Source organism: Catellatospora sp. NPDC049133 (assembly GCF_040648455.1).
In the GTDB taxonomy this organism is placed as follows: Bacteria; Actinomycetota; Actinomycetes; order Mycobacteriales; family Micromonosporaceae; genus Catellatospora; species Catellatospora aurea.
Genome location: NZ_JBEZDT010000014.1, coordinates 1 through 54,908, shown reverse-complemented (window position 1 = coordinate 54,908; position 54,908 = coordinate 1). Strand labels below are relative to the sequence as shown.

General features: G+C 71.1%; 52 protein-coding genes, 12 tRNA genes and 1 pseudogene (1 of these 65 running past the window's edge). 18 read left to right on the top strand and 47 right to left on the bottom strand.

Annotated features, from left to right (window positions below; all coding sequences use genetic code 11):
- Positions 1-45, bottom strand: the beginning of a protein-coding gene (locus AB0B35_RS17830) for a DUF3662 and FHA domain-containing protein (RefSeq protein WP_203691934.1). Its footprint begins 702 nt before the window's first position; only the first 45 of its 747 coding nucleotides appear in the window; it begins with the start codon at positions 43-45; the stop codon falls past the left edge of the window.
- 279 nt (positions 46-324) lie between these two features.
- Between AB0B35_RS17830 and AB0B35_RS17825 the strand changes: the two genes are divergently transcribed.
- A tRNA-Leu gene (locus tag AB0B35_RS17825) sits at positions 325-410 on the top strand.
- Between the two features lie 350 nt (positions 411-760).
- Here AB0B35_RS17825 and AB0B35_RS17820 read toward each other — a convergent pair.
- The 4 genes and pseudogenes from AB0B35_RS17820 to AB0B35_RS17805 form a co-directional block, all read right to left on the bottom strand.
- Positions 761-1,975 carry an ABC transporter permease gene (locus AB0B35_RS17820; protein ID WP_361046434.1) on the bottom strand — a complete coding sequence of 405 codons (1,215 nt, stop codon included), beginning with the start codon at positions 1,973-1,975 and terminating at the stop codon, positions 761-763.
- Between the two features lie 233 nt (positions 1,976-2,208).
- Positions 2,209-2,856 (bottom strand): annotated as a pseudogene (locus AB0B35_RS17815) (ABC transporter ATP-binding protein); the annotation flags it as partial.
- Positions 2,853-3,977 (bottom strand): peptidoglycan-binding protein, encoded by a 1,125-nt coding sequence (locus AB0B35_RS17810; RefSeq protein WP_361046431.1) that lies wholly within the window; start codon positions 3,975-3,977, stop codon positions 2,853-2,855. The gene AB0B35_RS17810 and the pseudogene AB0B35_RS17815, both read right to left, overlap by 4 nt.
- Positions 3,974-4,513 (bottom strand): hypothetical protein, encoded by a 540-nt coding sequence (locus AB0B35_RS17805; protein ID WP_360523584.1) that lies wholly within the window; start codon positions 4,511-4,513, stop codon positions 3,974-3,976. Before AB0B35_RS17805 ends, AB0B35_RS17810 begins: the two co-directional genes overlap by 4 nt.
- 256 nt (positions 4,514-4,769) lie before the next feature.
- On the opposite strand from AB0B35_RS17805, the gene AB0B35_RS17800 reads away from it, so the two are divergent.
- The 4 genes from AB0B35_RS17800 to AB0B35_RS17785 all read left to right on the top strand — a co-directional run bounded on the left by AB0B35_RS17800 (position 4,770) and on the right by AB0B35_RS17785 (position 8,916).
- A complete protein-coding gene (locus AB0B35_RS17800) occupies positions 4,770-5,426 on the top strand; it encodes a response regulator transcription factor (RefSeq protein WP_361046428.1) in 657 nt (218 codons plus the stop codon).
- Entirely contained in the window at positions 5,423-6,640 is a 1,218-nt protein-coding gene (locus tag AB0B35_RS17795) for an ATP-binding protein (protein ID WP_361046425.1), read from the top strand. The genes AB0B35_RS17800 and AB0B35_RS17795 overlap by 4 nt, the downstream gene beginning before the upstream one ends.
- 361 nt (positions 6,641-7,001) lie before the next feature.
- Positions 7,002-8,066 carry an NAD-dependent epimerase/dehydratase family protein gene (locus AB0B35_RS17790; RefSeq protein ID WP_361046422.1) on the top strand — a complete coding sequence of 355 codons (1,065 nt, stop codon included), beginning with the start codon at positions 7,002-7,004 and terminating at the stop codon, positions 8,064-8,066.
- Positions 8,067-8,097: 31 nt separating this feature from the next.
- Positions 8,098-8,916: a WecB/TagA/CpsF family glycosyltransferase gene (locus AB0B35_RS17785; RefSeq protein ID WP_361046419.1), complete on the top strand. Its 819-nt coding sequence runs from the start codon at positions 8,098-8,100 to the stop codon at positions 8,914-8,916.
- A 263-nt stretch (positions 8,917-9,179) separates the two neighbouring features.
- Here the strand turns inward: AB0B35_RS17785 and AB0B35_RS17780 are convergent, their stop codons facing one another.
- Positions 9,180-9,518 (bottom strand): hypothetical protein, encoded by a 339-nt coding sequence (locus AB0B35_RS17780; RefSeq protein ID WP_361046416.1) that lies wholly within the window; start codon positions 9,516-9,518, stop codon positions 9,180-9,182.
- 166 nt (positions 9,519-9,684) lie between these two features.
- Between AB0B35_RS17780 and AB0B35_RS17775 the strand changes: the two genes are divergently transcribed.
- Entirely contained in the window at positions 9,685-10,458 is a 774-nt protein-coding gene (locus AB0B35_RS17775; protein ID WP_361046413.1) for a hypothetical protein, read from the top strand.
- A 106-nt stretch (positions 10,459-10,564) separates the two neighbouring features.
- On the opposite strand, the gene AB0B35_RS17770 is transcribed toward AB0B35_RS17775, so the two are convergent.
- Together AB0B35_RS17770 and AB0B35_RS17765 are read right to left on the bottom strand one after the other, a co-directional pair.
- On the bottom strand, positions 10,565-10,783 hold the full coding sequence (locus tag AB0B35_RS17770; RefSeq protein ID WP_120321590.1) for a DUF397 domain-containing protein: 219 nt from the start codon (positions 10,781-10,783) through the stop codon (positions 10,565-10,567).
- A complete protein-coding gene (locus AB0B35_RS17765) occupies positions 10,753-11,637 on the bottom strand; it encodes a helix-turn-helix transcriptional regulator (protein WP_203691951.1) in 885 nt (294 codons plus the stop codon). The genes AB0B35_RS17770 and AB0B35_RS17765 overlap by 31 nt, the downstream gene beginning before the upstream one ends.
- Positions 11,638-12,021: 384 nt before the next feature.
- Here AB0B35_RS17765 and AB0B35_RS17760 point away from each other — a divergent pair, with 384 nt between their 5' ends.
- Both AB0B35_RS17760 and AB0B35_RS17755 read left to right on the top strand, forming a co-directional pair.
- Complete coding sequence (locus tag AB0B35_RS17760; RefSeq protein WP_360523563.1) at positions 12,022-12,336, top strand: hypothetical protein; 315 nt, start codon at positions 12,022-12,024, stop codon at positions 12,334-12,336.
- A 337-nt stretch (positions 12,337-12,673) separates the two neighbouring features.
- Positions 12,674-12,892, top strand: a complete 219-nt coding sequence (locus AB0B35_RS17755) for a hypothetical protein (protein WP_361046410.1) — start codon at positions 12,674-12,676, stop codon at positions 12,890-12,892.
- A gap of 78 nt (positions 12,893-12,970) precedes the next feature.
- Here the strand turns inward: AB0B35_RS17755 and AB0B35_RS17750 are convergent, their stop codons facing one another.
- Complete coding sequence (locus AB0B35_RS17750) at positions 12,971-13,927, bottom strand: PASTA domain-containing protein (RefSeq protein WP_361046407.1); 957 nt, start codon at positions 13,925-13,927, stop codon at positions 12,971-12,973.
- A gap of 80 nt (positions 13,928-14,007) precedes the next feature.
- Positions 14,008-14,688, bottom strand: coding sequence for a PASTA domain-containing protein (locus AB0B35_RS17745; RefSeq protein ID WP_361046405.1), 681 nt, complete (start codon positions 14,686-14,688; stop codon positions 14,008-14,010).
- 97 nt (positions 14,689-14,785) lie between these two features.
- On the opposite strand from AB0B35_RS17745, the gene AB0B35_RS17740 reads away from it, so the two are divergent.
- Complete coding sequence (locus AB0B35_RS17740; RefSeq protein WP_361046402.1) at positions 14,786-16,018, top strand: hypothetical protein; 1,233 nt, start codon at positions 14,786-14,788, stop codon at positions 16,016-16,018.
- A 10-nt stretch (positions 16,019-16,028) separates the two neighbouring features.
- On the opposite strand, the gene AB0B35_RS17735 is transcribed toward AB0B35_RS17740, so the two are convergent.
- The gene (locus tag AB0B35_RS17735; protein WP_361046399.1) at positions 16,029-17,267 is read right to left on the bottom strand and encodes a CapA family protein; all 1,239 of its coding nucleotides are present in this window, start codon (positions 17,265-17,267) and stop codon (positions 16,029-16,031) included.
- Positions 17,268-17,319: 52 nt separating this feature from the next.
- A complete protein-coding gene (locus tag AB0B35_RS17730; RefSeq protein WP_360523545.1) occupies positions 17,320-18,795 on the bottom strand; it encodes a glutamate--cysteine ligase in 1,476 nt (491 codons plus the stop codon).
- A gap of 157 nt (positions 18,796-18,952) precedes the next feature.
- Between AB0B35_RS17730 and AB0B35_RS17725 the strand changes: the two genes are divergently transcribed.
- Positions 18,953-19,423, top strand: coding sequence for a MarR family transcriptional regulator (locus AB0B35_RS17725; RefSeq protein ID WP_360523542.1), 471 nt, complete (start codon positions 18,953-18,955; stop codon positions 19,421-19,423).
- A 292-nt stretch (positions 19,424-19,715) separates the two neighbouring features.
- Here AB0B35_RS17725 and AB0B35_RS17720 read toward each other — a convergent pair whose 3' ends face one another.
- The 7 genes from AB0B35_RS17720 to AB0B35_RS17690 all read right to left on the bottom strand — a co-directional run bounded on the left by AB0B35_RS17720 (position 19,716) and on the right by AB0B35_RS17690 (position 28,965).
- Positions 19,716-22,169 (bottom strand): helix-turn-helix domain-containing protein, encoded by a 2,454-nt coding sequence (locus AB0B35_RS17720; protein ID WP_361046396.1) that lies wholly within the window; start codon positions 22,167-22,169, stop codon positions 19,716-19,718.
- 280 nt (positions 22,170-22,449) lie between these two features.
- Positions 22,450-23,595 (bottom strand): acyl-CoA dehydrogenase family protein, encoded by a 1,146-nt coding sequence (locus tag AB0B35_RS17715; protein ID WP_361046393.1) that lies wholly within the window; start codon positions 23,593-23,595, stop codon positions 22,450-22,452.
- 11 nt (positions 23,596-23,606) lie between these two features.
- Positions 23,607-25,127: an acyl-CoA carboxylase subunit beta gene (locus AB0B35_RS17710; RefSeq protein WP_360523533.1), complete on the bottom strand. Its 1,521-nt coding sequence runs from the start codon at positions 25,125-25,127 to the stop codon at positions 23,607-23,609.
- Between the two features lie 248 nt (positions 25,128-25,375).
- Positions 25,376-26,254: a chaplin family protein gene (locus AB0B35_RS17705; protein ID WP_360523530.1), complete on the bottom strand. Its 879-nt coding sequence runs from the start codon at positions 26,252-26,254 to the stop codon at positions 25,376-25,378.
- A 374-nt stretch (positions 26,255-26,628) separates the two neighbouring features.
- The gene (locus tag AB0B35_RS17700) at positions 26,629-27,486 is read right to left on the bottom strand and encodes a hypothetical protein (RefSeq protein WP_361046391.1); all 858 of its coding nucleotides are present in this window, start codon (positions 27,484-27,486) and stop codon (positions 26,629-26,631) included.
- Positions 27,479-27,970 carry a SigE family RNA polymerase sigma factor gene (locus AB0B35_RS17695; protein ID WP_361046389.1) on the bottom strand — a complete coding sequence of 164 codons (492 nt, stop codon included), beginning with the start codon at positions 27,968-27,970 and terminating at the stop codon, positions 27,479-27,481. The genes AB0B35_RS17700 and AB0B35_RS17695 overlap by 8 nt, the downstream gene beginning before the upstream one ends.
- A 92-nt stretch (positions 27,971-28,062) precedes the next feature.
- On the bottom strand, positions 28,063-28,965 hold the full coding sequence (locus AB0B35_RS17690; RefSeq protein ID WP_361046651.1) for a hydroxymethylglutaryl-CoA lyase: 903 nt from the start codon (positions 28,963-28,965) through the stop codon (positions 28,063-28,065).
- A 190-nt stretch (positions 28,966-29,155) separates the two neighbouring features.
- Between AB0B35_RS17690 and AB0B35_RS17685 the strand changes: the two genes are divergently transcribed.
- Positions 29,156-32,377 carry a S8 family serine peptidase gene (locus tag AB0B35_RS17685; protein ID WP_361046386.1) on the top strand — a complete coding sequence of 1,074 codons (3,222 nt, stop codon included), beginning with the start codon at positions 29,156-29,158 and terminating at the stop codon, positions 32,375-32,377.
- A gap of 52 nt (positions 32,378-32,429) precedes the next feature.
- Here the strand turns inward: AB0B35_RS17685 and AB0B35_RS17680 are convergent, their stop codons facing one another.
- The 5 genes from AB0B35_RS17680 to AB0B35_RS17660 form a co-directional block, all read right to left on the bottom strand.
- Positions 32,430-33,767, bottom strand: a complete 1,338-nt coding sequence (locus tag AB0B35_RS17680; RefSeq protein WP_361046383.1) for a biotin carboxylase N-terminal domain-containing protein — start codon at positions 33,765-33,767, stop codon at positions 32,430-32,432.
- A 172-nt stretch (positions 33,768-33,939) separates the two neighbouring features.
- A complete protein-coding gene (locus tag AB0B35_RS17675; protein ID WP_239167297.1) occupies positions 33,940-34,533 on the bottom strand; it encodes a TetR/AcrR family transcriptional regulator in 594 nt (197 codons plus the stop codon).
- 53 nt (positions 34,534-34,586) lie between these two features.
- Positions 34,587-37,448: a hypothetical protein gene (locus AB0B35_RS17670; protein ID WP_361046380.1), complete on the bottom strand. Its 2,862-nt coding sequence runs from the start codon at positions 37,446-37,448 to the stop codon at positions 34,587-34,589.
- A gap of 294 nt (positions 37,449-37,742) precedes the next feature.
- A complete protein-coding gene (locus tag AB0B35_RS17665) occupies positions 37,743-38,513 on the bottom strand; it encodes a hypothetical protein (RefSeq protein ID WP_361046377.1) in 771 nt (256 codons plus the stop codon).
- A 1-nt stretch (position 38,514) separates the two neighbouring features.
- Positions 38,515-39,036 carry a SigE family RNA polymerase sigma factor gene (locus tag AB0B35_RS17660; protein ID WP_361046374.1) on the bottom strand — a complete coding sequence of 174 codons (522 nt, stop codon included), beginning with the start codon at positions 39,034-39,036 and terminating at the stop codon, positions 38,515-38,517.
- A gap of 158 nt (positions 39,037-39,194) precedes the next feature.
- Here AB0B35_RS17660 and AB0B35_RS17655 point away from each other — a divergent pair, with 158 nt between their 5' ends.
- On the top strand, positions 39,195-39,977 hold the full coding sequence (locus AB0B35_RS17655) for a maleylpyruvate isomerase family mycothiol-dependent enzyme (protein WP_361046371.1): 783 nt from the start codon (positions 39,195-39,197) through the stop codon (positions 39,975-39,977).
- Positions 39,978-39,997: 20 nt separating this feature from the next.
- Here AB0B35_RS17655 and AB0B35_RS17650 read toward each other — a convergent pair whose 3' ends face one another.
- On the bottom strand, positions 39,998-40,768 hold the full coding sequence (locus tag AB0B35_RS17650; RefSeq protein ID WP_361046368.1) for an SGNH/GDSL hydrolase family protein: 771 nt from the start codon (positions 40,766-40,768) through the stop codon (positions 39,998-40,000).
- Between the two features lie 104 nt (positions 40,769-40,872).
- Here AB0B35_RS17650 and AB0B35_RS17645 point away from each other — a divergent pair, with 104 nt between their 5' ends.
- The gene (locus tag AB0B35_RS17645) at positions 40,873-41,559 is read left to right on the top strand and encodes a DsbA family oxidoreductase (protein ID WP_361046366.1); all 687 of its coding nucleotides are present in this window, start codon (positions 40,873-40,875) and stop codon (positions 41,557-41,559) included.
- 83 nt (positions 41,560-41,642) lie between these two features.
- Here AB0B35_RS17645 and AB0B35_RS17640 read toward each other — a convergent pair whose 3' ends face one another.
- From AB0B35_RS17640 to AB0B35_RS17630, 3 genes are all read right to left on the bottom strand, one after another.
- Positions 41,643-42,128: a hypothetical protein gene (locus tag AB0B35_RS17640; RefSeq protein WP_361046363.1), complete on the bottom strand. Its 486-nt coding sequence runs from the start codon at positions 42,126-42,128 to the stop codon at positions 41,643-41,645.
- A 104-nt stretch (positions 42,129-42,232) separates the two neighbouring features.
- Positions 42,233-43,366, bottom strand: a complete 1,134-nt coding sequence (locus AB0B35_RS17635; RefSeq protein ID WP_361046360.1) for a hypothetical protein — start codon at positions 43,364-43,366, stop codon at positions 42,233-42,235.
- Positions 43,363-43,887, bottom strand: a complete 525-nt coding sequence (locus AB0B35_RS17630; protein WP_361046357.1) for a SigE family RNA polymerase sigma factor — start codon at positions 43,885-43,887, stop codon at positions 43,363-43,365. Before AB0B35_RS17630 ends, AB0B35_RS17635 begins: the two co-directional genes overlap by 4 nt.
- A 178-nt stretch (positions 43,888-44,065) precedes the next feature.
- On the opposite strand from AB0B35_RS17630, the gene AB0B35_RS17625 reads away from it, so the two are divergent.
- Positions 44,066-45,352, top strand: coding sequence for an MFS transporter (locus AB0B35_RS17625; protein ID WP_361046354.1), 1,287 nt, complete (start codon positions 44,066-44,068; stop codon positions 45,350-45,352).
- 117 nt (positions 45,353-45,469) lie between these two features.
- Positions 45,470-46,327 (top strand): PIG-L family deacetylase, encoded by an 858-nt coding sequence (locus tag AB0B35_RS17620; protein WP_361046351.1) that lies wholly within the window; start codon positions 45,470-45,472, stop codon positions 46,325-46,327.
- Between the two features lie 114 nt (positions 46,328-46,441).
- Here the strand turns inward: AB0B35_RS17620 and AB0B35_RS17615 are convergent, their stop codons facing one another.
- From AB0B35_RS17615 to AB0B35_RS17565, 11 genes are all read right to left on the bottom strand, one after another.
- Positions 46,442-47,377, bottom strand: coding sequence for a threonine/serine dehydratase (locus AB0B35_RS17615; protein WP_361046349.1), 936 nt, complete (start codon positions 47,375-47,377; stop codon positions 46,442-46,444).
- Between the two features lie 50 nt (positions 47,378-47,427).
- Positions 47,428-47,501: transfer RNA gene (locus AB0B35_RS17610), tRNA-Cys, on the bottom strand.
- 8 nt (positions 47,502-47,509) lie between these two features.
- Positions 47,510-47,592 (bottom strand) — tRNA-Tyr (locus tag AB0B35_RS17605).
- Positions 47,593-47,609: 17 nt separating this feature from the next.
- A tRNA-Glu gene (locus tag AB0B35_RS17600) sits at positions 47,610-47,683 on the bottom strand.
- 10 nt (positions 47,684-47,693) lie between these two features.
- Positions 47,694-47,770, bottom strand: a tRNA-Pro gene (locus tag AB0B35_RS17595).
- Between the two features lie 12 nt (positions 47,771-47,782).
- Positions 47,783-47,856, bottom strand: a tRNA-Arg gene (locus AB0B35_RS17590).
- Positions 47,857-47,867: 11 nt separating this feature from the next.
- Positions 47,868-47,940, bottom strand: a tRNA-Ala gene (locus AB0B35_RS17585).
- A 10-nt stretch (positions 47,941-47,950) separates the two neighbouring features.
- Positions 47,951-48,021, bottom strand: a tRNA-Gln gene (locus tag AB0B35_RS17580).
- Positions 48,022-48,087: 66 nt separating this feature from the next.
- Entirely contained in the window at positions 48,088-48,531 is a 444-nt protein-coding gene (locus tag AB0B35_RS17575; protein WP_360523480.1) for an HNH endonuclease, read from the bottom strand.
- Positions 48,532-48,565: 34 nt separating this feature from the next.
- Positions 48,566-48,636: transfer RNA gene (locus AB0B35_RS17570), tRNA-Gly, on the bottom strand.
- A 17-nt stretch (positions 48,637-48,653) separates the two neighbouring features.
- Positions 48,654-48,724: transfer RNA gene (locus AB0B35_RS17565), tRNA-Glu, on the bottom strand.
- Positions 48,725-49,258: 534 nt separating this feature from the next.
- Between AB0B35_RS17565 and AB0B35_RS17560 the strand changes: the two genes are divergently transcribed.
- A complete protein-coding gene (locus AB0B35_RS17560; protein WP_361046346.1) occupies positions 49,259-50,755 on the top strand; it encodes an FAD-binding oxidoreductase in 1,497 nt (498 codons plus the stop codon).
- A gap of 84 nt (positions 50,756-50,839) precedes the next feature.
- Here the strand turns inward: AB0B35_RS17560 and AB0B35_RS17555 are convergent, their stop codons facing one another.
- The 3 genes from AB0B35_RS17555 to AB0B35_RS17545 all read right to left on the bottom strand — a co-directional run bounded on the left by AB0B35_RS17555 (position 50,840) and on the right by AB0B35_RS17545 (position 52,296).
- Positions 50,840-51,055, bottom strand: a complete 216-nt coding sequence (locus AB0B35_RS17555; protein WP_361046343.1) for a hypothetical protein — start codon at positions 51,053-51,055, stop codon at positions 50,840-50,842.
- A 543-nt stretch (positions 51,056-51,598) separates the two neighbouring features.
- On the bottom strand, positions 51,599-51,841 hold the full coding sequence (locus tag AB0B35_RS17550; protein WP_361046341.1) for a hypothetical protein: 243 nt from the start codon (positions 51,839-51,841) through the stop codon (positions 51,599-51,601).
- Complete coding sequence (locus tag AB0B35_RS17545) at positions 51,838-52,296, bottom strand: DUF4259 domain-containing protein (protein ID WP_361046339.1); 459 nt, start codon at positions 52,294-52,296, stop codon at positions 51,838-51,840. The genes AB0B35_RS17550 and AB0B35_RS17545 overlap by 4 nt, the downstream gene beginning before the upstream one ends.
- A 266-nt stretch (positions 52,297-52,562) precedes the next feature.
- On the opposite strand from AB0B35_RS17545, the gene AB0B35_RS17540 reads away from it, so the two are divergent.
- Together AB0B35_RS17540 and AB0B35_RS17535 are read left to right on the top strand one after the other, a co-directional pair.
- Positions 52,563-53,093, top strand: coding sequence for a GNAT family N-acetyltransferase (locus AB0B35_RS17540; RefSeq protein ID WP_361046336.1), 531 nt, complete (start codon positions 52,563-52,565; stop codon positions 53,091-53,093).
- A 261-nt stretch (positions 53,094-53,354) separates the two neighbouring features.
- Positions 53,355-53,861 carry an NUDIX domain-containing protein gene (locus AB0B35_RS17535; protein WP_361046333.1) on the top strand — a complete coding sequence of 169 codons (507 nt, stop codon included), beginning with the start codon at positions 53,355-53,357 and terminating at the stop codon, positions 53,859-53,861.
- Here the strand turns inward: AB0B35_RS17535 and AB0B35_RS17530 are convergent.
- From AB0B35_RS17530 to AB0B35_RS17510, 5 genes are all read right to left on the bottom strand, one after another.
- A complete protein-coding gene (locus tag AB0B35_RS17530; protein ID WP_361046330.1) occupies positions 53,759-54,253 on the bottom strand; it encodes an NUDIX domain-containing protein in 495 nt (164 codons plus the stop codon). The genes AB0B35_RS17535 and AB0B35_RS17530 overlap by 103 nt on opposite strands.
- Before the next feature lie 113 nt (positions 54,254-54,366).
- A tRNA-Ala gene (locus AB0B35_RS17525) sits at positions 54,367-54,439 on the bottom strand.
- A 25-nt stretch (positions 54,440-54,464) separates the two neighbouring features.
- Positions 54,465-54,593, bottom strand: coding sequence for a DLW-39 family protein (locus AB0B35_RS17520; RefSeq protein WP_239167697.1), 129 nt, complete (start codon positions 54,591-54,593; stop codon positions 54,465-54,467).
- A gap of 23 nt (positions 54,594-54,616) precedes the next feature.
- Positions 54,617-54,690 (bottom strand) — tRNA-Ile (locus tag AB0B35_RS17515).
- Between the two features lie 15 nt (positions 54,691-54,705).
- On the bottom strand, positions 54,706-54,908 hold a 203-nt coding region (locus AB0B35_RS17510), incomplete at its 5' end, for a hypothetical protein (RefSeq protein ID WP_361046328.1).

Genomic DNA, 54,908 nt, shown 5'->3' with positions numbered 1-54,908 from the left:
AACCAGGCCTTCCAGGCGTTTCTCGAAGCGTTGCAACACGCTCACCGGTCCTCCTCGGGTTCCGAGGACATGATGTTATCTGCCCTCCACTCCCGCGTCTTCGCCCAATACGTCCGCCGTTGCCGACGCCACGCCAGCATGACGACCATCCTTGCCTCCGATTTCACCCTTGGCCAGGTGGTCGTGTTAGTGTTCTCCCCGCAACGCCCGCCGGGTTAACCGGTTGGCGAGGCGGAGCAGGCATAGCGTAAGCTGTGCCAGCACGCAACGGGAGGTGACTCCCGGGCGAGCCGCCGGGACTGCTAAAGTTCCTGCACACGCCGCGGGGAAGTGGCGGAATGGCAGACGCGCACGGTTCAGGTCCGTGTGCCCGAAAGGGCGTGGGGGTTCAACTCCCCCCTTCCCCACCAGCAAGAAGAGGTCTCCTCCGGGAGACCTCTTCTTTTTGTCTCAGCTCGGTGTCGGCCACCGAACTGTCGGCCGTTTCACAGGAAGATCGCCGTTTTCGGTCAGAAGCGCCTCACCGCGGCCTCACCTGGACCTCCTCGAACGCCGGGCGGCCCTCGGAAGATCACGATTCGATGTCGACTCTCCGGACCCTCGGCCGTCCGCCCCGGTTGATCGTCCGACTTGCCAGGCAGATGGTCGAATGTCCGGTCAAGATACGCACAGGTGCCCGGCAAGTCCGACGGTCTTGACCGCGCGGCGGGCGTCTGATGGCGGGAAGGGCACCTTCTATGTGAAGGTGCCCTTCCTTTCCTCAGGGGGTGGCGAGGGCTTCGGTAGGAGACAGGCGGGAGGCGCGGATGGCGGGGTAGAGGCCGGCCAGGCCGCCGATGGCGAGGGTGGCGGCCACGCCGCCGAGCATGGCCCAGGCCGGAACGACCGTCGGCCAGCCCTGGTACGCCGAGTACGCCGACGTCACCGCGATGCCCAGGAGCACCCCGCCGACCCCGCCCAGCGCGGACAGCAGCAGCGACTCGGCCAGGAACTGCACCCGGACCTGGCCCCGGGTCGCGCCCAGCGAGCGCCGCAGGCCGATCTCGGCCCGCCGCTCCAGCACCGAGATGACCATCGTGTTGGCCACCCCGACCCCGCCGACCAGCAGCGCCACCGCACCCAGGCCCAGCAGCAGGCCGGTGAAGGCCTGGTTGGCGGCCTGCTTGGCCTGCAGCGCGTCGGACGGCCGCGACACGTCGACCTCGTTCGGGGCCTCCGGGTTCGCGGTCGCCGCCAGCACGCCCTGCACCGCCGCGACCGCCGACTCCACCGAGCGGGTGTATACGGTCGTCGGGTGCCCGTCGAAGGCGAGCCGTTCCGTCGCGGCCGGCCAGCCGACCAGCACCGCGGCGTCCAGCTCCGGGGCCAGCGGCACCGGCTCCAGCACACCGACCACGGTGAACCGCCTGCCGCCGACCATGATCTGGGTGTCCGGGCCGACCGCCCCGATGCCCAACCGGGTGGCCGTATCCGCCCCGATCACCACCGCCGGGTAATGCTCGGTGGCGGCGTTCAGCCAGGTCCCGGCGCGCAGCCTCGCCCCCACCGTGGCCGGCAGGTCGAGCCGGGCGGCGTACACGGCCAGGCCGTTGGTCTGCGCCGCAGGGATGCGGTCGGACCGGTAGACCTTGGCTCCGTCGACCTTGCCGATGGCGGACACCTGCTCCACCGGCGCGATCCGGGCGATCATGTCGACCGACTCCACCGGCAGTTGTGCGTCCGCGCCGAACATGGTCCGGCCCGGGGTCACCGTGAGCAGGTTGGTGCCCAGCGCGGCCAGGGTGCGGTCCAGTTCCGCCCGCGACGACGACGAGATGCCGACCACGGCGATCATCGCCGCGATGCCGATCGCGATGCCCAGGGCGGACAGGAACGCCCGCACCGGCCGGGTGCGCAGCCCCACTCCCCCGACGCGCAGCACGTCGCGTGGCCGCATCCGGGCCGGATACAGCCTGGGCAGGGCGGGGGCCGTCATCGCGCCCTCCTGCCGGCGGCCCGATGCGCCGCCGCTCCGGCCGCCGGACCACCGATCGACGGCGTCGTCCCGGACGCGATGTCACCCGCCGCCGAGAACGTGGACGTGCCGGTCGACGGCTCGTTCCCGGACGCGGGATCGCCTGCGGCCAGGGCCTGGGGATGACCGGTCGACGGCTCCGCCGAGGTGGCCACTTCCGAGGCTGCCCGACCGGAGGGCGGGCCGCTGTCGGCGATCACCCGGCCGTCGCGCATCTGCACCTGGCGGGGCGCGCCCGCGGCGATCTCCCGGTCATGCGTGATGATCACCACGGTGGTGCCGGCGGCATGCAGCTCCCGCAGCAGCGCCATGATGCCCGCGCCGGAGGCCGAGTCCAGGTTGCCGGTGGGTTCGTCGGCCAGCAGCAGTGGCGGGTTGCCGACCACGGCCCGGGCGATGGCGACCCGCTGGCGCTCGCCGCCCGACAGCTCGTGCGGCTCGTGGTCCATCCGGTGGGCCAGGCCGACCCGGTCCAGGGCCGCGGCCGCCCGGCGGCGGCGCTCGCCGAGGCCCAGGCCGCCGTACAGCAGCCCGTCGGCGACGTTGTCCAGCGCGCTGACCCCGGCGGCGAGGTGGAACTGCTGGAACACGAAGCCGACCCGGGCCGCCCGCAGCGCCGACAGCTGCCGGTCCGACAGGGCTGCCACGTCGTAGCCGGCGATGCGTACCGCACCGGTGGTGGGCCGGTCGAGGGTGCCGACGATGTGCAGCATGGTCGACTTGCCGGACCCTGAGGGCCCGACGATCGCCGCCATCTCGCCCGCGCCCACGGCCAGTGACACCCCGTCCAGGGCGGTCACGCCACCGGGATACACCTTGGTGACGCCGTCCAGCGCGATCATCGCGGGATTCCCACGGTCATGCCCTCGGCGAGGCCGTCGCCGCTGACCTCGACCCGGCCGCCGGAGAACAGGCCCGCCCGCACGGCGACGTAACGGCTCGTGCCGTTCTCGACCACCTCGACGCCGTACCCGCCCTCGCGCAGCGCCACCAGGGCCGAGACCGGCACGGTGAGCACGCCAGGGCGCTCGGCGGCGGTGAAGGTGACGTCGACGGACGCCTGGTTGAAGGCGGCGACCGCCTTCTGGTCGGCCAGCGAGACCACCGCCTCGATCTTCGTGGTGGCCTCCTCGCCCTGGCCGCCCGCCTCGATGACGGTGTACGCCTTGGCCACCCTGCCCTCCGCCGTGCCGCCCGCGGGCAGCTCGACCCGCACGGCCGCGCCCACCTTGGCCAGCCGCTGGTCGGCGACGTCCAGCTGCACCACCACGACCCGGACCGTGCCCGTGTACTTGAGCACGGCGGCCCCGGGCTGCGCCGGCGCGCTCGCCGTGGCCTCGACGCTCTCCACCCTGATCTGCCCCGACGCGAAGACGACCCGGCCGAACTCGACCCGACCCGTCTCCTTGAGCCCCAGGTCCTCCTGCCACTGCCTGACCGCGGTGGCCGTGGACGAGGTGAACTCCCGGTCCACCGTGAAGCCGCCGTAGCCGAGCGCCTTGAGGTTCTGCTCCAGCTGCTTGACGTCCGCACCCTCGTCACCCACCTTGAGCTCGCGGTACGCGGGCACGTCGCCGTACATCAGCACGGCCGGGGTGTTGTCGATCCGGTAGAGGGGCTTGCCGCGGGAGATCACCGCGCCGGACTCCGGCAGCCAGGTCACCGTGCCGTTGAGCCGGTTCACGGCCGAACGGGTCGGGCCGAAGCCGAGCTCGCCGTCGAGGGTCTGGGTGTCCTGCAGGGTCTGCCTGGTCACGGGTGCCGTGGCCGGCGGCAGGTTGCTCGCGGGCGGCGTGGTGCCGTCCCCGCCCCCGAAGCCGACCGCGGCGGCGGCCGCGGCCCCACCGGCGGCCAGCGCCCCGAAGACCAGCAGCGCGGTGCGTGCCCCGCGCCGGCGGCGACGCCGTAGGGGCGCCGCCGCGGTCGCGGTGTGCGGCGGGGTGAGCTGCGCGGTCTCGGTCACGGCGCCTTCTTCTGGAACGCGCCCGGCATGAACTTCTCCTGGCACAACTTCTGCGCCGCCTCGAAGTCCGGGTCCTCGCCGATCGACTTGTCGATCATCACGCGGCCGCCGTCCGGGTCGGGGAAGTTCGGCACCCCGTTGTCGCGCATGCACTGGGCGAACTTGCGCATGTTCTCCGCCGCCTCCGGATCGGCCTGGCCGGGCCCGCCCTCGCCGAACGGCGAGTACTGCTTGCACGCCTGCTGCGCCGCCTCGAACCGGTCCCGGTCCACGGGGCCGCCGCTGATCTGGATCCGGACCGGGCCGCCGTTCGGATCGGGGTCGGGCATGTCGACGCCGTTCTCGCGCATGCACTGCGCGAACTTGAGGCCCTTCTCCGCCTGGCTCAGGCTCGGCCCGGTGCTGGGCGTCGCCGCGGCGGTCCCGTTGCCGGCCGAGGCGATGCCGTCGCCGCCGTCCGGCTGTGCGCAGCCGGCCAGCGCCAGCGCCGCCATCAGGGGCAGTGCCAACGCCGCCCCCAGCAGCCCTCGCTTCATCGCGTGTCTCCTTCGTCGGGCCGCCGGCCGGTCGCCGGCGGCAGTCGTCGCCCGCAGTAGCGGCCGCTCGGCGTCATCCGGAGCACAGCGGAGGATGAACGCCGATTAAGGCCGCGGTAGCCGGCGAGCATGTTGGTGCCCAGTCCACGCGGGCAGCCGTTTCCCGGCCGTTTCCGCTCGCGATAACGGCGAGGAAACATCACGTCGGGTAACTATTGGCTCGCCGGAAGGACCGGCGGGGGAGGCGGATCCGGACATGCGGGTACTCGTGGTCGAAGACGAGGCGCTGCTCGCCGATGCCATCGCCGAGTGGCTGCGTGACGACGCCCACGCCGTCGACGTGGTGTACGACGGTGACGCGGCGCTGGAACGGCTGGCCGTGCACGACTACGACGTGGTGCTGCTGGACCGGGACCTGCCCGTGGTGCACGGCGACGACGTGTGCCGCTCGCTCGTGGCCTCGCAGGCCGACACCCGGGTGCTGATGCTCACCGCCGCCGCCGAAGTCGGTGACCGGGTCGCCGGGCTGACCCTGGGCGCCGACGACTACCTGTCCAAGCCCTTCGCGTTCGCCGAACTGGCCGCCCGGGTGCACGCGCTGGGCCGGCGCGCCCGGCCGGCCGCCGCGCCGACGCTGGTGCGCGGTGGCATCCGGCTCGACCAGGCCCGCCGCGAGGTCTTCCGGGACGGCCACTATGTGCCGCTGTCCCGCAAGGAGTTCGGCGTGCTGGCCGAACTGCTGCGGGCCGAGGGCGCGGTGGTCTCCGCGGAGACCCTGCTGGAGAAGGTCTGGGACGAGAACGCCGACCCGTTCACCTCGGCGGTCCGGCTGACCATCCTCAAACTGCGCCGCAAGCTGGGCGACCCGCCCGTCATCGCCACCGTCGCCGGAGTGGGGTATCGCCTCCCGTGAGACTGCGTCCGCTGAGACTTCCGTCGTATCGCCTGACCATCCGCGCCCGGCTCACGCTGGTGTACGGCGGACTGTTCTTCCTCGCCGGGCTGGCGCTGCTGGTGGTGACCTACTTCCTGGTCGACCAGTCGCTGCTGCAGAAGTTCACCTTCCAGGCCCCGCTGCCCGACCTGGGCAAGGCGCCCGGGGTTACCGGCCTGGCCGGATCGGGCGGCTCCCGGGTGCGGGTGCTCATCGACAACAACCCCGACCTCGTCTACTTCATGGACAAGCAGGCCGAGTCGCTGCGCCACGCGACCATGCTCGCGCTGCTCCAGCAGGGCGCGATCGCGCTCCTGGCGGTGGGTGCGGTGGCCATCGCGCTGGGCTGGCTCATCGCGGGCCGGCTGCTGTCGCCGCTGCACCGGATCACCGACACGGCCCGGCGGATCAGCACCGCCCCGGCCGCCGACCGGGGGCTGCACGAGCGCATCGCGCTGCGCGGCCCGAACGACGAGATCCGGGAGCTGGCCGACACTTTCGACGCCATGCTGGCCCGGTTGGACCAGGCCTTCGACGGGCAGCGCCGGTTCGTCGCGAACGCCTCGCACGAGCTGCGTACACCGCTGACGCTGAACCGGTCGCTGGTGGAGCTGGCGATGCACCGCCGGACCGCGTCCGAGGACGTCAAGCGGCTCGGCGAGACGCTGCTGGACATCAACGGCCGGCACGAGCGGCTCATCGAAGGGCTGCTGCTGCTGGCGCGCTCGGAGAACGAGGTGGTCGAGCGGCGGCCGGTCGACCTGGCCGACGTCGTCGACCACGTCGGGCTGCAGAGCGCGGGCGCGGCGGCCGAGGCCGGCGTGTCGGTGGCGGTCGAGGCCGCCCCCGCTGAGACCGCGGGTGACCCGGTGCTGCTGGAGCGGGTCGCGCTGAACCTCATCGGCAACGGGATCCGGCACAACGCCGCGGGCGGCTGGGTCCGGGCCACGACAGCCACCCGGGGCGACCGCGTGGAGCTGGAGGTGTCCAACAGCGGGCCGGTGGTGGCGGCGTACGAGGTGGAGGGGTTGTTCGAGCCGTTCCGCCGGGGCAGCGAGCGCACCCGTTCCGACCAGGGGGTGGGGCTCGGCCTGTCGATCGTGCGCGCGATCGCGCGGGCGCACGGCGGCACGGTCGCGGCCCGGCCGCAGGAGGGCGGCGGGCTGGTCGTGACGGTCACGCTGCCCCGGTAGACATTCGTCTGCAACATTCTCGCCGCGGACGAGACCCACGGCGTCTGGCTCCTCCAGAACGGCACCGCCACCCTGATACCCGGCCTGCCCTCTATGAGCCACCTCACCCGCCTGCCCGATGGCACCCTCCTCGGCTACTCCGACACCGGCGCATGGATCTCCCCGCCCTCCCCCGCCACCCCCGCCCTCCGCCCCTGGCTCCACCTGAGTTGAAGGAAGGGCACCTTCCCATCGTTTTTCGTATAGGAAGGTGCCCTTCTTAACGCTCCGTGTAGCGGGCGGCTGCGGGGCGGACGAGTGAGGCCGGTCAGGGTAAGCTCTCCGCTGGTCGAGTTCGTCGATTGGTTACAGGGAGTATCTGGTGAGCGTTGCGCTGGTGACCGGTTCGGCCGGTCTGATCGGTTCCGAGGCAGCCCGCCACTTCGCCGGCCTGGGCATGCACGTCGTCGGCCTCGACAACGACATGCGCAAGTACTTCTTCGGCGAGGACGGCTCGACCGCCTGGAGCCTGGTGAACCTCACCAGCAAGCTCGGCGACTCGTACACGCACTACGACGTCGACATCCGCGACCGCGACGTGCTCAACAAGATCTTTGAGCGGTACGGCAAGGACATCTCCCTGGTGATCCACACCGCGGCGCAGCCCAGCCACGACTGGGCGGCCAAGGAGCCGTTCACCGACTTCGACGTCAACGCCGTCGGCACCCTGAACGTGCTGGAGTACACCCGCCAGCACTGCCCCGACGCCGCGTTCATCTTCTGCTCGACGAACAAGGTGTACGGCGACACCCCGAACCGCCTCCCGCTGATCGAGCAGGAGACCCGGTACGAGATCGACGCGAACCACCAGTTCGCCAACGGCATCACCGAAGACATGACGATCGACAACAGCATGCACTCGATCTTCGGCGTGTCGAAGGTCGCCGCGGACGTGGCGGTGCAGGAGTACGGCCGCTACTTCGGCATGCGGACGGCCTCCTTCCGCGGCGGCACGCTGACCGGCCCCGCGCACAGCGCCGCCGAGCTGCACGGCTTCCTGGCCTACCTGATGCGCTGCGTCATGGAGGGCCGCACGTACAACCTGTTCGGTTACAAGGGCAAGATGGTCCGCGACGCCATCCACTCGCACGACGTGCTCACCGCGTTCGAGGCCTTCTTCCGCAACCCGCGCTCCGGCGAGGTCTACAACCTTGGCGGCGGCCGCTTCTCCAACACCTCCCACCTGGAGGCCTTCGCCATCGCCGAGAAGATCGCGGGCAAGGAGGCCAAGGTCAACTACGTGGAGCAGGCGCGCATGGGCGACCACCAGTGGTACGTCAGCGACATGGCCAAGTTCCAGGCGCACTACCCGGACTGGCAGATGACCTACAACGTGCCCGCTATCCTCAACGAGATCTACGAGGCCAACGCCGACAAGTGGATGTAGCCCCCATCGGCGCGCACACCCTAGGAACGTCATGACGACGACGCTGAACAGCGGCAGCAAGCGCAACGTGCTCGGCGTCCTTGTCGACGCCACCGACTACGCCGACGCCACCGAACGCATCATTCGCGCGGCCACGGAGGGCCGGCCGTACGCGGTCACCGCGCTCGCGGTGCACGGCGTGATGGAGGGCGTCGCCGACGGCAGGCTCGGCGCGCAGCTCAACAGCTTCGACCTGATCACCCCGGACGGCCAGCCGGTGCGCTGGGCGCTCAACCTGCTGCACGGCGCGGGCCTGCGCGACCGGGTGTACGGCCCGGAGCTCACCCTGCGGGTGCTCGGCCGCGCCGCCGAGCAGGGCCTGCCGGTGTACCTCTACGGCTCCACCCAGCCCGTGCTGGACCTGCTGATCCCGGCGCTGATCGCGAAGTACCCGGCGCTGAAGATCGCGGGCAGCGAGCCGTCGAAGTTCCGCGGTGTGGAGCCCGGCGAGGCCGAGCAGATCGCGGCGCGCATCACCGGCTCGGGCGCGCGCATCGTGCTGGTCGGGCTCGGCTGCCCGCGGCAGGAGAAGTTCGCGTACGCGATGCGCCCGTACCTGGGGATGCCGCTGCTGGCGGTCGGCGCGGCGTTCGATTACCACGCCGGCGGGCTGCGCAAGCCGCCCGCGTGGATGCAGCGGCACGCCCTGGAGTGGCTGTGGCGCCTGGGCCTGGAGCCCAAGCGCCTGTGGCGTCGCTACCTGATCCTGAACCCGAAGTACCTGGCCCGCCTCGGCGCCCAGAAGACCCGCCTCTGGCGCGCCACGCCGGTCACCCCGGCCACCGAGTCCCCCTCGACCTTCGCTGTGTAGTCGGCGCCCGCCTTCGCGGGCGCGGAGTTCGGCCTCGGAAGCCTCCCTAACCCGCCGGCCGCTCGTCCGCTGCGCGGACTTCCGCTGCTGGCGGGTGCGGTCGGCGGCCGAACCCGGCTGCGGGTCCGGGTCAGAGCGCCGCTTCTGCCGCAACTCTTAAAGAGTCGCGGCCTCAGGGGGAGTCCGATGCCGCGACTCTTTAAGAGTTGCCGCCCGAAGGGGGTCGGCGCCCGAGGGGGGCGGGGCCGAGGGGGGCGGCGGGGTCAGCGGCGGAGGTAGATGAGGCCCAGGACGGAGCGGGTGGCTTCGAACCAGCGGTCGACCCATTCGTCGGTGGGTGGGGTGTTGCGGGGTGGGAGTTCGAGGAGCAGGCCGCGCAGGAGCGGGTGGTCGACGAGGGTCGACTCGGCGGGCATGTCCAGCCAGCTCGACGGCGTGAACGACTGGTCGCCGAACCGGTCCAGGCCCAGCGACTGCAGCGGCCCGGGGCCGGGCTCCAGCAGGGTGTCTCCCGGCAGCTGGACCCGTTCGGAGTCGCGCAGGCCGCGCTCGCGCGGGGTGGGGCTGGCGTTCTGGCTGGGCACGTGTTCAGGCATCGTCATCTTCGTCCTACCCGGTCGGCGAGTTTCGCGGTGTGGTGGGGCGCCGTCTGGTACAACGACCGCAACGGAACGCAGGCGACGGTCTACCCGCGATCGTCACTGCACGTGTTGCTTGCGTGACTAAGCGCAAGCTAACCAGTTGTGCATCACGTGCGGGGGAACCACCATGGCCGCTGAACCGGCGTCCACACCATTGCCAGCCCAGGTCACGCCGGCGCAGCTGATCGGCGAGATCAGCCGCCTCGTGCGGCAGCTGCCCTGTCCGCACTGCGGCCAGGAAGGCGCCCACTCCGCGCCGGCCCATTCCCAGGCGCTGGTCCCGGCCGCCCGCGAGCCCTACGACGACATAGCGCCGCTCGACCCGCTGGACGAGATCGGCGACGACGAACGCTGGCTGTGGCGCCTGGTCGAGGAGGCCGAGCGGGTGGCCGCGGCGGCGCCGCCTGGACCGGATCCGCGCCAGGTCGCGCTCGCCGAGCAGCGGTGCCAGGAGGCGTACGAAGCGGAACAGAAGGTCCAGGCCCGCATCCACGCCACCATCGCCGCGCTGGCCCAGCCGTCGTCGTGGCTGCGGCCCCGCCACAGGGCCGCGCTGGCCAGGCACCTGCGCGAGGACCGGGCCGCCGCCGTGCTGACCGCGATCCAGCGGGGACGGATCGAGGAGATCCGGGGGCGGCTGCGCGCCGTCACGAACCGGCGGGCCGACTACCTGTCGGCCCATCGCGCCACGCTGGAGGCCGGGCGCAACGCACGGGTGGAGCTGACCCGGGTGCTCGACGACCTGATAGACCGGTACGCCCGGATGTCGCAGCCGCCCGCCTGGTTCAAGTTCGGCCTGGACTATCCGCCGGAGCCGGGACAGCGCCGGGAGTGGCTGCAGCACGCCCGGGAGGCGATGGTCGAGCGGCGGCGGGCCAATCTGCACCGGGTGCTGCTGTGATCAGCCCCGGTACGGCGAAGGACCCCCTTCGGCGCCCTTGAGAACGGCGCGGAAGGGGGTCCCACCTGTACGTGATCCAGAGCTGTCACCAGCAACGGGGCTCGACCTAGAGATCGAATTCCCCGTCCTTGGCACCCTCCACAAAGGCGTCCCACTCGTCCGGCGTGAAGATCAATGCCGGCCCGGTGGGGTTCTTGGAATCGCGCAGCGCGATCGCACCACCCACGAACGCGACTTCAACGCAGTTGTCGCAGTTCGGGCCGCTCCGCGTGCTCTTGTACCAACGCGCTTCGCTCAGATCGACTCGAAACCCCTTGGTCTCGATTTCCATAGTGGCTCCTCCGCCAGTTGTGCGATCAGCTCGGCGGACTCCTCGGGGCTCAACGCAGCCTTTCGGATGTTCTCGAAGATCTTGGTGTACTTCCCCAGCTCGTCGTTCTTCTCCAGGAAGAGTCCCCCGGTCGCATTCTCCGCGTAAACGACATCTGAGTCCCCGGGTTCGGGAAACTCCAGGATGGCGAAAGTACCGTCCATACCGGCGTGTGGACCTGCCTCGAACGGCAACACCTGCAAGGTCACGTTAGGCCACGAGGCCGCCTCGGCCAGTAGCCGAAGCTGGTCTCGCATGACCCTGTCGCCGCCCACGGGCCGGCTCACCACCGACTCATCGAGCACCACCTGAAACCTGATCGCATCGTCTTGTCGCGTGAGCAACGATTGACGACCCATCCGGACACGGACACGATTCATGATCGCTTCTTCGTCCCAGTCCGGCCAGGCGCCGCGAATCATCGCCTCCGCATATTCCGCTGACTGCAGCAGGCCGGGGACAACCTGCTGTTCGTACGCGCGGATGGAGCTGGCCGCGGCCTCCAGCCCGACGTAGGCACCCACCAGCACGCTGCTGTACGGATGCCACCAGCCCTTCTGCCTCGCCTCCTTGGCGATCTCCACGAGCACGTCGACCTCGTCGGTCGGCGTGCCGTAGATCGTCAGCATGTCGCGAACGTCGCGACTGGTCACCGAGCTGTGTCCGGTTTCGATCCGCGAGATCTTGGACTGCGAGCACTCCATCCTCTCGGCCACGAACTCCAGCGTGATGCCGGCATGTTCGCGCCGCTTGCGCAGTTCGGCACCGAGTCTTCGTCGGCGCACTGTCGGGCTCTGTCGGGTTGTCACGGCGCACCTCCGCGACGCACGTCGGCGGAGGCACGAAAGTCGATGCCCCCGCCCGATGGAACTTGCATATGTCGTGTTGCGAGTCTGCTCCGACGATCGGCGAATCATCAACCGGCCGAACGCACAGAGGGTGCGACTCGGCATCACCGGGGAGACCGACACCAGCTTGTCACATACCGGACGAAGGACACCAGAGCGCATACGCACTTTGCAACTTGCATTCAGCAAAGTCTTCCGGCACAGTGTCTGTTATGGCCCCCGCTGTGCTGATCTTCCGTTTTCATGATCACGCACGGTGGGCGCGGCTTCACCTCTAGCGTTCAACGAGCGACTCCCGATTACGTGTTGTCCAGATCGCACCGGTACGAGAGAGCAGGAGAAAAGGTGACTCCCCAAGCCGGCGACATCCTCCACGTCACTCGCGAAGCCAGCGTCCAGTTCCTCCGCCCGATGATGTTCCGGGTGATCCGCGTGCACGACTGGCCGACGTACGAGGGTTGGGTGTGGCTCGACGGCTACCAGCTCAACGCCGCGGGCGACGCCGTGGAGCGCCGTTCGATCTTCGTGCAGCGCGCCGGCCTGCGCATCGTGCCCGACAACAGCGCCGCGGCCCGTGCTCGCACGGCACCCGCCCGCGCCGGGCAGCGGCCCACGCTGAGCCGCCCGAATCTGCGCCCCGCGACCGCCGGCGCACGCTGAGAATTTCTCGCGATCCGCCTCCGGTCGGCCTGTACCGGATCTACGCTCGAATGACCCTAGTTGAACGACGGTGGCGACTCGCCCGGCCGTTTGCGGTCAGCAGGCGGCCGCGACGAATCTCCCCGTCGCGGAGCATGGCCGGTCCCGGCGCGCCGCCGCTCTCGCGGTGCGCCGAGGGACTCCCACGTTCCGGCCCTCGCGTGGCACGGCACCCGCTCACCCGGGGGACGGCGCCATGGACATTCGAACGATCGCATCTGGACGGGAGCCCAGGGCGACCATTCCACATCGGTCCCACCGGCTGGCCGCACTGTGCGGTGCGGCGCTGGCGGCGGCGTTGTTCACGCCGGTGCCCGCCACGGCCGGCACGACCGAGGTGCGAGCCGCAACGGTCGCGGACGCATCCACCCGGCAGGCACCGCCGCCCGCCGCAGTAACCGCCCACTCCGTGCCGCCTGAGCTGATGGCACGCTCACTGATCTCCACCGGAATGATCGGCATCGGTCTCGCGCTGGGCGGGATCGTCATCGTCACGCACCGGCGCCGCCAATGGTGACGGGCCGGCAGACAGAACGCGCCCATGCCGTACGGCATGGGCGCTGTTCATGTCACAACGGGGAGTCGAGCCTGCCGGTCAGTCTTCGTCGCCGTCGGGGCTCGGGCTCGCCTCCGCGCTGGGGCTCGGTTCCGGCGACGGGCTGGTCGGCGCCGAGGCCACCACGATTATCACCGTCGAGCCCGGCTCCAGCAGCGTGCCCGGTTCCGGCTCCACGTCCACGACGGTGCCCGGATCGGCGTCGCCGGTGACCCGCACGCTGATCCTCGGGTTCAGGCCCGCCGCATTCAGAACGTCGATCGCCTCCTGCTGCGACAGGCCCACCAGGTTCTCCGGCACCGGGACCGCGGACACCTCCGGCGACGGTGACACCGACGCCGACGGGCTCGGGGCGGCGCTGGTGGGCGCGGCCGTGGTCAGGGCCGGGGTCGGCGACGTGCTCGGCGTCGGCGTGGGTCCCGTGCCGCGCAGCACGAACCAGGCCGCCACCGCGAACAGCGCCAGCAGCAGCAGCGCGATCCCGATGATGATCAGCGGTGCCCGCCAGGTGCGCTGGCCTTCGCCGTACTCGATGCCGGGCGGCGGGGTGGCGTCGCGCATCGACCGGGGTCCCGAAGTGGGCACGCCCGCCCGGCCCGTCCAGACGTCCTGTGCGGGCATCACCGAGGTGCGCTCGTCCGGCGGCACGGGCCGGCCGCCGACAGGCGGCAGCACGGAGGTCGGCTCGCCGCCCGGAGGCACCGCGGCAGGCCCGCCCGCGGGCAGCACGGTCGTCGCCTCGTCACCGGGTCCTCCACCCGCGGGAAACACGGTGGTGGCGTCATCGCCAGGCCTGCCGCCAGCCGGGAGCACGGTCGTCGCCTCGTCGCCGCCCTGCCCGCCCGACGGCAGCACGGTGGTCGGCTCGTCGCCGGGCCTGGGCTCGTCGTCGCGCCGGTGAGCAGCCATCGGGACGGTCTCGTCGGAGGGAGACGACCCGGGGCCGCTCCCGCGCGCCGCCGGGTCGTTGTCGTCGTGCCGCTGCTCATCGGACATGCTGAGGTCCTACCACGTCGCGGGGTCGGTTAAGCCCTACCTGGGTGCGTGGCGTGCACCGCACGCCATGCACCGTCGATTCAGCCCGCGGCCGGAGACGGCGGCGGAGCGGTCTCGCACGTGATCGAGACGCTGGTGTTCCACTTGAGCTTCGTGCCGGCCTCGGCGGTGGCCGCCGTGACCGTGCCGACCTTCTCGGCCGGGTACGGCCCGACCTGCAGACCAGCCCCGACCAGTGCCTTCTTCGCCTCTTCGCAGGACTGGCCGACCAGCGTCGGCACGTCGACGTCGACGATCCCACCGGCGACGAAGAGCTTCACGCTCGTGCCCGGCCGCACCGGGGCGTCCGCGGCGGGCTCGGTCTTCGTGATCTTGCCAGCCTCGCCCTCCTGGTCGAAGACGACGTTCACGGTGACCTTCAGATCCGCCATGAGCTGCCGACGGATTGCCTGGAACTCCTCCCCGGCCACGTTCGGCATGCGGGGTCCGTCCGGCGCGGGCGAGGCGGTGCTCGGCTCGACCGTCGGGGTCGGCGAGGGCGCCTCGCTCGGGGACGGGCTCGCATCCGCCGACACGGCGACGGACGGAGTGGCGCTGGGCTGGGCGTTCGGCTCGCCGTCGCCGGCGACGAACCATCCGATCGCGAGGCCCGCGACGGCCAGCAGCACCGTGGCCGTCGCCAGGATCGCGACGGTGCCGGGGCTGAACCCACGTGGTCGCTGCGGCGTCAGCGGCGCCGTCTGTGCCCACGGGTCGGTCATGATGCTCTCCTCTTTCGGGTACGCCCGGCGAACGCTACGCCGCAACGAGAGTAAACCGTTCACACGAACCGCCCTCGCATTGCTATACGCTCGCGTCATGTCACTTCAGGGCCCGGGTACGCGGCTGGGACTGAGCTCCGTCGCCGTCGCGGTGGGCGTGGCCGCCGCGGCGGGAGCAGCGCAGTTGGGTGTCGGATACGGCCTGGGGGTCTTCTCCTGGGTGCCCACCGTGCACGGCGGCGACGAAGCCGCCTGGCTGGCGAGTCTGGCCTGGACGGTGTGGATTTCCGCCCTGTCGGTGGTGCTCGGTGCCGTTGTGGCCGATCGTGTCGGCCGCCCGACTGTCCAGTCGTCGACAGCGGTCCGCGTGCTGCGACGCGCCGCGCTGTCCATCGCCGCGGCGCTGGGCGGCCTGGTGGTCGTCGCGCTGACCGCGGTGCCCGCCCGGGTGGCCGAGCGCGCGGACACGTTCGCGCCGCACCTGATCGTCGGCGGATACGCGATCGCCGGGGTGCTGCTCGGCCTGTTCGTCTCCGTGGCCGCGCTGATCGCGCGCTCGATCGCCGCGAACGTGCTGGCCACCGGCGGCTGGCTGTGGCTGCTCGCGGTCACCGCGGTGGCCGACGGCATCGCGGCCGGACGGGATCCCGTCGTGGCGCAACTCGGCTCCTGGCCGGTCACCACCGACGGGCCCTGGTTCCGCAGCGTCTACCTGCCCGGCGCGGCCATCGCCGGGGTGGCCGCCGTGTTGATCGGATTCCTGGCCGCGCTGCCCGCGGCCCGCCGCCGCGACGCCCAGGCGGGGGTGGCGCTCTCCGGCGCCGCCGGACCGGCCCTGGTCGCCGTGGCCTACCTGCTGGCCGCGCCGAAGCTGACCGGTGCGCTGCCCGAGCAGCTGTCGGCATACCTGGTGGCGCCGTACGCCGTGTTCGCCGGCCTGCTCGGCTCGGTGCTCGCGCTGGTGCTCTGCGGCCCGCGCCGCCCGCGCCCCGTGACGGCCGCCACCGCGCCGGTCCCGCCGCAGTACACCGGCTCGGATGCCGTGCCTGCTCCGGCCGTGCCCGCACAGACCGGCCCGGACAGGTCCGCCGCGGACAAGGACGCGTCGGCTACGGACGCGGCTGCCCGGCCCGCAGCCTCCACCGACGCAGCCGCCAAGCCCGCCTCCGGCAAGCCCGCTCAGGGCAGGGCCTCCGTCACCAAGGCGGCCCAGGCCACCGCCGAGAAGCCGGCGGACGAGCCGGCCATCGGCGCACCAGCCGCCACCGGCGAAGCCGTCTCCCCCGCGGCCGACGCGCCGAGCCCGAAGCAGCCCCGCAAGAAGCGCTGACCCCCGCACATCAGCGCACGACGACCAGGCCCGCACTGCCCGCCCCGCGCGAGCGCAGCACTCGGGCGGAGCGTTCACCGCTGGCGCGGCAGGCCGCACGGCGGGCGGGCGGGCACGCCGACACCAGCAGCACCCGGACCGGACCACCGTCGAGCTGCATGTACGTCGGCAGTGCGGCCGCCGCGGACACGGTGAACCGGCCGGGCGCGGTCTCCACGAAGGTGAACCGGCTGATCACCCCGTCCCGGGTGACGTCCGAGAAGCTCTGGTTCGAGACGTGGTTGCCCATGCCGTAGGCGACCCAGCGGCCCTCGATCCGCTCGAACGGCTGCACCACGTGCGCGTGGTGGCCGAGGATCAGATCCACCGCGCCGTCGCGCAGCAGCTGCCGGGCGACGGACACCTGCTGCTCGTTGGGGCGCTGCTGATACTCGGTGCCCCAGTGGATCGACACGATGACTACCTCGGCCCCGGCCTGCCGGGCCCGGACCGCCGCCTGCCGGACGCGCTGCGGGTCGAGCGAGTTGACCAGCCATTCCTTGCCCCTGGGCCGGGTCAGCCCGTTGAAGGAGAAGGTGTACGACAGCAGCGCCACCCGCACCCCGCGCACCGTGACGATGGTGGGCTTGTCCTGCTCGGCGCGGCTGCGGGCCATGCCCGCGTGGGCGATCCCGGCCGCGTCCAGTGCGGCCAGTGTGCGCCGGATGCCCGCCTCGCCGCCGTCCAGGGAGTGGTTGGACGCGGTGGAGCAGGCATCGTAGCCGGTCTGCTGCAGGGCGGGCACGATCTGCGGCGGCACCTTGAAGATCGGATATCCGGTGAACGGGCCCTGCGGGCCGCCCAGCGGCGTCTCCAGATGGCAGATTGCCAGGTCGGCTGCCTCGATCACCGGGCGTACGCCGTTCAGCAGTGGCGCGAAGTCGTAACCGCGCCCGCCCGCGTCGCGCTGCGCCTGCCGCCAGAGACCGCCGTGCAGCAGCACGTCCCCGCTGCCGACGACGGTGAACGTGCGCGGCACGAACGTCCCGCCGGGCGTGGGCGAAACACTCGGTGCGGGTGCCGGAGACCGGCTCGGCGGCACCGGCCGCGGCACCGGCACGCTCGCGCTCGGCAGGACCCGCGTCGACGCGGGCTGCGGCGCGCCGCCGGGTGGCCACGGCGGCAACGCCACCGCGGCGACCACGGCCAGCAGCGCGGCCAGGATCACCGGCAGCGCCCAGGGCCGGACATCCTCACGATCACCCGTCACGGCTGCACCCTCCCCCGAGGTCGACGGTCACACCATCCGCTGTCAGGCCGAGTCAGCCCACGGGCCAGGTGTGCACCGGTTCGTTGGTGCGCTGGTGTTCGGCATACCGGCCGACCATGGCCCGCAGCGCCGCGGGCCGGGTCGCGCCCTTCGCCTCCAGCGCCCGCACCGTGTCGACCTGCCAGGTCGAGCCGTTGCGCCCGAGCAGGCAGCGCTGCTCGATGATGCCGAGCAGGCGGTCGCGCTGCGCGGGGTCGACGCCGAACCGGTCGAGTCCCTCGGCGGCCTTCGGCAGCAGCATCTCCAGCACCAGGTCGGTCACCCGGATCTCGCCGAGGCGCGGCCACCACACGGGCGCGGCGATGCCCCGGCGGGCGGCGGCGTGGAAGTTGTCCTGCGCGACGCTGAACGGCAACTGCGTCCAGAGTGGCCGGTCCTCCTCGACGAGCGCGCGGACGAGGCCGAAGTAGAGCGCGCCGTTGGCCAGCATGTCGACCACGGTCGGGCCGGCGGGCAGCACCCGGTTCTCCACGCGCAGGTGCGGGCGGCCGCCCATGATGTCGTACACCGGCCGGTTCCAGCGGTAGATGGTGCCGTTGTGCAGCCGCAGCTCGCCGAGCCGGGGCACCCCGCCGCTGCGCAGCACGGCCAGCGGGTCCTCCTCCTCGGCGATCGGCAGCAGCGGCGGGAAGTAGCGCACGTTCTCCTCGAACAGGTCGAAGATCGAGGTGACCCAGCGCTCGCCGAACCACACCCGGGGCCGTACGCCCTGGGCCTTCAGCTCGTCGGGGCGGGTGTCGGTGGCCTGCTCGAACAGCGCGATCCGGGTCTCCGACCAGAGCTGGTGGCCGAACAGGTAGGGCGAGTTGGCCCCGACCGCTACCTGCACTCCGGCGATGACCTGCGAGGCGTTCCAGTAGGCGGCGAACTCCGCGGGCGACACCTGCAGGTGGAACTGCAGGCTGGTGCATGCCGCCTCGGGCGCGATGGAGTCGGTGCGGATGCGCAGCCGGTCGGCCCCCCGGATGTCGACGCCGATCTGCTCGCCGCGGGCGGCCAGGATCTCCTCGTTGAGCGAGCGGTAGCGCCCGTTGACGGACAGGTTCTCGGTGACCGCGTGGTCGGTGGTGAGCGTCGGCAGGATGCCGATGGTCAGCACGGCCGCGTCGTGCTTGCGCGCGTGCGCGTCCGCGCGGCGCAGGCTCTCGATGATCTGCTGCTCGTACTGGACCAGCCCGTCGTCGGAGATGAGCCGGGGCGGCACGTTCAGTTCCAGATTGAACCGGCCGAGTTCGGTCTGGAACTGCGGATCGGCCAGGTCGTGCAGCACCTCCTCGTTCACCATCGTCGGCAGGTGCTCCGGGTCGACGAGGTTCAGCTCGATCTCCAGCCCGGTGGTCGGATGGTCGGCGTCGAAGCTGAAGTCGTTGAGCATCAACGCGAACACGTCCAGGCAGCGTCTGACCTTCTGGCGGTAGTGCTCGCGTTCCTGGCGGGTGAACGTCTGCAGCGAAACGTCCTTGCCCATGAGCCCTCCCCGACACACGGTGACCAAGCGAACCCTCAGAGTACGGTTCGCGGGCGACAGTCGTATCGGGTGGTCGTCCCGATTGGCACACCCGTCGTCCCACTCTGCGGGAAACGAAGGGCAACAAATGTGCCATCTCTCCATATACGATGCGCAAATGGAGCTACTCGAGGATTCGAGGCTCACCGCCATGGGCCTTTTGACAGAGGCGTTCACCAGCCTCAACACCCTCTGCGCGGAGCAGCTCGCCGCGCACGGCCTGGCACCTGTCGAGTTCGAAGTGCTGGTGCGGCTGGCTCGCTCGCCCGCGCGACGACTCCGCATGACCGACCTATCCCGACAGACTGCGATGAGCACGAGCGGGGTGACCCGCATGATCGATCGACTCGAGCGGGAGGCCCTGGTCTGCCGGGTCCCCTGCGACATCGACCGGCGCAGCTCGTATGCCGCACTCACCAGCAAAGGCCTGGCCCGCCTGCAGGAGACAGTCCCCGGCCACCTGGAACTGCTTGACGAATGGCTCATCGGCCCCCTCACCCAGCGCCAGCTGCACGGCCTGCTCGTCGGGCTGCGCGTGGTGCGCGACGCGGTCCGCCCCGAGGCGACCGCGGGCGTGCATGACCAGTGACGACCAGATGCGGCGGGGTGGTGCTGCCGCTGCGGCAGAACCGGCGGCAGAAGTGCCACGGTCCTGCCAGAAAGGACGGTTTAAGCCCCGAATCGGGTGAACCGGGCTGCTAGCGTCATGGCCCTGTGGAGGGACGGCAGGCCGGTCAGGCTGGTCGGCGGTCCGGCACAGGAGCTGCATCGGCGCGGGCGGAGACGGCGGGGGGCGCGGTTCGCCACGGCGGGCCGCGGAGGGACATCATCCGTCGGGGGGCCGCCCGCGCCGAGCACAGCACTACGGGCCCCGCCACCGATCAGAGGTGGCTGAGCAGGTCCAATGCCCGTGGCGTGAGCGAGATGCCCGTGCTGTCACGCAGTACGTAGAGCCGGGCCACGACCTCGGCCGGCTCATCGCTGGTCGCCGCCAGCCCGACGAGCGCCTCCATGGTGTCCCGCCGGTCGTTGAGACCGCTGGTCAACCGTGCCGCCGCCGCGAACCACGAGGCCGCGAGCGTGCGGTGCCCCCGCTGCCAGGCCACCGTGGCCTCGATCATGGCGCAGTGCCAGTCCTCCTCGGGCTCGACCGAGCCGGGCACATCGACCTCCGGCCCGGGCTCCTCCAGCAGCGCGGCACGCATGTCGGTCAGCGTCTTCTCCGCCTCCTCCAGCCGCCCGCCCTGTGCGTACGCGAGCCCCACCACGCCCACCAGCCGCCGCCGCTCACCCGGGTTGCCGACCTCGGCCAGCATCTCCACGGCCTGCAACCCCACCCGCACCGCCTCGTCGTAGCGGCCGTCCAGGCGCAGCACCTCGGCCAGGTTGGCCCGCGCCAGCGCCCGCAGCTTGTGCTCCCCGGACCGGGCCGACAGCCGGTCCACCGCCGCCAGCCGCCGCTGTGCCGCGGCGAGATCCGCTTCGCGCAGGTCGTGCCAGATCAGGTTGTGCTGGGCCACCGCCATGTCGCCGACCCGGCCGGTCCGGGTGGCCAGCGCGAGGGTCGCCTCACCGTGGCGGCGGGCGTCGTCGTACTCCCCCGCGCTCTGGTGCACCACCTGCAGCACGCCGCGCGCCGCCAGCTCCCCGGTCACATCCCCCACCAGCAGGAACGCCGCGAGCGCTGCCTCGCCCCGGTCGAGTTCGGCCCGGCCCGCGCCGTGTTCGGCCGCGAGCTGCACCACGCCCAGGTTCGCCCAGGCCCGCATGATCGGGTCCGCGTCGGCGGTACGCGGGTCGTCGAGCAGCCGCAGCAGCCACTGCCTGCCCTGCTGGTCCCGGCCGCGGAAGCGCCACCAGCGGGGCAGGTTCGACGCCAGGCACAGCGCGGTGTGCGGGTCGTGCTCGGCCGCGTGGGCCAGTGCCGCCCACAGGTCGCTGGCCACGTCGTCGAACCGGGCCACCGCCGCGGCCAGCGTGGACCCCACCATCGTCGGCGCGGTGCGCGCGGCGAACCGGGCGAAGACCACACCATGCTGCCGGCGCGCCTCGGCCAGCTCCCCGGCCACCTCGGCCTGCTCGGTGGCGTACTCCTTCACGACGTCCAGCAGCACGAACCGGAACGCCCCCGAGCCGCGCACCTGCACCAGCCCCAGCTCGACCAGCCGCTCCAGCACCGGCACCACGTCGACCTGCGGGCCGAGCAGGTCCTCGGCCAGCTCCACGGACCAGCGATAGCCGAACACGGCCAGCCGCCGCAGCGCCTCCCGCTGCGCGGGTTCCAGCAGGCGGTAGCTCGCCGTCACCACGTCGCGCAGCGTCACCAGCGGCGGTGACGCTGCCACATCGGCGCTGCCCAGCTCCAGCAGGCGGTTGCCGTACCGGGCGAGCATCTCCGCGGGGTCGAGCACCCGACCCCGGGCCGCGGCCAGCTCGATGGCCAGGGGCAGCCCGCCGAGCCGTCGTACCAGCGTGACCAGTGCCTCCACCTCGACGTCGGCCGGCGACCGGCGCACCCGCCGCCACCGGGCCAGGAACAGCGCACTCGCCGGGTGCCGCTCCGCCTCGGCCAGCACCCGCGTCCCGGCCGGGGGCAGCGCCAGCGGGCCCAATGGCCACACCTGCTCGCCCGCGGGCCCGAGCGGCGCCCGGGCCGAGGCGAGCACACGCAGCGTGGGCGCGACCGCGAGCAGCTCCGCCAGCACGGTCCGGAACGCGTCCGGGGAGCGGTCCACCGCGTCCACCATCAGCAGCACCGGCTGCTCCAGCCGGGCCGGCAGGTCGGCCGGCCGGTTGACGCCGAGCACCGCGCAGACGACGTCGCGAACGTCGGTGACGGTGTCCCCCGCCGCGACGCTGATGGCGGCCACACCGGCCGGGAAGTGCGGCTGCATCCGGTGCGCGACGCTGATCGCCAGCGCGCTCTTGCCGACCCCGGCGAGCCCCACCAGGGTGGTGAGCCCCGGCTGGGCGACCAGATGCGCCGCGAGCGCGGCTGACTCCTCGGCCCGGCCGTGCAGTTCCGGCGGCGTGGGCAGGGTGTACGCCGCGGGCCTGGGCTGTGGCGGGAGCTGGCCACGGGCGGCCGCGTAGAACTCCGCGGCCTCGTCGCCGGTCAGCCCCAGCGCGCTGACCAGCAGCTCGACCGTGCTGCGCTGGGGTCGGGAGGCCCGGCCGTGCTCCAGATCCCGGACCGTGCGCACCCCCAGCCCGGCTCGCGCGGCAAGCTCCGACTGGGTCAGCCGTGCGGCGTCCCGGTGCGCGCGCAGGAGCGCGCTGAAGGAGGCCGCCGACGCGTCGGCGGCCTCAACGTGAACCGGGTGACCTGGGGCCATGGCCGCAAAGACTACGCATCCGAAGCCGAACGTGGGAGTCGAGCGTCTACTTTTTGGCGCACTCGCCGGACATGACCGGTGTCACACCGCAACCCTTCCGATGACCGGTGTCGGACGGCCGACATGCGCAACCTTCCGTCCGAACAACGCGTGTCTTCAGGCATCGACATGTCTCGGCGGCTGCCGTGACATGACGCGACACGACGGGGGGTCTCCGGTCGCCACAGCGGCCGGAGGCCGCGGTGCGGGTGAGGCCCACGGGGGGCCTCACCCGCGCCCGTCAGCGCAGGCCCAGGTCCCGCGCGATGACCATGCGCTGGATCTCGGAGGTGCCCTCGCCGATCTCCAGGATCTTGCTGTCGCGCCACATGCGGGCGACCGGGAACTCGTTCATGAAGCCGTAGCCGCCGTGGATCTGCGTGGCGTCCCGGGCGTTGTCCACCGCGACCGTGCTGGCGTGCAGCTTCGCGATGGCGGCCTGGCGCTTGAAGTCCGCGCCCGCGACCAGCCGCTGCGCGGCGTCGCGCCAGGCCAGCCGCGCGGTGTGGGCGCGCGTCTCCATGTCCGCGATCATGAACTGGATCGCCTGGTACGAGCCGATGGTGTGGCCGAACGCCTCCCGCTGCGACGCGTACTTGAGCGATTCGTCGACGCAGCCCTGGGCCAGGCCCGTGGACAGCGCCGCGATGGCGATCCGGCCCTCGTCGAGGATCTGCAGAAACTGTGCGAAGCCCCGGCCCCGCTGCCCGAGCAGGTTCTCCACCGGCACCCGGCAGTCGGTGAAGGTCAGCTCGTGGGTGTCCGAGCTGCACCAGCCGACCTTGGAGTAGCCGGGCGCGACCGTGAAGCCGGGGGTGCCCGACGGCACGATGATCGAGGAGATCTCGTTCTCGCCGGTCCGCGCGGTGACGGTGACCAGGCTGGTCATCGTCGTGCCGGAGTTGGTGATGAACGCCTTGCTGCCGTTGATGATCCACTCGCTGCCGTCCTCGGACAGCCGCGCCGTGGTGCGCGTGCCGCCCGCGTCGGAGCCCGCGCCCGGCTCGGTGAGCCCGAACCCGGCCAGCGCCTCACCCTTGATCAGGGCCGGCAGCCAGCGCTTCTTCTGCTCGTCGCTGCCGAACCGGTAGATCGGCATCGCGCCCAGCGAGATCGCCGCCTCCAGCGTGATGGACAGCGAGGAGTCGACCCGGGCCAGCTCCTCCAGCACGATGCACAGGGCGAGGTAGTCGCCGTCCATCCCGCCGAACTCGCTGGGGAAGGGCAGCCCGAACAACCCCATCTCGCCCATCTGGCGGACCAGGTCGTACGGGAAATCGTGCCGCTCGTACAGGTCGCCGATCACCGGCGCCACCTTGTCCTGGGCGAAGCGGCGCACGGTGTCGCGCAGCTCGCGGTGCTCCTCGGACAGCCCGAAGTCGGTCATCACGGCCTCTCTCAAACAGGAGTCACGCCGTGTCGGCGGCGTGAGAAGTGACGGTCCTTGCCCTGTGCGGCGCGGTACCGCTGGATGAGCTCGTCGCGAAGCCGGTCGGGCTCCACGATCGTGTCGATGACCAGCTCGCTGGCGAGCCGGACGATGTCGATGTCGGTCTCGTACTCGGCGCGCTTGGCGGCGATGAACGCCTCGCGCTCGGCCTCGTCCTCGATCGCGGCGATCTTGTTGGCGTACACGGCGTTCACCGCGGCCTCGGCGCCCATGACGGCGATCTTGGCGGTGGGCAGCGCGATGGTCGCCTCGGGCAGGAAGCCGGGTCCGGCCATCGCGTACAGGCCGGCGCCGTACGCCTTGCGCACCACGACGCAGATCTTCGGCACGGTCGCCTCGCTGATCGCGGTGACCATCTTCGCGCCGTGCCGGATGATGCCCTGCTTCTCCACGGCGCTGCCGACCATGAAGCCGGGCACGTCGCACAGGAACAGCAGCGGCACGTTGAACGCGTCGCACAGCTGCACGAAGCGGCTCGCCTTGTCGGCCGAGTCGACGAAGAGCACCCCACCCTTGTGCAACGAGTTGTTGCCCACCACGCCCACGACCTGGCCGTCGAGCCGGCCGAAGCCGACCGTCAGCTCCTTGGCCCAGCGCGCCTGGATCTCGAAGTACTCCCCGCCGTCGAGCAGGCCCTTGACCAGCTTGCGCATGTCGAACGCGCGGCGCTCGCTCTCCGGCACGATCGCGGCCAGGTCGGTCTCCGGCGCGGGCATCGGCTCCAGCGCGGGCGGTTGCTCGGTCCAGTTGGCGGGCAGGAAGGACAGGTAGCGCCGGACCACGCCGAGCGCCTCGTCCTCGTCCTTGCACAGGAAGTGGCCGACGCCGGACTGCTCGGTGTGCACCTTCGCGCCGCCCATCGCCTCCAGCGTGGTCTTCTCGCCAGTGACCATCTCGACCATGCGGTCCGAGCCCAGGTACATCGAGGCGTTGCCGTCGACCATGGCGACCACGTCGCAGAAGGCGGGGATGTACGCGCCGCCCGCGGCGCTCGGCCCGAACAGGGCGCACACCTGCGGGATGCTGCCCGAGGACTTCACCTGCTGGTAGAAGATGTTGCCCGCGCCCCGGCGGCCGGGGAACAGGTCGACCTGGTCAGTGATGCGCGCCCCGGCGGAGTCGACGAGGTAGACCATCGGCACGCCCTGGCCGTACGCCCGCTCGATGATCCGGATGATCTTCTCGACGGTGCGCGCGCCCCAACTCCCGGCCTTGACCGTGGAGTCGTTGGCCATCAGGCACACCGGCCGGCCGTCGATGGTCGCCTGGCCCGTGATCACACCGTCGGCGGGCAGCCCGTGCGCCAGCGCGTTGGCGAAGATCCCGTCCTCGACGAACGAGCCCTTGTCCACCAGCCGCGCGATGCGCTCGCGCGCGAAGAGCTTGCCCTTGGCCTCGTTGGCCTGGTGGTACTTCGGCGCCCCACCGGCCCCGATGCGCTCTCTCAGCTCATCCAGCCCCTCGTGCATGCCGCACCCACTCCTCCCACAGGCCCAACCTGAACGATAGTTAAGTTACCACCAGGTGAGACAGCCCGCCTCCCCCGACCAGTCGCGCGCCTCAAGATCACTCGACTTGCCAGGCAACCGTGCGTATCTTGAGCCCGCATTCGCACAGGTGCCTGGCGAGTCGAGCGATCTTGAGGGGTCGGCGGCGGCCGGGCATGGGAAAGGGCCGGCGCGCGTCCGCGCCGGCCCTTTCTGGTGGGGAAGATCTGTCAGCAGAAGTTGGCGGTGGAGCCGCCGACGCTGGAGGCGTTGGCGTTGCCCAGCAGCGCGCCCACGGCCACGCCCGACACGTCGATCGGGGCCTGGACCGGAACGAACACCTGGTTGCCGCTCAGGATCCCCGAGTTGCCGAAGGTATTCCAGTTCAGCTCGCAGGTGCTCGGCGCGGAGTGCTGCCACTTCTTGTTCTTGCGCTGGTTCATCAGCTGCTGCTGCTTCGCGCCGATGCCGACGCTCGCGCTGGTGTTGCCGACCGCGCTGGTCAGGCCGCTGGTCAGCCCGTTGATCGGCAGCAGGCCGGTGATGACGTCCAGCGGGGAGCTCTCGGCCACGGTGCTCTCGATCGGGGCCGCCGTGGACACGAAGTCCTTCTTCTTGTTCTTGTGCTTGTGCCAGTTCGGCTCGCCGTAGGGCTGTGGGTACGGGTTCTCGTCGCCGTCCTCGCCGGGCAGGTTGGCCTCCGAGCCGCCGACACACCACGCGTTGGCGTTGCCGAGCACGCCGACCCCCACGCCGCAGGCGTCGATCGGGACCTGGATCGGCGCCAGCACCTGGTTGCCGCTCAGGATGCCCGAGTTGCCGAGGCTGCTCCAGTCGGTGGCGAGGGCGTCCTCGCCGTAGTTGGCCTCACTGCCGCCGGTGCAGCTGGCGTTGGCGTTGCCCAGGATGCCGATGGCGATCCCGCAGATGTTGATCGGAGCCTGCACCGGCAGCTTGATCTGGTTTCCGCTGCCGATACCGCTGTTGAAGGAAGAGTTCCAGTTGTCGGCCGCGTGCGCGCCCGTACCGCCGATGAGCAGCACACCGGCGGACAGGACGCCGACCTTCACGGACGTCTTGGTCCACGTGCCCAGCGAAGTCGCAGTCATGTGAATCGCAGTGCCTTTCGATCTGGAATTGCCACGGGGAGATGCAGTGTCTTGCCATGTCACGGCCACTTTGCGGAGCGTCCTGTGTGCACGATGAGCGCACCGGAGCGCGGTTGCTCCGGCTGTCGACGCGCGCCCGTAGTCACCTGATTCGGCTCGTACAAATAGGGCATTTATGACATCGCAAGGGTCAACGAGCCTGCCATTCCTCGGACACGGATCACCCAACGGATCAACCCGGGGGGCAAATGCCATTCCTGGCACTATTTATGGCTTATGTCCGAATTGCTGTGAATTGAAGAACCGTTGAGCGTCGGATAGCCGACAGGGAGTGACCATCGGTCACTCCCTGTCATTGTTGGCACGGCCCGTTTTCAGCAGGCCGTAGTGGCTGCGCAGATCCGTGCCACCGCCTTCTCCGCCAGGTCCTGGGCGAGCGCGACATCATCAGGACCGGGTGCGGTCGGGAACCAGAGGGCGAGTTCGGCGTACACCGCGCCCGCGCGCACCAGTACCAGCAGCGTGCGAGGCGTCATCCGGACCAGCAGCGCCTCGTCACCGGCGAATCCCGTGGCGATGATCTCGAACTCGACATGGGTCTCCCCGTGGTCCACGACCGCGCAGTGCTCGAACCCGGCCCGTTCGTGAGCGATCAGTTCCCCGGCCGACCGGGCCGACCCGTAACCCTTCACCTCCTGGACGACATTCACGGTTCCCGGGCCCGCTTCCAGCACCCGCCGCCGGAACGAATCCCGCTCCCCGGTCGACTGCGGCCTGGCGGGCATGCCGTCCCACTGGCCCTTCTCCTGGCACAGCCCAGTGACGTACCGGTAGCTCTCACCCATGTACTCGCCGCTCTGCACCCGGTGCGCGGGGCTGACGTCGGCGGCCCGGAGCATGGCGGCCAGTGGGATCACCGTGTCGAACGGCGTCTCCTCCGGGCTCGGCGAGGTCAGCGCGGGCCGCGCCGAGGGCGACGTGCTGAGCTGCGGAACCGCGGTGATCGTCGGGCGGGCCGTCATGGTGGGGTCGGGCTCACCGGGTCGGCCGCCGAGCGCGAACGCGGTGCCCGCGACCAGGACGGCGGTCACCACGCCGGCGGCGGTCATGCCCGCGGCGCGCACGCGGCGGCGGCGCTCCCCCCGGCCGCGGATCTCCTCGGGTGAGGCCCAGGTCATCGCCGGCATGTCCGCTCCGAACCCGTCGAGCTGCTGGGAGATGTCGTCACGCATAGCTGTTCCCCGTCTCGGTGCGGAGCAGGTGGGCGAGGGCCTGCCGCCCCCGGGACAGACGTGCCTTGACCGTGCCCTCGGCCACCCCGGTCTCGGCCGCGATCTCGGCGACCGACCGGCCCGCGATGTGGTGCAGCACGATCGCGGTGCGCTGGGACTCGGGGATGCCGCGCAGCGCGGTCACCAGCGCGACGGTGTTCTCGTCCGGTGGCGCCGCGCTCGACTCCCCGCCGTGCCGGCGGTGCGCGGTGAACATGCTGCGGGCACGCCGCCAGCGGCTCACCGCGATCCGGAACGCCACGGTGCGCACCCACGCCTCGGGGTCGTCGTACGCGCCGACCTTGCGCCAGTTCTGCCAGGCCCGCGCGTAGGCCTCCTGCACGACGTCCTGTGCCTCCTGCACGTCCCCGGTGACGGCGTACGCGCAGCGCAGCATCCGCTGCCTGCTGCCCAGATAGAACTCATCGAACACGGGTGGTGACATCCAGGGCTCCCCCGGTGGTGGGTGTCAGGTCACCCACAAGTCACGCCCGCACCCGGCGGCCGGTTGCGTACGGAATTCGCGCAGCGGGCAGATCAGCTCACGGTGCGGCTGCGCGGACCGGCCCGCAGCACGCCGGACGGCAGCTCACGGCCCACGATCTGCTCGGCCAGCCGGGCCGCGTCGATCAGCTTCTCCAGGTCGATGCCGGTGTCGATACCCATGTCGTGCAGCATGTGCACGACCTCCTCGGTGGCCACGTTGCCCGACGCGCCCGGCGCGTACGGGCAGCCGCCCAGGCCGCCGACGCTGGCGTCGTACTCGGTGATGCCGAACTCCAGCGCGGTGAGGATGTTGGCGAGGCCGGTGCCGCGGGTGTTGTGGAAGTGCAGCAGCATCGGCACGTCCGGGTGCCGCTCGCGGACGATCGACAGCAACTCGCGTACCCGGCGCGGGGTGCCCATGCCGGTGGTGTCGCCGAAGGCCACCCGGTCCGCCCCGTCGGCGACGACGCGGTCGACGATGCCGGCCACCCGCTTCGGGTCCACGTCCCCCTCGTACGGGCACCCGAAGCTCGTCGCGATGATCACCTCAGCGGTGGAGCCGCCCTCGTGCAGGACCGGGATGAGCTGGGCGATCTCGTCCAGCGACTCCTCGGTGGCGCGGTTGATGTTGCGCCGGTTGTGCGTGTCGCTGGCCGAGACGACCACCTCGACCTCGGTGAAGCCGCCGGCCAGGGCCCGCTGGGCGCCGCGCAGGTTGGGCACCAGCGCGCTGTAGCGCACCTTCGGGTCACGCGTGGCCGTGCTCCAGACCTCGTCGGCGTCGGCCATCTGCGGAATGGCCTTGGGGTGCACGTATGACACCGCCTCGATGCGGCCGACGCCGGTGGCGCTCAGCGCGTCGATCAGCCTGACCTTGTCGGCGGTGGGCACGGGGTCCTCGTTCTGCAGCCCGTCACGCGGGCCCACCTCACGAATCGACACCCGGTCCGGCAGCACAGCACCCATGCGGCCACCTTAACCCTCGTTAACCTCACCTGCCCACCCCTCCCCTGACCTCGCTGTTCGCCATACCTTCACAAGGATTTGAGGTATTCACTCATGTCGCTGCCCAACGTATCGGCCTATCGGCGCGTCTCTACCAACGACAGTCCAAGGCGGACTGATCGATTGGACGGGGAGGACCATGCGATCCAGCAGAGGTACGAGGGCAATGCTGGCCGGGGGGATCGTCGCCGCGCTGCTGATGGCAGCGCCCGGCACCGCGGGCGCAGGACAGGCCGGCGCACCACTGGCCGCCAGACCCGCACCGAACAACGCGAAGACGCAGACCGTGGCGCTGATCACGGGTGACCGGATCTCCGTGCACGGCAACGGGCGGATCAGCCTGACGCCGCGCGACGGGGTCACCTACCAGAGCTACCGGGTCAAGGACCACCAGTACGTCATCCCGTCCGACGCGGTGCCGCTGCTCGCGGCGAATCGCCTGGACAAGCGGCTGTTCGACGTCACGGAGCTGCTCGCGGTCAAGGCCGCGCGGAAGGCCTCGCTGCCGCTGATCGTCTCCGGCGCGAGCGCCGCGCCGGGCCTGACCGCCGAGCGCAGGCTGCCCGCGGTCAAGGGCTTCGCCGCCGAGGTGGCCGAGGAGAACCTGGCCACGCAGTGGCAGGCGACCCGCAAGGCGGCCACCGGCAAGATCTGGCTCGACGCCGTGCGCAAGCCGGCGCTGGACCAGAGCGTCCCGCTGATCGGCGCGCCTGCGGCGTGGTCCGCCGGGTTCGACGGGACCGGTGTGAAGGTCGCCGTGCTGGACACCGGCGTCGACATCACCCACCCCGACCTGGCCGGCAAGATCAGTGCCCGGCAGAACTTCACCGAGGGTGAGGAGGACGACCTCGACCGGGTCGGTCACGGCACGCACGTCGCCTCGACCATCGCGGGCAGCGGGGCCGGCTCCGGCGGCAAGTACAAGGGGGTCGCGCCCGGCGCTTCGCTGCTCGACGGCAAGGTCTGCGTCGAGTACGGCTGTGCCGAGTCCTGGATCCTGGCCGGCATGCAGTGGGCCGCCGAGTCCGGAGCCGACGTGGCCAACATGAGCCTCGGCGGCACCAACACCCCCGAGATCGACCCGCTGGAGCAGGCCGTCAACGACCTGACCGCGCAGTACGGCACCCTGTTCGTGATCGCGGCGGGCAACGCCGGCGCGGACGAGACCGTCGGCTCGCCGGCGACCGCCGAGGCCGCCCTGGCCGTCGGCGCGTTCACCAAGACCGACGAACTGGCCGTGTTCTCCAGCCGGGGCCCCAGCGCCGACGGCTGGGCGGTCAAGCCGGAGATCGCCGCGCCCGGCCAGGACATCGTGGCGGCGCGCAGCAAGGACGGCTTCCTCGGCGAGCCGGGGCAGCTGTACATGCCGCTCGACGGCACGTCCATGGCCACCCCGCACGTCGCGGGCGCGGCCGCGCTGCTGACCCAGGTGCACCCCGAGTGGACCGCCGAGCAGCGCAAGTCGGTGCTGATGGCCTCGGCCAAGCCGTCCGCGGACATCGGCGTGTTCGCGCAGGGCGCGGGCCGGGTCGACGTGGCTCGGGCGATCACCCAGCAGGTCACCACCAGCCCGGCGTCGGTCACGTTCGGCCTGCAGGAGTGGCCGCACGAGGACGACGACGTACGCACCAGCACCGTCACGTACCACAACGGCGGCAGCGCCGCGGTGACCCTGCAGCTCGCCCTCACCGGCGCGCCCGCCGGGGTCTTCTCGCTCAGCGCCGACACCGTGACGGTCCCGGCGGGCGGCGACGCCTCCGTGACCGTCTCGGCCGACACCCGCCAGGGCGGCGACCTGACCGGCGGCATCGGCGGCCGGATCACCGCGACCGCCGACGGTGTCTCCGTGCAGACCCCGTTCGGCATCGTCCGGGAGGAGCTCAAGCACAAGGTCCACATCACCGCGACCGAGCGGGACGGCGACCCGGCCGCGGACGCGTTCACGGTGCTGTTCGACTTCCAGACCTTCCGTGACTACATCGTGGACGGGGCAAGCGCCGACCTGCGCCTGCCGCCGGGCAAGTACTTCGCGTTCACCTGGGTCTACGAGGAGGACAGCGTCACCCAGGTGATGTACCCGCTGTACACCGTCGCCGGTGACCAGTCGCTGCACATGGACGCGCGCAACGGCTCCGACTTCGACATCACGGTGCCCGATCCGAAGGCCGACGTGCTCGTGGCGTCGTTCGACGTCAACATGACGTACGGGGACGCCAGCCTCGGGGTCAGCGTGATGGCCGAGAGCTACGCCGGCATGCACGCCAAGCAGCTCGGCCCGAAGAAGGTGCCCGGTCTCAGCTCGGCGGTCACCGGCACCCTGGCCCAGCTCGACGAGGAGGGCAACCCGGCGTCGTCGCCGTTCGTCTACAACCTCGGCTGGCACAAGGCCGACGGCATCTGGAACGGGCTGGTCAAGCACCTGAAGGCCGGCGATCTCGCCACCGTCAAGTCCAGCCACGGCCTGCTCGACAAGGGCACCGATGGCATGAAGCTCAACTTCCTCGCGCCGCCGGACGGCTCGGGCGGCTGGGCGACCGGATGGCCGACGCCGCTGCCGTTCAACCGCACCGACTACTACGCGGGCAACGTGCCGTGGCAGGTCGAGTTCATGGTGGAGAAGCCGGCCGAGGGCGAGGACTGGCCGGAGACCGTCTCCGACAACACCGCCAACGTGGCCTACAAGGCGGGCCGGACCTACCACGAGCAGTGGAACAAGGGCGTGTTCGGGCCGAGCGTGGCGAAGTTCTGGACGGGCGACGTGCCGGCCCAGCGCGACGGCGACGTCCTCTACGTCGGCCCCGCCCTGCTCGGCGACGGTCAGGGCCGGGCCGGCTTCGGAACGATCACCGCGGGCCGGGGCGCGCTCTACCGCAACGGCGAGCTGATCGCCGAGGCGACGGACGGCCCGTACGTCTACGCCGAGGAGGTGGACGCGGCCAAGGCCTCGTTCCGCTTCGACGGCAGCCTGGAGCGTGACTCCCGGCTCACCACGAAGATGTCGGTGAGCTGGACGTTCCGCTCGGGCCACGCGGACAAGCCGGCGTCGCTGCCGCTGACCGCGGTCGCCTTCGCGCCGAAGCTGGACGCGAACAACGTCGGCAAGGCCGGCGGCCTGGGTGTCTACCCGGCGACCTTCACCCAGACCGAGGGCTCCGGCCGCGTGGTCAAGCTGTCGGTGAAGGCGTCGTACGACGACGGCAAGACCTGGGTCAAGGTGCCGGTGCTGTGCCTCGGCGGCGAATGGGTCGTCATGGTCGCACACCCGAAGGCGGGCGGCTTCGTGTCGCTGCAGGCTTCGGGCGCGGACTCGAAGGGCAACACCTTCGACCAGACCGTGATCCGGGCGTACGAGATCCGCTGATCATGCGACAAAGGGGGCCCGGCGGTCGCTGGGCCCCCTTTGTCATGTCTGCTCAGCGCATCCGCGAGACCAGGCCGGTGTCGTAGTCGCCCGAGACGAACTCGGCGTTGTCCATCAGTTCGGCGAAGAACGGCAGGTTGTTCTTCGGGCCGATCAGCTCGAACGCGTCGACCGCCGCCTTGGCCCGCGCGATGGCCTCGGCGCGGTCGGCCCCGTACACGATGACCTTGGCCATCAGCGAGTCGTAGCTCGGCGTGACCACATTGCCCTCCGCGTAGCCGGAGTCCACCCGTACGCCCTCGCCGTGCGGCTCGACCCAGGTCTTGATCGCACCGGGGCCGGGCAGGAAGCGCTTCGGGTCCTCGGCGTTGATCCGCAGCTCGATGGCGTGGCCCTGGGAGGCCAGCGTGGACGGCTCGAACTGCACCGGTAGGCCGGCGGCGACGCGCAACTGCGCCTCGACCAGGTCGATGCCGAAGACCAGCTCGGTCACCGGGTGCTCGACCTGCAGCCGGGTGTTCATCTCCAGGAAGAAGAAGTCGCCGGTGGCCGGGTCGAACAGGCACTCGACGGTGCCGGCGTTGCGGTAGCCGACGGCCTCGCCCGCGCGGACCGCGGCGGCCAGCAGCTTCTCGCGCTGCGCGGGAGTGAGCGCCGGGGACGGCGACTCCTCGACCAGCTTCTGGTTGCGCCGCTGCACCGAGCACTCGCGCTCGCCCAGGGCGAGCACGGTGCCGTCGGCCAGGCCGAGGATCTGCACCTCGACGTGGCGCACCCGGGGGAAGTAGCGCTCCAGCAGCACGGAGCCGTCGCCGAACATGCGCTCGGCGAAGCCGCGCACCTGCTCGTACTGCGCGGTGAGCTGGGCGGCGTCGTTCGCGACGGCCATGCCCATGCCGCCGCCGCCGGCCGCCGCCTTGACCATGACGGGGTAGCCGATCTCCTCGGCGGCGGCCAGCGCGGCTTCGACGGTCGCGGCCGGGTCGGCGGTGCCGGGGGCGACCGGCACGCCCGCGGCGGCCATCAGGTTACGAGCATTGATCTTGTCGCCCATCGCGGTGATCGCCTCGGCGCCGGGCCCGACCCAGATCAGTCCACTGGCGGCGACGGTACGGGCGAAGTCGGCGTTCTCGGAGAGGAAGCCGTAGCCGGGGTGGATCGCCTGCGCGCCGGTCTGCTTCGCGGCGGCGAGGATCGCCTCGGCGTTGCGGTACGACTCGGCCGGGTTGGCCGGTCCGACGCACACCGCCTCGTCGGCCTCACGCACGAACGGCAGCTCGGCGTCGGCCTCGGAGTACACCGCGATGGTCCGGATCCCCAGGCCCCTGGCGGTGCGGATGATGCGCCGGGCGATCTCTCCCCGGTTCGCGACCAGCAACGACTCGATCATGCCCGCGTCCCTCCTACGCTCAGCCAACCACACCTGAGCCTAAACGCACGTTAAGTTCAGTGCACCCACCGGGGCCGCCGAACCACACGGACCAGCAGTTTCGGGGAAACTGCGGCTTCCGGGCACGCCGAAGGCGCAGTTTCCCGGAAACTGCGAAACGGGATGGGACGGGTCAGCCCAGCAGGGCAGCCAGGGCGGCGGCGCGGAGGAGGGTGGCGCGGCGCTGACGCTCGACCTCGCCGCCGAGGAACGGGGTGGAGTTCATCAGGCCGAAGGCGGCGTGGGCGAGGACGCGGGCCTCGCCGCCGGTGACGTCGCTGCGCACCGAGGTGAGCACCTGGACCCACTCCTCGACGTACTGGCGCTGCAGGCGGCGGATCTCCCGGCGGGGCTCCTCGGGCAGGCGGTCCAGTTCGTGCAGGTGCAGGGCGATCACGGCGGGGTTGGCCAGCGCGAACTCGACGTGGAAGTCGACCAGGGCCTCGACCGCGGCGCGCGGGTCGCCGGGGTGCGCGGAGACCTGTCCGCGGCCGCCCGCCAGCAGGCCCTCGCTCACCGGCATCAGCGCGGCGACAAGCATCGCCTCCTTGCCGGCGAAGTGGTGGTAGAGGGCGGGCCCGGTGACACCGGCCGCGGTGCCGATGTCGTCCATGGACACGCCGTGATAGCCGCGCGCGGCGAACAGGCCGACGGCGATCTCGAGGATCTCCTCACGTCGCGACCTGCGCGCCGGCTTCGCTGGGGGGGTGTCTACCTGCTGCTCCACTGCCGTCACCCGAGACATGCTACTCGCCGGTCAAGCCGCAGCTTAACGTCCGTTTAGTCCAGTTCGAACCCATATTCGCCCGCCAATTCGCGAGCTTCCTCGCCCCGGCCGCACTGCATCAACGCGTGCGCGAGGGCGTACGCCGCCCGCGGCAGCGTCGCCGAGTCGCGGGGCAGGCCGTTGAGCACCTCCCGCAGCAGCCGCTCGGCCTCCTCCGCCCGGCCCAGCGTCAGCAGCACCTCGCCCATGGTCAGGTCGGCCAGGAACGCCTCCCCGAACGCCTCCAGCCCGCGGAACCGCTCGGCCGCGCCGCGCACCCGGGTCAGCGCCGCCTCCGGGTCACCCGCGCCGGCCACGGCCCGCGCCCCGTCCAGAGCCAGCCAGGCCAGCTCGTACTGCGCTTCCGGCTCCTTGGCCAGCCCCGGTGGCAGCTCCGCCGCCGCGGCGTCGGCCAACTCCACCGCCTGGCGGGCCCGGTCCGGGTCGTCGGCGTACATCGCCGCCACGGCCTGCCGGCGCCGGGCGCGCATCTCGTCCAGCGGCAGCCGCGCCAACCGGTACGCGGCGGCGGCCGAACCGAGCCGGGTCGCCGCGAGCGCGTCGCGATCGAGGTCGAACAGCAGCTCACCGGCCTGCTCCAGGACCCGCGCCCGCCCCGCGGCGTTGTCGAACCCGTCCAGGTTCGCCGCGAGCTGATCGAGGTAGGAAAGCGCCTGGTCGGTCTCCCCCAGCCGCTGGTGGATCGCGGCCAGCAGGTGACGCACCTGATCGGCGAGGTTCTGGTTGCCGGCCCGGTCCGCGCCGTGCACCGCCTCCTCGGCGACCTCGGCGGCCTCCTCGACCCGGCCGGTGTTGAACAGGGCCACGGACAGGTGGAAGCGGGCGTGCTCGGCGTCGTCGCCGTGCTCCTCCCCCACCTCGGGTTCACTCGTGAGCCTGACCACCATGGCGGCCAGGTCGTCGACCGCCTCCCGGGCCCGCGGCGTGCCCGCCAGCAGGACGGCCCGCCGCTCGCGGACCTCGCGCTCCAGCGGCTCGGGCAGCACCCTCGCCAGCGCCCGGTCGAAGGCCGCCGCCGCGCCCGCGTTGTCGTCGAGCATGCTCAGGCCCTGGCCGAGGAAGAACTCGCCCAGCCCGGTCATCTCGTCCTGATCCTCGGCGACGGCCTGCTCGATCAGGTGCCGGGCCGCGTCCACGGACTCCTGCACCCGGCCGTCCGCGCCCAGCGCCTGCGCCCGCAGCAGCATGACCTGCAGCCGCACCCGCGCCCCCGGGTCGGGTTCGCCGACTCCGGCGATACGGTCCAGCTCGCGCAGCGCCTCCCCCGGCTGCTGGGCGTGGAGCAGCGCGACCGCGAGCCGCCGCAGCGCCCCGGCCTGGTCCTTCGGTCCGCCGTGCGCCAGCAGGTAGTCCGAGGAGGCGCGGACCTGCGCCAGCCCTTCCTCCGGCTGGCCGTGCCGGCTGCGGTGCAGCCCCAGCCGCCCCCGGATCCGCTGGCAGCGCACCTCGTCGCCGGCCGCGGTGTAACGCTCCAACGCCTCGGTCCAGGCGTGCTCGGTATGCTCGGCCGTCTCGCCGTGCAGCCGCATGCCGCGCAGGTCGGCAAGCCGCCCCTGCTGCAGCGCGGTCAGCCCGGACGTACTGGTGAACGGCTCGATGAGCTGCCACAACGCCTCGGAACGCGGCTCGTCGTCACACCGCAGCGCCTCCTCGATCAGATCGAGCAGCAGATCGAGGCCGGCACCCGCGGGCACGTCCAGCAGGACCGCCACGACCGGCGGCGGGGCCGGAGTCGCATGCCGCGCCGCCGCGCCCACTCGTGCGGTCAGGCTCAACGGCAGCCGCTCCACCAGCGGCTCGGCCGCCAGCAGCGCGACCACCCGGGCACTCTGGGCGAGCGTGCCGTTGCGGGCGTCGAAGCGCTTCGCCAGCACGCCGGCCCGCTCCGCGAGGTGCTCGGCCAGTTCCGCGATGCTCTGCTCCGTGCCGTGCACCGGCTGCGCCCCCTGCCCGGCGGCGGCCAACTGCCGCAGCACCAGCGCGGCCGCGGCGGCGAACTCCAGCTCGACCATCGGGGAGGGCGCCTCGGCCAGCCACGGCAGGTGCCGCTCGACCAGTTCCAGGCCGCGTACGGCGTTGCCGCTCACCGCGAGGAAGTACACGTGCTCGGCGATCGTGCCGAGCTTGCCGCGGTCCCCCCGGATCGCGCGGTATGCCTGATGGTGCGCCTTGCGCGCCTCGTCGAGCCGACCGGTACGCAGATACGGCAGCAGCAGCGCGGTGAGGATCTCCTGCGGTTGCTCGGCACAGGTCAGCCGTCCGGCCAGCACCGGCTCGGTGAGCTCGATGGCCTCGGCGTCACGGCCGCGCTCGGTCAGGTGCCGCACCTGGTCGGTCGGGTCGCATCCGACGCAGTCCGAGTTGCCGTCGCGCGGAGCCGCCAGCCACTGCTCGTAGTGCAGGTCGGCGGCGGCACGGTCACCGAGATGGAACGCCAGCAGCCAGCGGTGCTTGTACACGGCCTGCGGGCTGTGCCCGCCCTCCGCATAGCGGCGCTGCATGTCGTCGAGCACCGCATGGGTCCGGGCGAGCGGCACGTCAGGGAACCGGGTCGCCGAGTTGATCACGTACTTGTAGTGCCAGAGGAGCAGGTACTCCTGGTCCCCGTACCGCTCCGGATACGAGTCGAAGCGGGCCAGGCACCAGGAGAACGTCACGAACCCCTCGGCCGGCCGGCCGGCGCGCTGGTACGCCTCCGTGGCCGCCATCCGGGCGTGGAACCGCAGCTGCTCGTCACCGAGCGCGTCTGCCTGGGCGATCGCCTCCTCGGCCAGCGCCACCTGACCCGCACCTCGGGGGGCGTCCCAGCACTGCTCGATGAGCGCGCGGATCCGGTCGGGGTTGGGGTTGGTCATGGAGCGGGGTTCTCCTCGTCGGTGCTCACACCCGGCTCCCTGGGTCCGGCTCAGGTAGAGACGCGCTGGGCGGGGGCAAAGGGTGGCGGCGAACCGCGACCACTTGCGGACACGACGGCACGGCCCGCACGGCGGCAAGCCGCAGGCCCGGCAGGTCGATCGCGTCCCGTGAACCGCCCTGGAACGAGTGCTCCACGTCGGACACCGTACCCGGACGCGGCGACGCGCGCGCGACACAGACGAACGGGCGACTCCCCAGGGGGGAGCCGCCCGCCGACCTTCAGCAGGCCCCGGTCACTCGTAGCAGTCCTGATTGCGCAGCTGCAGGCTGATCTGGATCACCGACGTGTTGCCCATCTCGATCCGGTACCTGGCCGCGGGGTTGCCGGGCACGTCCACGTAACCACGCCCGAGCGGGCGATCCGGTTCCACGACCGATTCCCAACTCGGGTAGATCGCGATCAGCTCGTCGTAGGTCATGCCGAGGCGCAGCCCTTCGGGGGTCTCGACACCCGGCATGGCGTAGATCGCCGCGAGGCCGAGCCGCTGGGAGAAGAACAGCGTCCCGTCGATGTCGCGGTCGTCCTCGGGCGTCGGTGTTCCCTTGAGGACGGCAGAACTGTCGCACGTCATACCGTCGTCGATCGTCCCGTTCCGGACCACCAGGCCTGTCGCGACGGCCTCGGCGGGGCTCTGCCCGAGCAGCAGATCGCCGTAGCCGCGCGGCCCGAGCACGAGTTTCGCGGCAGAGTTCGCGGGCGACGGGGTCGCCGAGGGCGAAGGCGTCGCGGAGGGGGACGACGCACCGCTCGGCGACACCGCGACCTGCGTCGACGCCATGGGGTCCGGCGGGCCCTGGCTGCCCCGGTCCAGGGATGCGTACGCCAGCGCCGGCGCGGCCAGCAGCAGCACCCCGAGCACGCTCAGCGCTGCTGTCGTACGGGCCCGGCGGCGCTTGACGGTGTGCCGCACCGCGCCCGCACCAGTGGCGCGTACCGAGGGCGCGGCGGCGGCGGCGAAGCCCGCGAAGGCGTCCGTGATCAGGTCGTCGTCGAAGTCGGTCATCTCAGTTCTCCTTCTTGAGCTGGGCGGCCAGGGCGGCGCGGCCGCGGCTGAGCCACGACTTGACGGTGCCCTCGGCGACGCCCTCCTGCGCGGCGATCTCCGCGACCGGCAACTGCGCCATGTAGTGCAGGACGACCGCCCGCCGCTGCTGGGCCGGGATCGCCGCGAGCGCCCGGGTGAGCGCGACCCGGTCCGGGTCGGGCCCCGCGGTGTGCTCCTCGCGCTGGCGGCGCAGGAAGTTCAGCGCCGTCCGCTTGCGGCGGAAGTTGCTCGTCGCCAGGTTCCAGGCGACCCGGCGCACCCAGGCGACCGGCTCGTCGTACTTGCTGATCCGGCTCCAGCGGGCGTACGCCCGGCAGAGCGCCTCCTGTACCAGGTCCTGCGCCTCGCCGAGATCACCGAGGTAGGCGTACAGCTGCAGGCTGAGCGGCGTGAAACTCGCCGCGTAGAACTCGTCGAAGTCGCGTGACACGGCGGATGCCGCCGAGTCCGCGACCCAGACCTCCCCGTGTTGCGTGGCCATGGCGGTCACACGGTCCTTCCTCCCCGATGTCACCGGTCGGATCCGGTGGATGGCACCAACACGCGCGATCTCCGATGCCGGTTGCACCCCATCCGTGCCCGACATCGTGCCGTCCCAGGAGGCTTGCATCGAGGGGGTGGACACGGAAGGCTGCGGCCATGTCCGCACACGACCGCGCCGCCGCGGCCTGCCGCCACAGCCTGCACGCCCTGGCCAAGATCGGTGACCAGCTCACCGACGAGCAGTGGGTCGCCCCGACCGACTGTCCGGGGTGGTCCGTGGCCGACGTGTACGCCCACGTGGTGAGCCTCGAGCAGTGGATGGCCGACGGCGGGGCCGCCCCGGAGGGTCCGCCGCAGCAGCTGATCGACTCAGGGGTCGAGCAGTGGCGCGGCACGACCCGCGGCGAGGTGCTCGCGGCCCTGCACGAGCTGCTGCCGGTGCGCGAGCGTCAGCTCACCGACGAGCTGCGGGCGGCGGACGCGCCCGGCTGGTGGGTGTGGGCGAACACGGCCGTTCCGTTCGCGGTGCAGTTGTCGGCACGTGCGTTCGACCTGTGGGTGCACGAGCAGGACGTGCGCCGAGCCCTGCGCCGGCCCGGCAACCTCGGCTCCCCCGGCGCGCAGAACGCCCGGGACCTGGTCCTGCAGGCGCTACCGCGGATCGTGGTCAAGAAGGCCGGTGCGCCGCCCGGTGCCGCGGTGCGCTTCACCACCCTGGGCGAGCTGCCGCAGGACTTCACGGTGTACGTCGACGAGCACGGTCGCGCCTCGGTGGTGCCCAGCGACAGCCATCGGTCCACCGCCCACGCCACGCTGAGCTGGGAGGCGTACACCCTGCTCGCGACGGGACGCAGCACCCGGGACCGGCAGCAGGTCTGGCTCACCGGCGACGTCGCCCTGGCCGAGAGCGTCCTCGACCACCTGAACATCGCCCCGTGACCCGTCCCTGACCCGCGTGGTCAGGCGGTGGGATCGATCGGACCGAGCTCGGGGCGTTTCGCGGTGACGGTGTCGCCGGAGGAGCGGCCGGTGAGACGGCGCTTGATCCACGGGGCGAGGTAGCGGCCGGCCCAGGCCAGGTCGTCGGCGCGGGCCGCCGGCCAGGACTTCACCGTCGGCCGGGGCGGCACGTCCCACCAGGTCGGGTCGGTCGGCACGCCGAGCGCCGCGAGCACGTGGGCGGCGGTGCGCCGGTGCCCGGCCGCCGACAGGTGCAGCCGGTCGATGCTCCACAGCGCCGGGTTGGCGTACTCGTGGTCGTTCCACAGGTCGACCAGGCGCGCGCCGTTGCGGTCGGCGACCTCGCCGACGGCCTGGTTGAGGTACCGGATGCGCGGCGCGACCAGGTTGTTGCCGGGCAGCCGCGACATCACGTCGGCGAACCGGAACAGCAGCACGTCCGCGCCGGTGTCACGGAGCCGGGCCACGGTCGCGTCGAACCGCGCCATCAGGGTCGGCGGGTCGCACTTGCGGCGCAGCACGTCGTTCGCGCCGGCCGCGAAGCTGATCAGGTCGGGCTTCATGGCCAGCGCCGGTTCGAGCTGCTCGCCGACGATGCCGTCGAACAGCCGCCCGCGAATGGCGAGGTTGGCATAACCGAACCCGGGGGTCACCTGGCCGAGCCGCCCGGCGACCAGATCCGCCCAGCCCCGGAACACCCCGTCGGCGTACGGGTCGTCCATGCCCTCGGTGAAGCTGTCCCCCAGCGCCACATACCTGCTCCAACTCACCGCGACATCTTGCCACCGCCCGGCCTACCGGCGGGTAGTGCCCTTGCGCACACCCGCGTGCGGCGTGGGGAACAGAACCCCTCGCCGCCGTGTTTGATGGGAACGTGCAGATCGAGATCTACTCCGACGTCGTGTGCCCCTGGTGCTGGATCGGCGAGCAGCGCCTGCTGAAGGCGCTCGACGGCTTCGCCGAGCCGGTGACGCTGACCTGGCGCGCCTTCCAGCTCGACCCGTCGGCCGAGTCCGGGCCGCTGGTGGAGTGGCTGGGCCGCCGCTACGGCGGCGAGGCCAACGTCCGGCGGATGTTCACCCAGGTCACCGAGGTCGGCAAGGGTGAGGGTCTCACCATGGACTTCGACCGCGCGATCAACGCGAACACCTTCGACGCCCACCGGCTGATCTGGTGGGCGGGTCAGCACGGCGAGCAGCGGCCGATGGTCGAGGCGCTGCACCGGGCCCACTTCACCGACGGCCTCGACATCGGCGACCGCGCCGTGCTGGCGGCGGTCGCGGCCGGACTCGGCCACGACGAGCAGGAGATGCGCACCCTGCTCGACTCGACCGAGGGTGTCGCCGAGGTGCGGGGCGAGCTGGCCATGGGCCGCGAACTCAACATCACCGGCGTGCCGATGTTCGTCTTCGCGGGCAAGTACGGCATCAGCGGCGCGCAGGACCCGTCCGCCCTGCGCGAGGTGCTCGACGAGGTACGCCGCCGCGAGGGCGGCTCGCCGCTGACCGTCCTGCCGACGCCGCGCGGCGCGGTGTGCGACGACGACTCCTGCACGATCTGACCTGCGGCACGACACGAAAAGGCCCCCGATCACGGGGGCCTTTTTTCATCCGTTTTGTCGATGTTTCACGTGAAACAAGATCGTCAATTGCCGATCCGGAAGAGCGCCTTGTCGTCCTCTTTCGCCCGTGCCTTCGCCTGCCGCCGGCGCAGGGCGCGGACCACCACGAAGACCCAGCCGATCGCCGCCGCGATCCCCGCGAGCGTGAACCCCATGATCAGCAGGTACGTGGAACCGCCCGCGGTGGCGAAGACGCCCTTGCGGGCACCGGTGTCGAGCGCGTCGACGGTCTTGCCGACGCGCATCGAGTCCGGCTCGTCGTACAGGATGACGTCCTTGCGGGTGCGGCCGTCAGCAGTCTCCCACTCGCCGTAGAAGGAGCAGCTGTACTTGCCGCAGTCCTCGCGCATCGCGGTGAATAGGCCGGGAGTGCCGCCGCCGGAGTGCGCCTGCCAGGCCGGCACCAGATCTTGGGTGCCGTAGAGCAGGCCGATCGCCGCGATGACCGGCAGGCCGATCCACACGAAGAACTTCGCCCGCCAGTTCTCGATCCGTCCCAGGATGCCCATGGCCGCGGAGCCTACGGTGGCCGGACCTGCCCGAGACACCGGCCGAACATGCAGAAAGGCGGTGCCGGACCGAGGTCCCGCACCGCCCTGCCGGCCCTGCGGGCTCAGCCGAAGGCCGCCTGGAACAGCGTCCGGTTCCCGGCCTTGTCGACCGTGAACTCGGCGACGATCCGAAGGTCCGTGTCCAGGCGGTACACCTTGCCCGGATCGCCGTTCACCCGCACGACCAGCGAACCGTCCGGCTGGAACCACACCGCCGAGACCTTGCCGACCCCGAACCCGACCGGCCGACCCGTGGTCAGGTCGATGACGTCGGCGACGTACAGTCGCCGACTCGGGTCACCGGCCTCCGTGCTCACCGCCGCATACCGGCCGTCGTGGGACACCCCCAGCACGACCGCGTCGAGGCCGTGCTCGGTCACGTACGGCACGGACCGCGGAGCGGTGCCGTCCGCCTTGGTGACGGTCAGCCGACCGTCCAGGAGCACACCCCGGAACGGCCCGGTTGCCAGGGTCTGCGCTTCCTTCCACGCCTCGCGTTCCATCGGGCTGAACTTCCCGCTGGTCGCGTCGACCGTGCCGACCGTGCCCGCATTGTCGAACTTGCCGACGTACAGCCGGGTGGAGTCGGGCGACCACACCACGTTCCCGGTGCCGAGGCACAGCACCCGGCTTCCCCGCTTCTGCGGCGTGCCGCCCCGGGTGTCGGCGATCATCAGGTCACCGCCGCCGCTCAGGCCGTCGGCACCGACCACCCAGGCGACCTGGCGGCCGTCGGGCGACACGGTGACCGACTGCCACGGGCAGGCGTCGTCGACCGGGTGGGTGATCGTCCGCAGCTGCTCGGTCCGGGTGGCCGGCTGGCAGACCCCCGGTTCCGGGGTGCCGCAGGGGTAGCTCTCCCGCAGCACGGTCAGTTCCAGTTTCGTGTTGCCGCTCTGCCGCATGAAGTAGTAGTCGCCGGTCACCGTCGCGCGCACCGGCGAGGGCGACTGCGGAGCCACGGTCGTCGTGGCCGTCACGCCGGGTTCGACTACCTCCCCGCCGCCGCCGGTCATCGCCACCGCGGTGACGCCGACGCTGCCGAGCAGGACCAATGACAGCGCCGAGGTCAGCGCCGTACGCCGCACACCGATCCGGCGCGAGGTCCGCAGCGCGCGGTCGCGCAGGTCCACCGGGTTCACGTCGTCGGCAAGGTCCGCCAGGCCGGACCGCAGGTTGTCCATCGGGGCGTTCATCGGGCAGCTCCGTTCGCGACGTGCAGGTCGGACAGTTCGGGGGCGATCACACGCAGCCGAGCGAGCGCCTTGGCGGTCTGGGACTTCACGGTGCCGACGGACACGCCGAGCACCTCAGCGGCCTCGGCCTCCGTCCGGTCCTCGAAGAAGCGGAGCACCAGTACCGCCCGCTGCTTGTCGGACAGCTTCAGCAGTGCGGCGCGCAGGCTGAGCTTGAGCGCCGACGCACCGGAGTGATCCCCGCCGCGCCCGCGTTCGGGCAGCTCCCCGGGCAGCACCTCGGCGACCTTGCCGCGGCGCCACCAGGCGACCTGCAGGTGATACATGACCTTGCGGGTGTACGCCTCGGCGTTGCCGCTGTCGTGCAGCCGCCGCCAGGACCGGTGGGTGCGGGCGAGCGCGGACTGCACCAGGTCTTCGGCCAGATGCTGGTCCCCGGTGAGCAGGTAGGCGGCGCGCAGCAGCGCCGGCGAGCGGTGTCGGACGAAGCTGTCGAACTCCGCTGATGGCGAGTCGACCACGTATGCCCCCGTTGACTGAGGAGTGGCGGCAGGCGAGGTGTTCCTGCCGTAGTGACGACCTGCAAGATGCGTGCTCCGCGCGGAAGGTTGCCGCCGCCGCCTCGATATTCTTCGCCGGCCCGTTGCATCGGTCACCAGCCCTGGCCCGCAGATCGTTTGCTCGGCTAAGGTTCTGCGCGTGAGCGAGGTAGCCGAGAAGCAGGCCGAACCGGGCACGGCCGTTCCCGCGCAGCGTCGCCGGTTCTTCATGGACACCCGGCCGCTGCGGCACCGGCCGTACCGCCGGCTCTGGACCTCGACCATCGTCACCGCCCTCGGCAGCCAGCTGACCGCGGTCGCGGTGCCCAAGCAGATCTACGACATGACCGGCTCCTCGGTCTGGGTCGGCATCGCCAGCATCTCGGGGCTCGCCCCGCTGATCGTCTTCGCGCTGTGGGGCGGCGCGATCGCCGACACCGTCGACCGCCGCCGGATGCTGCTGTTCACCAACTCGGGCATCGCCCTGCTGTGCGTGGTCTTCTGGCTGCAGGCGGCGCTGGACGTGCGGTCCATCCCGCTGCTGCTGGTGCTGGTCGCGGTGCAGCAGGCGCTGTTCGGCATGAACATGCCGGCCCGCACCGCCTCGGTCGCCCGGCTGGTGCCCGCCGCGGAACTGCCCGCGGCCGGAGCACTGAACTCGACCGTGATGCAGGGCGGCCAGATCGTCGGCCCGATGCTGGCCGGCGCGCTGATCCCGCTGCTCGGCCTGCCCCTGCTGTACCTGTTCGACGCCATCGCGCTGTGCGCCGCGCTGTACGCCGTCTGGCGGCTGCCGTCGCTGCCCCCGCTGTCGGGCGTCGCCCGCCGGGCCGGGCTGGCCGACATCCTGGACGGCTTCCGCTACCTGGCGACCCACCGGCTGCTCATGGTCTCCATGGCCGCGGACGTCATCGCCATGGTCTTCGGCATGCCTCGCGCGCTGTTCCCGCAGCTGGCCGACACCGCGTTCCCCGGCGTGGACGAGAACTTCGCGCTGGGCCTGCTCTACGCCGCGATCCCGATCGGCGCCCTGCTCGGCGGCCTGCTCTCCGGCACGTTCTCGCACGTACGCCGGCACGGGCTGATGCTGGTCATCGCGGTCTGCGCCTGGGGTGCGGCGATCGCGGGCTTCGGGATGAGCAGCTCACTGTGGCTGGCCGTGGTGTTCCTGGGCATCGCCGGCGTCGCCGACATGGTCTCCATGGTGTTCCGCGGGGCGATCCTGCAGGCCGCGGCGACCGACGAGATGCGCGGCCGGATGCAGGGCGTGCACACCGTCGTGGTGGCGGGCGGCCCGCGCCTGGCCGACCTGCTGCACGGCGTCGCGGTGCCAGTGGCCGGGGCGAGCGCGGCGGTGGCCGGGGGCGGCGTGCTCGTGATCGTCGCGATGACAATCCTCGCCCTGGCCGTGCCCGCGTTCCTCCGTTATCGCGGCCCCGCCCGCTGACGAGGAAGTCTGAACACCCATTAAGGTGGTCCGACCGGAGCAGGCCTGGTCCGGGCGTGGCGGCTCGCCGCGCCGGGAGCGGCGGGTTCCGCCCACCCCCTCGGAACGGAACAGCACATGCGCGTCACCCGGCGAAACAAGATCCTCCTGTCGGTGCTGGCATGCCTGCTGGTTCTGCCGGTCGTCACGGTCTTCGGCCTCAACCGGTACGTCAACGACACCTCGGTGCCGCTGACCGACAGCCTTTTCCCGGAAAGCGCCCCCAAGCGGCTGCTGGCGATCTTCGCGCACCCCGACGACGAGATCACCGTCGCGGGCTCGCTGCGCCGGATGAGCGAGGAGGCCGATGCCGAGATCACCATCGCCTACCTCACCCGGGGCGAGGCCGCGAACGTGCCCAAGGCCTCCCTGTCCGACCTCGCGCAGCGGCGTACGGTCGAGGCGGACAACGCCGGCAAGGTGCTCGGGGCCGACAACGTCGAGCTGTTCGACTTCCGCGACAGCGGCCTGCCCGCGGCCGACGCCACCGAGGCCCAGAAGACCATCTCGAACCTGATCGACGAGTACCGGCCCAGCGTCGTCATCAGCTTCGACGACCGGGTCGGCTTCTACGGCCACCCGGATCACGCCCAGGTCGGGGTGTGGGTCAAGACGGTGCTGAACACCCGGCGGCATGCCCCGGACTTCCCGGTCAAGCACTTCTACCAGGCCACCCTGCCCGAGTCGATGATCTCGGTGGCGAAGGACCTGTCCCCCACCTTCCGCGACATGTACCCGACCGACCCCGCGCAGGGCCTGCCCGCGCCGACGGTCGCGATGACCATCGACAGCGTGGCGAGCGAGAAGCGCGCCGCCCTCGACGCCCACGTCAGCCAGGTCACCGTCCTGCAGGCCGTCCAGCCCGGCTACGACAAGCTCCCGTCCTGGATCTACTTCCGCATCCTCAGCCGCGAATACTTCACCCAGGTCTTCTGACCCCTCCCCGACGCCCGGCCCGGCCCGGCCCTCCTGCCGCGACTCTTGAAAAGTCGCGGCCTCATGGAGGTCTTGAGGCCGCGACTTTCTAAGAGTTGCGCGAGGTGGGCGGGGTCAGAGGTCGGTGGGGTCGGTGTTGGCGCCACAGGCTATGACGACGACGCGTTCGTCGGGGGCGGGGCGGTAGGCGCCGCCGCTCAGGGCGGCGAGCGCGGCGGCGGCCCCGTGTTCGAGCACGATGCGCCGGTCGGCCCACAGCGCCCGGCGGGCGGCCACGATGTCGTCGTCACCGACCAGCACGCTGTGCACACCCTCGCGGACCGCGACCGCGTACGCGATGTCGCCGACCCGGCGGGCGCCCAGCGAGTCGGCCGCGACCCCGGACACCGCCACGTCCACCGGCTGCCCCGCCGCGAGCGCGGCGTGCAGGCTCGGCGCGCGTTCGGGTTCGACGGCGACCACCCTGGCCTGGCCCGCCACAGCGGTGGCGATCCCCGCCATCAGGCCGCCGCCGCCCACCGCGACGAGCACGGTGTCGAACCCGCCCGGGATGTCGGCCAGCAGCTCCAGCCCGATCGTCCCGGCCCCGGCGGCCATCTCCACCTGGTCGTACGCGTGGCAGTACACCGCGCCCGCGTCCGCGGCATGCTTCACGGCCGCCTCGTACGCCATCGCGTACTCGGTGCCGTGCTGCTCCACCCGTGCACCGAGGCCGCGCAGCTTGTCGACTTTGAACGCGGGAGCGGTCGCCGGCACGAAGACCGTCGCGGGCACCCCGCACGCACGGGCCGCGTACGCCACCGCCAGCCCCGCGTTGCCGCCCGACGCGGCGACGACGCCCGCCACCGGGTCGAGCTCGCCGGCCTGCTGTGCCGCGAGCACCCGGTTGAGCGCACCACGCGCCTTGAAACTGCCGGTGTGCTGCATGTACTCGCACTTGAGCCAGGTCGTGCCGAACAGCCCGCCCGGCTCGATCGAGGCCAGCGGCGTACGCCGGAAGCGCCCGGCGATGCGGGCGGCCGCGTCGGCCACGTCGACTTTCGTGATCATTCGGGCACCATAACCGAGCGGAAGGAACCCACAGCGGATGGCGTCGCGAGAGGCCTCGCCGGGAGTCGAACCCGAGATCATCCGTTTTGCAGACGGAGCGCCCCACCCGGGACGTCACGAAGCCGAGAAACGTGCGGATGGGGAGACTCGAACTCCCTGAGCACAAGGCACCCGGGTTACAGCCGGGCCCGACTCTCCATCGTCGGCGCATCCGCGTGGTGTTGCCTTCGAGCAGCGCGGACGGGATTCGAACCCGCAACACTCCCGCTTGAAAGGCGGGTGACTCTTCCGTTCGTCCACCGCGCCGTGGACTTGCTGGTCGGGATGGCCGGACTCGAACCGACGACCTCTGCACCCCCAGTGCAGCGCGCTACCGAGCTGCGCCACATCCCGTTCGTCACTGCGTGCCCTGAGCAGGATTCGAACCTGCAACCCCCGGCTTCGTAGACCGGTGCGCTGTCCAGTTGCGCCATCAGGGCGGGTGGAACCGTGGACCCAGCCGGAGTCGAACCGGCCGCCTCCGCTTTGCAGGAGCGGCGCTCTACCAGATGAGCTATAGGCCCGTGTGCAACGCTCGCGAGCAAGGATTCGAACCTCGATTCCCTGATCCAGAATCAGGTGTCCTGCCGTTGGACGACTCGCGAAGGAGGCTGCGGGACCCCCATCCCGCAGCCGGGAGCCGCGGGACCCCGTGGTCCCCGCGGCTCGGGTCAGCGCCTGGCCAGCACCGTCCACGAGGGTGCCGACGGGTTGAACCGCAGCGGCATCCGCGCCTCGGCGGGCGTGCGGTCACCCTTGCGCTGATTGCAGCCGCCACAGGCGGCCACCGTGTTGAGCCAGGTGTTGCGTCCGCCCCGGGAGCTGGGCATGACATGGTCGATGGTGTACGCCGGACCGCCGCAGTAGGCGCACCGGTGCTGGTCACGGGCGAGCACGCCGCGCCGCGACCAGGTCGGCCCACCGTGGTAACGCCACCGGGTCACCACGTAGCTGACCAGTCGCACCACCTTGGGAATCGGCCACACGCCGATGGCTTGGTCGGGCTCAGCCTCGTGCACCACCGCGACCTGCCGCCACAGCATGCGCAGGGCGTGACGCAGGCTGACCCGGTGGAGCGGGCCGAGATCGGCGTTGAGGACGAGTACTGCGTTCATCGGGTCACCTCCTGGAATGCTGTGATGGATACGGAGCGGTAGCCGGGAGTCGAACCCGGATCTCTGCCATGGCGAGGCAGCGCACTGCCGTTGTGCGACAACCGCGAGCTTCTTTCATTGCGTAGTCGATGCGGGACTCGAACCCGCTTTCCCGCGTCGAGAGCGCGGAGGCCTACCCATAGCCGAATCGACCGCTGCGCCGCGAAATGCGACGCGCTTTCTCTTACGCCATCCACTGTGGAGTTCTCAAGGTGCGACACCACCGGCCGGGGCCGGGGCTTCATGCGGTCTTAGCTGCTCACAGGTGCCGGACAACGAAAAACGCCGCCCGCTTCCGAATTCGGAGGCGGGCGGCGTCAGCCGCTTGTCATGGCGCGTCAGCAGCGCCATCCGCCTCGTCCGGGGACGAGTTCCCAGCCATAACCCTCACCGCGTCGGGCGGCGGCGGGCATGGCGCACTGAACGCACGGCGTCAGCCGCTGCACTGCGTTCGAGAAGCTGCTCATGTCTGTCTCCGGTCCGTTTTCTCGCGGTGTCGTTCTTGGTGTTGGCATACCGTATTGGCCGCCGCGGCGGCGAGGCAACCTCATTTTCCGCGTTTTATGTGTGCGCAGTTCACGGCCTATTCCGGCGCATGGCGACACAGGTTCCTGGCCGTTCGCCCGCCTGTGCACGACGGATTCCGGCGGTAGAAAGAGTCCGGTCCCCCATACCCGGAGGTGGCGGCATGGCACGGTGGCGTCCGACGCGGCGGCAGGTGCTCACCCACGGTGCCACCGCGGCCGGGGCACTGGCCCTGGGCAGCGCCGCCACCCTCGCCGTGAGCGACTGGGCCGCGCAGGGCGTGATCCCGCCGGGGCCGCTGCCGGGCGCCCTGCTCGACGACGCCAGTCGGATCAACCCGACCGCAGTGCGCGGCGTCCTGTTCGCGGCTCCGGCCCCGGACGAAACGGCACGGGTGGTCGGCCCGCTGCTGCGCCGTATCGCCGCCGGGGACGATCCGGCCCTGGCCGTCGCGGGGGTACGCCACTCGATGGGCGGGCAGAGCATGCTGGCCGGCGGCTGGGTACTCGACACCCGGCCGATGAACCGGATCTCCCTGGACAGCGCGGCCCGGGTCGTCCGGGTCGGCGCGGGCACCACCTGGCGCGACCTGATCCCGGTGCTCAACGCCGCCGGGTTCTCGCCCAAGGTCATGCAGTCGAACCACGACTTCTCCGTCGGCGGCTCGCTCAGCGTCAACTGCCACGGCTGGCACACCGGGCACCCGCCCATCGCGAGCACGGTACGCGGGCTGCGCCTGCTCACCGCCTCCGGTGAGGTCGTCAACTGCGGGCCGGGCGAGAACGCCGAACTGTTCGGGCTGGTGCTGGGCGGCTACGGGATGTTCGGGGTGATCCTCGAAGCCGATCTGGAGGTATGGCCCAACGCGCGTTACGTCCCGCACTTCGACAGCATGCCCGCGCTGGACTACGTCGAGGAGTTCAGCCGGCTCGTGCTCGCCCCGGACTCGACCGCCGAGATGGCGTACGGGCGGCTGTCCGTCGATCCGCGCAATTTCCTGGAAGAGGCGCTCATCGTCCGGTTCACGCCCGAGCCGGACACCGTCGGCACCGTGCTGCCGCTGGCCGAACCGGATGCCGCATCGCTGCAGCGGGCCGTGTTCCGCAACTCCGCCGGCAGCAACCTGGGCAAGATGCTGCGCTGGACCCTGGAACGCGAGGCCGCGCCGTGGCTGGCCGGGCCGCTCAGCCGCAACAGCATCCAGAACCAGCCCGCGGCCGTGTTCGCCGACCACTCCGAGCAGACGTCCGACATCCTCCACGAGTACTTCGTGCCGCATACGACGCTGGCCAAGTTCATCACCGCCGCCAGGGAGATCATCCAGCGCTCGGGACAGGAACTGCTGAACGTGACCGTCCGCGACGTGCGGCGGGACACCCGCAGCGTGCTCGCGTACGCCCGCGAGGACGTGTTCGGGCTGGTCATGAACTTCCGGCAGGAACGCACCGCGGAGGCCGACGGCCGGATGCGGGCGCTGACCCGGGAGCTGATCGACGCGGCGCTGGAGGTGAACGGGACCTTCTACCTGCCGTACCGGCTGCACGCCACGCGCGAGCAGGTGCGCCGCGCCTACCCGGGCTGGGATGCCGCGATGGCCGCCAAATCCCGGATCGATCCCCTTCCCGTCTTCCGCAACGCCCTCTTCGACACGTACGCCTGACCCGAACAACAGGCCCGGCTCCGACTCGCCGTGAGGTTCGGTACCGGGAAATGGCTGCTGCCGCCGCCTCGCACGGTGGCCGCGTCACGCGGCGTCGAACCACTCCCTGCCGGCGGCCCAGTGCTTGACCCAACCGGCGAATCCGGGCTCACCCGTGGTGAAACCGAACTCCGCACCGAAAGGCATCGCACCCTCGCCGCTGATGGACCAGATGTGCCCTCGATGCGGCCCGCTGACGACCAGGTGCCAGTACTCGCCGCAGCCTTCCGTGCCGAGTACGACCGAACCGTGGTTGAACACCGGCTCCAGCAGCGGGCCGAGTTCCTCGTCGGGCCGCTCGTCGTCCTCCCACAGCCACGCCGACGTGAGCGGGAAGGGGCGGCTCAGGTCCCGCGCCGGCCGGTCGTCGCCCCAGTCGGAGGGCAGTTCAGCCAGGCCGACCAGCCCGAAGTCGGGAGGTCCCGCGTAGGAGCCCCAAGATCCGAGGGACCCGACGAACCCCGGCTACTGGCTGGCCATCCTGCATACCTTCGACGCTGCTGGTGTCCACCTGGCCACCAGCGCGCGCCCCGTGCCACGGGGCCGACTCGGTGCCGACGCAGCAGCAGCCTATGAAGCCGCCGATGCCGAACTGGCTGCGCTGATCGACACGCTCCCGACCGCCGGGAGGGCGTCATCTCCGTCCAGCCCTTCTCCACGACCGTTGCCGGGTTCACGGTGGGACTCGTCGCCGATCGCGAAGCTCGCTACGCGGAACTCGTACCCGGTATCCGCTTCAGCGAGCCGTGGGACGGCGACTACTCCACCTGATCGAGCAAGCCGAGCGTGCTCGCGCCACCCCCGTCAGCGGCAGATCCAGTGACTGTCCACGCCTTCGATGACTCTGACCTCGCCGTTCTGGCTTCGGATGAACAGGCTCGACCAGACGATCCAATAGGTCTCGCCTGACCTGATCGCAACGGCATGCGGGAGTACGACACGCCAGTCCCCGGCCTCGACGATGTCGACGAGCAGCAGCCTCTCAGCGACCTGCGGCTGCGAGAAGATCTGGCCGTGCTCGTCGCGGCCGTCGCCGAAGTCCGTCACAGGGCCCCTCCGTCGGTCAGCGGCGTTCCGAACCCCGATTGCAGCACATCCGCGATCACCTGCACATGGCCCAGCGCGGCGATCCGGTCCTCATCCTCGAACCAGCTCGACTGCCACCAGCCTCCGGGTGCCGTGACGATCCGAAGGGCGCGCGCCGCCGAGAAGATCAGTTCGGGCGAAGGCTCTGGCAGCATCGCCGGTCTCCAGTCGTCTTCGTCGTCGTCTTCGGTGAGGTACTCCTCCACGGCGGTGCCGCCCGGCAGCGCCAGCGCGATCAGCGTGGCACCCACCATCGCGTCCACCGGCCAGGACGCCTTGTCCGCCGGATTGTCGATCACATCCTCGAAGATCTCTTGGAGGCGTCCGGCCTTCTCGCCGTCGCTCAGCTCGGCAAGCTCGGCGAAAAGATCCCAAGCGTGATCGTTCTCGAACGGATGAGGTCCCCAGGTTCCCATCAGCGGTCACGCATGACGGGTCGCCCGGAGCCGCCCCTGGTCGCGGGTTCGACACGCGGCAGTACGGACCCGATCACGAGAACAACGCCCAGGCCCGGCAGACCGGAAAGGTGAATCGGAAACTCGCGCACAGTCGGCACGGTACGGGCCGTCCGTTCCGGCCGCTGCCCTTCCTACGCCTGGCACCCGAGTGGATCGCCGAGCCGAGCAGCAGTCGAGCGTCGCACTCATATGCGGTGTCCAGGGCCGACGCTTAACCTGGGCATGTGACGAGGATCAGTACCGAGCGGCTGGTAGTGCGCGCCTGGCGCGACTCGGACCTGGCTCCCTGGGCGGCCATCAATGCCGACGAGCAGGTCCGGGAGCATCTCGGTCCGGTCTGGGACGAGGCCGAGTCCGCCGCGTCCATCGCGCGCTACCAGGACGGGCTGCGCCGTAACGGGTTCGGATACTGGGCCCTCGAACTGACCGCCACGCGGGAGCTGATCGGCCTGGTCGGCATCGACCCGGTGGCGCCGAGCATGCCTTTCCCCGGCGTCGAGATCGGCTGGCGGCTGGCCCGCTCCGCATGGGGCCACGGGTACGCCTCTGAGGCCGCGAGAGCGGTGCTCGACCATGCCTTCACCGACCTCGGGCTGCCGGCAGTCCTTGCGATCACGGTGGCGCCGAATCTCCGGTCTCAGGCGGTGATGCGGCGCATCGGCATGAGCCACGCCGCTGAACTCGACTTCGACCACCAGCCGGACCCGGAAGGCCCGGTCTTCGACCACGTCGTGTACCGCATCGCCCACCCCTGATCCGACCTCGAACCAGTGCCGTTGAAGCTGCGACCGCGCCGCCGGCTTTACCACAGCTTCCGTACAGCCTGGTTTTCGCTGGTGGCACCGAGGAGAATCGCGTCCCGGGCGGCCCGCACGCGGCTCATGCGCCAGATCAACACGTCTGCCTGAGCGGCCCGAGCCGTTGCGACTCACGGTCGGCGTCGCGGCTCGTGACGCATTACCCTGTGGCTCACGTCGATCATTGCGGTGCCGCCCGCACAGGATCAGGAGTCCGCCGTGTCGCTGACCTTTCGCAACTCCGCCCGCGCGATCATCCTCGACGAAGATGATCGCGTCCTGCTATGCCGATTTGTTTCCCCCCACCCAGCGGTCCCGAACGGAGCGCAGGCGGTCTGGGCTGCTCCAGGCGGCGGCATAGAACCGGACGAGGACGGCCTGTCCGCGCTGCGCCGCGAGCTGCGAGAGGAGACCGGCCTGGTCACCACCGTCGATCCGCCGCACGTCTGGCATCAGGTAATCGTTGCCACAGATTATGTGCCCGGCTTCGACGGCATGGTCAACGACTACTTCCTCGTCCGCACCGCCCATTTTGAGCCACACGGCGAGTTCACCGACGACGAACTTGCCGCTGATGAGCTCCTCGCGGGCTTTCGCTGGTGGCGACTCTCCGAGATCACCAATTACGCCGGACCCGACTTGTTCTCGCCCCGTGACCTCGCCACACCGCTGACCGACCTGCTCACGTCCGGCGTACCCTCCGCCCCGGTCGCACTGGGCTTGTGACCCCGCATCGCCTCCACCAGCGCCATGCGTACGGGTTCGTGGATGAGCGGAGGCAACTCCTCCGGCCGGAACCAACGGATCTCGTCATGCTCATCGGGAGCGGCGTTTGTCGGTGTCCCCTCCCACTCGTCGACAATCCAGGCGCTGAAGCGCACGGATCCCTCTCCGCGGCCTATCTCCAGCCGACACAGCTGGACCGCCGAGCCTGTTGTTATCTGCACGCCAAGCTCCTCGTGCATCTCCCTGGCGAGCGCGGCCGTCTCTGTCTCACCTGCGTCGATGTGTCCGCCGGGCAGATCCCACACGTCCGGGTAGACAGGGCGGTTCGGGCTTCGGCGGACGAGCAGGACTTGGCCTTCGCGAACCAACGCAGCGATGACGATCTGATGCATGGGCGGGAGTGTGGCATCACCAACCGACAGAGAACGTCCGCGTATGCCTCCGGACCCACAAAACAAAACTGGCCACTCGCCGATGGACGGCGGTGACCAGCTTGGGCAGTGAGTGGAGCCTAGGAGAATCGAACTCCTAACCCCCGCCTTGCAAAGGCGGTGCTCTGCCAATTGAGCTAAGGCCCCGAGGGACGGGCTCGGCCCGTCTGACTCAGCGGAGGTCGGGTGCGGTGGTGGCCTCGTGCCACAGTTCCCGCTCGTCGCTGGCCGCCTTGAGCTTCTTGGCGACCAGTGCGACCGCCACGCCGACTCCGGCGACGATCAGCAACTTCTTCCACATGATGAGCACCTTACGCTCGGGAGTGGGGCTAGCTGGAATCGAACCAGCGACCTCAGAGTTATCAGCTCTGCGCTCTAACCGACTGAGCTATAGCCCCGTGCGACAACGAACCTTACCGCACCCGTCTCGGCTCTTCCAAACCGGTATCCCCTCCCCGCGTGGCGTGTCCCGTGCGGGCTCCGGCCGAGCCAGAAGATCGCTGTCTGCGGTCAGAACCTTGGGTCAGCAGCAGCGTGACGCGGTGCGCGCCCACCCGGCGGGCGGTGAAGGCGATGGCGTCCAGCGACGGCCGGTCCAGCGCGTCGGCGTCGTCGA

Bases quoted from the DNA above. Each gene is read 5' to 3' on its own strand.
- AB0B35_RS17820 (WP_361046434.1), bottom strand. From the start codon at position 1,975: ATGACGGCCCCCGCCCTGCCCAGGCTGTATCCGGCCCGGATGCGGCCA.
- AB0B35_RS17805 (WP_360523584.1), bottom strand. From the start codon at position 4,513: ATGAAGCGAGGGCTGCTGGGGGCGGCGTTGGCACTGCCCCTGATGGCG.
- AB0B35_RS17800 (WP_361046428.1), top strand. From the start codon at position 4,770: ATGCGGGTACTCGTGGTCGAAGACGAGGCGCTGCTCGCCGATGCCATC.
- AB0B35_RS17785 (WP_361046419.1), top strand. From the start codon at position 8,098: ATGACGACGACGCTGAACAGCGGCAGCAAGCGCAACGTGCTCGGCGTC.
- AB0B35_RS17780 (WP_361046416.1), bottom strand. From the start codon at position 9,518: ATGACGATGCCTGAACACGTGCCCAGCCAGAACGCCAGCCCCACCCCG.
- AB0B35_RS17775 (WP_361046413.1), top strand. From the start codon at position 9,685: ATGGCCGCTGAACCGGCGTCCACACCATTGCCAGCCCAGGTCACGCCG.
- AB0B35_RS17750 (WP_361046407.1), bottom strand. From the start codon at position 13,927: ATGTCCGATGAGCAGCGGCACGACGACAACGACCCGGCGGCGCGCGGG.
- AB0B35_RS17745 (WP_361046405.1), bottom strand. From the start codon at position 14,688: ATGACCGACCCGTGGGCACAGACGGCGCCGCTGACGCCGCAGCGACCA.
- AB0B35_RS17740 (WP_361046402.1), top strand. From the start codon at position 14,786: ATGTCACTTCAGGGCCCGGGTACGCGGCTGGGACTGAGCTCCGTCGCC.
- AB0B35_RS17730 (WP_360523545.1), bottom strand. From the start codon at position 18,795: ATGGGCAAGGACGTTTCGCTGCAGACGTTCACCCGCCAGGAACGCGAG.
- AB0B35_RS17725 (WP_360523542.1), top strand. From the start codon at position 18,953: ATGGAGCTACTCGAGGATTCGAGGCTCACCGCCATGGGCCTTTTGACA.
- AB0B35_RS17720 (WP_361046396.1), bottom strand. From the start codon at position 22,169: ATGGCCCCAGGTCACCCGGTTCACGTTGAGGCCGCCGACGCGTCGGCG.
- AB0B35_RS17715 (WP_361046393.1), bottom strand. From the start codon at position 23,595: ATGACCGACTTCGGGCTGTCCGAGGAGCACCGCGAGCTGCGCGACACC.
- AB0B35_RS17710 (WP_360523533.1), bottom strand. From the start codon at position 25,127: ATGCACGAGGGGCTGGATGAGCTGAGAGAGCGCATCGGGGCCGGTGGG.
- AB0B35_RS17705 (WP_360523530.1), bottom strand. From the start codon at position 26,254: ATGACTGCGACTTCGCTGGGCACGTGGACCAAGACGTCCGTGAAGGTC.
- AB0B35_RS17700 (WP_361046391.1), bottom strand. From the start codon at position 27,486: ATGCGTGACGACATCTCCCAGCAGCTCGACGGGTTCGGAGCGGACATG.
- AB0B35_RS17695 (WP_361046389.1), bottom strand. From the start codon at position 27,970: ATGTCACCACCCGTGTTCGATGAGTTCTATCTGGGCAGCAGGCAGCGG.
- AB0B35_RS17685 (WP_361046386.1), top strand. From the start codon at position 29,156: ATGCGATCCAGCAGAGGTACGAGGGCAATGCTGGCCGGGGGGATCGTC.
- AB0B35_RS17680 (WP_361046383.1), bottom strand. From the start codon at position 33,767: ATGATCGAGTCGTTGCTGGTCGCGAACCGGGGAGAGATCGCCCGGCGC.
- AB0B35_RS17670 (WP_361046380.1), bottom strand. From the start codon at position 37,448: ATGACCAACCCCAACCCCGACCGGATCCGCGCGCTCATCGAGCAGTGC.
- AB0B35_RS17665 (WP_361046377.1), bottom strand. From the start codon at position 38,513: ATGACCGACTTCGACGACGACCTGATCACGGACGCCTTCGCGGGCTTC.
- AB0B35_RS17660 (WP_361046374.1), bottom strand. From the start codon at position 39,036: ATGGCCACGCAACACGGGGAGGTCTGGGTCGCGGACTCGGCGGCATCC.
- AB0B35_RS17655 (WP_361046371.1), top strand. From the start codon at position 39,195: ATGTCCGCACACGACCGCGCCGCCGCGGCCTGCCGCCACAGCCTGCAC.
- AB0B35_RS17640 (WP_361046363.1), bottom strand. From the start codon at position 42,128: ATGGGCATCCTGGGACGGATCGAGAACTGGCGGGCGAAGTTCTTCGTG.
- AB0B35_RS17635 (WP_361046360.1), bottom strand. From the start codon at position 43,366: ATGAACGCCCCGATGGACAACCTGCGGTCCGGCCTGGCGGACCTTGCC.
- AB0B35_RS17620 (WP_361046351.1), top strand. From the start codon at position 45,470: ATGCGCGTCACCCGGCGAAACAAGATCCTCCTGTCGGTGCTGGCATGC.
- AB0B35_RS17615 (WP_361046349.1), bottom strand. From the start codon at position 47,377: ATGATCACGAAAGTCGACGTGGCCGACGCGGCCGCCCGCATCGCCGGG.
- AB0B35_RS17575 (WP_360523480.1), bottom strand. From the start codon at position 48,531: ATGAACGCAGTACTCGTCCTCAACGCCGATCTCGGCCCGCTCCACCGG.
- AB0B35_RS17560 (WP_361046346.1), top strand. From the start codon at position 49,259: ATGGCACGGTGGCGTCCGACGCGGCGGCAGGTGCTCACCCACGGTGCC.
- AB0B35_RS17545 (WP_361046339.1), bottom strand. From the start codon at position 52,296: ATGGGAACCTGGGGACCTCATCCGTTCGAGAACGATCACGCTTGGGAT.
- AB0B35_RS17530 (WP_361046330.1), bottom strand. From the start codon at position 54,253: ATGCATCAGATCGTCATCGCTGCGTTGGTTCGCGAAGGCCAAGTCCTG.
- AB0B35_RS17520 (WP_239167697.1), bottom strand. From the start codon at position 54,593: ATGTGGAAGAAGTTGCTGATCGTCGCCGGAGTCGGCGTGGCGGTCGCA.